The organism is Enterobacter sp. TMH.L2 (genome assembly GCF_050847315.1).
Lineage (GTDB): Bacteria > Pseudomonadota > Gammaproteobacteria > Enterobacterales > Enterobacteriaceae > Cedecea.
Genome location: NZ_CP193791.1, coordinates 1657707 through 1713656 on the forward strand (window position 1 = coordinate 1657707; position 55950 = coordinate 1713656).

Sequence of the window (55950 nt, forward strand, 5' to 3'; positions counted from 1 at the left end):
CCGATGGCCATGTGCCGACGGCTTATGCCTTTGCTCTGGTGGCGATCCTGTTCACCGCGCTGAGCTATGGCAAGCTGGTGCGTCGTTTCCCGTCTGCGGGTTCCGCTTATACCTACGCCCAAAAATCCATTAACCCGCTAGTCGGTTTTATGGTGGGCTGGTCGTCGCTGCTGGACTACCTGTTCGCGCCGATGATTAACATCCTGCTGGCAAAAATCTACTTTGAAGCGCTGGTGCCTGAGGTGCCGTCGTGGATCTTCGTGGTCGTGCTGGTCGGCTTTATGACCGTTTCTAACCTGCGCAGCGTTAAAACTGTCGCCAACTTCAACAGCATCATCGTTATCCTGCAGATTCTGCTGATTGCGGTAATCATGGGAATGGTGGTGTACGGCGTTGCGGGCGGTGAAGGTGCGGGTACGCTGACAAGCAGCAAGCCGTTCTGGTCTGAGAACGCGCATATTGTGCCGATGATTACCGGCGCGACAATCCTGTGCTTCTCGTTTACCGGGTTTGACGGCATCAGCAACCTGTCTGAAGAGACCAAGAACGCCGAGCGTGTGATTCCGCGCGCTATCTTCCTGACCGCGCTGATTGGTGGCCTGATCTTCATCGTCTCCACCTATTTCCTGCAGCTGTACTTCCCGGATATCTCTCGCTTCAAGGATCCGGATGCGTCTCAGCCGGAAATCATGCTGTTTGTGGCGGGTAAAGCCTTCCAGGTTGGCGCGCTGATCTTCTCCACCATTACCGTACTGGCTTCCGGTATGGCCGCGCACACTGGCGTTTCCCGCCTGATGTACGTGATGGGCCGTGACGGCGTGTTCCCGAACCGCTTCTTTGGTTATATTCATCCGAAATGGCGTACCCCGGCGTTCAACGTGCTGCTGGTGGGCGCAGTTGCGCTGATGGCTATCGACTTTGACCTGGTTACCGCCACCGCGCTGATTAACTTCGGTGCACTGGTTGCCTTTACCTTCGTTAACCTGTCGGTTATCTCGCAGTTCTGGATCCGCGAAAAGCGCAACAAGACGTTCAAAGATCACCTGAACTTCCTGGTTCTGCCGACGATTGGTGCCCTGACCGTGGGTGCGCTGTGGATTAACCTGGAACAAAGCTCGATGATTCTCGGCCTGATTTGGGGTGCGATCGGCCTGATTTACGTGGCCTGCGTGACCCGCAGCTTCCGTAACCCGGTGCCTCAGTACAACGAAGACATCGCTTAATCCGTTTCGAAGCAATAAAAATGGCTCCCAAAGGGAGCCATTTTTTTGTCTGTCGAAAGGGTTAACCAACCAGATACTGAGCGTATTCAAACAGGGCTTTCAGCAGCGCCATTTTCTCTTTATCCCCTTCATGCTGGTTATACAGCGCTTCCAGCTCAAGAGCATAGGCCTGCAGGGCTTCCTGGGAAAGCACGTCCCGGCGATACTGCAGCCAGCGGTTCTGCTCATCTTCGCTTAACGTGCCCGGCCAGTTGCGCGCGCGGTAGTTGAACAACAGCTTCTCAATGCGCTTATCGGCAAAGGTGATATCCAGCGCCGGCAGATTCTGCGGGTCGGTTTGCAGCACGATGCGCATTGCAGCACGGTCGGCGTCACTAAAGAAGCCGTTGTAAAGCTGGGCATCGACGTTATCGGAAGGCACAAATGGCTCGGCTTCGGCAAACAGCGCCACCACCTTCTCACGCACTTCCGGGTGTTCGCGCAGTACTTTCAGGTTATCAAGGCATTGCTGGCGGTTAATGCCGAGGCGTTCAGCATCTTCCGGGCGCAGGGTGTTGGCGACGGCCAGCACCGGACATTTATTCAGATGCACCAGCTTGATCGGCACCGCTGCGTTATCACCCAGTTCAGCTTTGGGTGTGTACAGGCGTTCACGCAGGGTGGCGGCATCCAGCGCCAGCAGCGGCGAGATATCCCCGGCCAGGTCGACCATTATCACCGCATTGCGGTTGTCCGGGTGCCAGGCCAGCGGCGCTATCCAACTGGTATTGCCGCGCTGGGCGCCGAACATGCCGGATACATGGACCAGCGGCTTCATCTGCGGGATATCAATCAGCGTCTGTAACTTCTGCTTTGAGCGATGGCTGTAGAGATACTCAAACAGGCGCGGCTGGCGGGTTTTCACTAGCTGAGCCATCGCGATGGTGGCGTAAACGTCTGACATCGCATCGTGTGCGTTAGCGTGTTCAATGCCGTTGGCTTTGGTCAGGTGCTCAAGGCGGAAGCTCGGCAGCCCGTCCTCATTTTCCGGCCAGACAATGCCTTCGGGACGCAGGGCGTAACAGGCGCGCATCACGTCGAGCAAATCCCAGCGGGAATTGTCGTTCTGCCAGCTCCAGGCATACGGATCGTAAAAATTACGGTAAAAAATATTCCGCGTCACTTCATCGTCGAAGCGCACGTTGTTGTATCCCACCACGCAAGTCTTTGGCACCGTGAAGATGTCGTGAATACGCTTCGCGAAGGCCGCTTCGTTCTCGCCGTGCGCCAGCGCCTGCTGGGGCGTAATGCCGGTGATCATCACGGCTTCAGGCTGGGGCAGGTAGTCATCCGCAGGCTTGCAGTAAAACACTTCCGGTTCGCCAATAACGTTAAATTCGCTGTCGGTGCGAATCGCGGCAAACTGGGCCGGTCTGTCCAGCGAAGGGCTTTTGCCGAAGGTTTCGTAATCGTGAAACAGAAAGGTAGCAAGTGAGGCAGAATCGGACACAGAGGTTACCATTGAGCTAGTTATCATCAGACTCAATGGTAAACCATCTGCCGGCGCATCAGAAGGAAAAGCGCGTTTAAGATACGGACCTTTCGGACTTCATTTTCGCCCCGCTAAGCAACTGTTTACCCAGCGCGATGCCGCGTTTTTCAACCTTGTGGTAAAGCGCAACGGCAATCAGCCAGACGGTGGGCAGCGCGATGGCCGTGACTATCAGGAAACGCATCAGCGAAGGCTGATGGGCAAAACCGGTGTAGCGGACGAGCAGGCCGATGGTGGGGAGGACAATCATCAGGTGTAGCAGGTACACCGAATAAGAGACATCCCCCAGAAACAGGCTAAACCGACAGGTGAGCAGCTTGCGAGGCGCCGCCGTGATTCGGCGCAGACGATTTTCTTTGTCAGGCTGCCAGAGCAGCAGCGTCATGCCGGTAATCATCATGCACTCTGCCACCAGCCGCAGATGGGTTTCGGCGATATGCATCTGCCAGGCAATGACCGGGGCGAGCAGCGCCAGCGCGCAATAGCGCAGGTTTTTTTGCATTACCGCGTGGGATATCAGCATTCCGGCGATAAACAGCGGCAGTTTTATCAGGATCATCGACGGCATAGGAAAGGCGTTGAAGTAGTCCGGGAAGAGCCAGCGGGCCGCCAGGCAAACCACCATCAGCAGCGTCGCGCTAAGCGTAAACCCGTAGCGCATCACCAGCAGCATAATGAACGGGAACAGCAGATAAAACTGCATCTCCAGCCCAATGCTCCAGTCTGGCAACACGGTGCGGAAGGACCAGGCCGGTAAGAGGCCAAAAATAAACGTCAGATGGCTGAAAATATTCATTGCGGAGTGGTCGGCATAGCGGCTGCTTGCGGTGGCGGTTGTCGGCCAGGCGCTGGCGATAATATCGCGCATTTCGCCGAACCAGCTGCCAAAAATCAGCGCAACGACCAGCAGCAAATAATAGAGCGGGGCGATGCGAAAGAAGCGGCGTAGCCAGAATTTGCGAAAGGTATCCGGGCTATTCCACGGCTCTTTTTCCCGACGCTCCTGATAATTTTTTGCCATCAAATACCCTGACAGCAAAATAAATAAATCGACCCCCATTCCTGGATCATAAAGAAGAGGAATGCGGCACTGCACCAGCAGGCAAATGTGGCCGAGCAAAACCCAAAGCGAGGCCAGCCCTCGCAGCCCCTCCAGCTCAGGAGACCAGCGTTTACTTTCCACCATACGATGACCTTTATGCGTGTATTCTTCGGTCAGAGTAAAAATGAATCAGCGCTGCCACAATCAGAATGTCACGCAAACATGGAATATCGGAATAAACGCAGTGTGATGTCCGGGGGAATATATTTAGTACAAATATCATTCATTATTATTGCTAAATATGAAATGTCATATTTTCTTGCAATTTAAAGAAGCAAATTAACAAGAACTCCCGTAAAACGAGCCGCTGTAAATTAAGTCTTTGAGGAAAATCCGTTGAAAACCCGCCTGCTTGTTGCCCTGAGCTTTTTGTCCCTTTCCGTCAATGCTGCCTATGCTGATGATATTTTCCCCCATCAGCCGCAGCCGCCTCAGGTAGAAGCCGGCGCATGGGTACTGATGGATTACACCACCGGGCAGGTGCTGACCGCAGGCAATGAACACGTCCAGCGTAACCCGGCCAGCCTGACAAAACTGATGACCGGCTATGTCGTTGACCGCGCAATCGACAGTAAACGTATTACCCCGGACGACGTCGTCACAGTGGGGAAAGATGCCTGGGCAAAAGGTAACCCGGTGTTTGACGGGTCATCGCTGATGTTCATTAAGCCAGGAGATCGGGTGACCGTGCGCGATCTCAGCCGCGGGTTGATTATTGATTCCGGCAACGATGCCTGCGTTGCGCTGGCAGATTATGTTGCCGGGGGACAAAAGCAGTTTGTCGCCATGATGAACCACTACGTCGACCAGCTTGGCCTGCACGATACTCATTTTGAAACCGTGCATGGCCTGGACGCGCCGGGGCAGCACAGCTCCGCCTATGATCTTGCCGTGCTGTCCCGCGCTATCATCCACGGTGAACCCCAGTTCTACCATATGTACAGCGAGCGCAGTCTCACCTGGAACGGGATTACCCAGCAAAACCGCAACGGCCTGTTGTGGGATAAATCCCTGAATGTGGATGGCCTGAAAACGGGGCATACCGAAACGGCAGGGTTTAACATTATTGCCTCCAGCGTGCTGGGCCAGCGCCGCCTGATTGCGGTGATTATGGGCGGCCTTAGCTCAAAAGGGCGTGAAGAGCAGGCCCGCAAGCTGCTGCACTGGGGGCAGGATAATTTCGACACCGTGCAGGTCTTGCAAAAAGGCAAACCTATCGGCAGCGAGCACATCTGGTACGGCGACAAGGCCAATATCAATGTGGGCCCGGACCAGGACGTCTTCCTCGCGCTGCCTAAATCGGAAGTGCCGAACATCAAAGCAAAGTATGTGCTGAGCAAGCAGGATATGGAGGCGCCGCTGGCTGCCAATACGCAGGTGGGCGAGATCCAGCTGTTTGATGGCGACAAGCTTATCTCCCACTGGCCGCTAGTGAACCTCACGCCGGTGGAGAAGGGCGGGCTGTTTTCGCGTCTCGGCGACTTTATCAGCCGCAAGCTTTAACCCTTTGTCTTGTTGATGAACCGCGCGATTTGCGCGGTTTTTTTGTCGCCATTTCCTGCGAGGTTGCTCCCAAATCTGGCAGCTTGTGCCCCACCTTTAAAAAATATAGTGTATAAATGTACAGTGTATTTATTCATCAGCGTGGAGGCAGTATGACATTCAAAGTTCAGCATGTTCCGGCGCGTAAAGTGGCCGGTTTTCATCTGGTCGGGCCGTGGGAAACCACGGTTCCGCAAGGGTTTGGCCAACTGGCCATGTGGGCGAAAACCCACAGCCTGCATGGCGACTGGCTGGCCATTTACTATGATGACCCCGATGTTGTTCCGCCAGAAAAGCTGCGCGTGGACACGGTGCTGGGCGTACCTGAAGAGTTCAAACTACCGGAAAACAGCGAAGGCGTTATCATCACGGCTATTGAGGCAGATACTTACGCCATCGGGCATGCCATCGTAAAAAACGAAGCATTCCAGGAAGCCTGGGAAACCTTCTTTGACCAGGTAGAGGCTGATGGTGACTATCAGTTAACCGGCAAACCCTGTTACGAAATCTATCTCAACGACGGCTCGGCGTCCGGCGTATGGGAAATTGATATGTATATTCCGGTCGCTAAAGTCTGACAGGAGCTCGCCATGACGGAAGCTATCGCAGGATTAAACGTGTTATTCATCGCCGGGTATGGCCCCGTTACGCGCGACGTGGCGGCAAGTGCCGGGTTTTATCAGCAGGTGCTCGGTCTGCCGCTAAAAGCGATGGAAGGCAACGAGGACTATCTGGCAACGGAACACGGTGAGCTGGATGGCGTGAAGCATTTTGCGCTCTGGCCGCTCGCTCAGGCGGCACAGTCCTGCTTCGGCGTGGACGGTTGGCCCGAGCACATTGTCGCGCCCCAAAGCTGGGTCGAATTTGAAGTAGAAGATGTCGGGCAGGCAACAGCGGTGCTAAAGCAGGCCGGGTATCAGATGCTGGTGGATAACCGTATCGAGCCCTGGGGGCAAACGGTGTCACGTATGCTCAGTCCTGAAGGGCTGCTGGTTGGCGTGACCGTTACGCCCTGGCTGCGCTAGCTGGCTTGAATCCGGGCGGCAGTCTGCCGCCCATTTCTGATATTCAGCAAAGAAATGTGAAATATTCCGCGTAAAAGCCCCGCCGCACCCGGCAACATGATTTCTTTGTGAGAAAAACGGGTACAATTTCTTTTTTATTTTCGGAGAGCCGGGTGTGCGCCCCGACAAATCACTGACCCCGTTTGAGATCCGTATTTACCGCAACTATCGCGTTGCCCACGGCATACGTATCGCCCTTGCTTTTGTGCTGACATTTGTTCTGGTTCGCCTGCTGAACATCCCCGAAGGCACCTGGCCGCTTATCACACTGGTGGTGGTAATGGGCCCCATTTCCTTTTGGGGGAACGTTGTTCCGCGCGCCTTCCAGCGTATCGGTGGCACCATTTTTGGCGCGGCCATCGGACTGATAGCCCTTAAGCTGGAGCTTATTTCCTTACCGCTGATGATCATCTGGTGCGGGCTGGCGATGTTCCTGTGCGGCTATCTGGCGCTGGGTAAACGTCCCTACCAGGCGCTGCTTATCGGCATCACGCTCTCCGTGGTTGTTGGGGCGCCGCCGGGGGATATGGAAGTTGCTCTGTGGCGCAGCGGCGACGTTATCTTCGGCTCGCTTCTGGCCATGCTGTTTACCAGCGTTTACCCACAGCGGGCGTTTATTCACTGGCGTATCCAGATGGCGACCTTCGTGCAGGCGTTTAGCAAAATCTACACTGCGGGGTTCTCGCCAAACCTTGTGGAGCGCCCACGGCTGGAAAAACCGTTGCAGAAAATCCTGAATGACGTGGTCAAGATGCGCGCCCTGATTGGCCCCGCGGGTAAGGAAACCCGCATTCAGAAGTCAGTCTTTGAGGCGATTCAGACCATTAATCGCAACATGGTCTGCACCCTTGAGCTGCAAATCAACGCCTATTGGGCGACGCGGGAAAGCCATTTTGTGATGATCAACGCTCATACGCTGCGCGACACGCAGCAAATGACGCAGCGCACACTGTCGGCCATTGCAACGGCGCTGTATGAAGGGAACCCTTCGCCCATCTCAGCCAACACCGAGAAACTGAATGAGATCGTTTTTGAACTTCGCCAGTTGATGGAGGAGGGCAAGGGCAGTCAGCTGCAGGAAACGCCTATTCACGGCTACGTCTGGCTTAGCCTTGAACTGGCCCGCCAGCTTGAGCTGCTGTCGCACCTCATTTGCCGCGCACTGCGCAAATAGCGCGCGTAAAGCACAGAAATGACAATGCTTGTTTCGATTCAGCAGAAATTGAGGTTAAGATAGGGCAAGCCCGTTAGTGAGACTGACAAAAAATTGTAATCGTCAACCGCTACTACTAAGGTTATGGCGGTTGTCTTAACGAATCCGAGTACCAATTTAGCAGGGGTGTAAAAATGGAAAATATCAAACCTACCTTCCAGGACGTTCTGGAGTTTGTTCGTCTGTTCCGTCGTAAAAACAAACTGCAGCGTGAAATTCAGGACGTAGAGAAAAAGATCCGTGACAACCAAAAGCGCGTGCTGCTGCTTGATAACCTGAGCGACTACATCAAGCCAGGCATGAGCATCGAAGCGGTGCAGGGTATCATTGCCAGCATGAAAACCGACTACGAAGACCGCGTGGATGACTACATCATCAAAAACGCCGAGCTGTCTAAAGAGCGTCGCGAGATCTCTAAGAAGCTGAAAGTGATGGGCGAGCAGAAAGTGGCTGACACCAAGTCTGAATAACTTCAGCGATAAAAAAACCGCCTTCAGGGCGGTTTTTTTATGCCTCGTTCACCATCACCCGCAGTAGGGTTTCCAGCAGTCCGGGGAACCGAGCATCCAGATCTTCACGCCTCAGCGAAATCAAATTTTCACGTCCCTGAGGGCGCTGCCAGATTACGCCGCTATCGCGCAGAACCCGCCAGTGGTGGGTCATGGTCGACTTCGCCACATCCTGAATTAAAGCGCCACAGGTAAGCTCTTCCCCCCCGGCAAGCGATCTGACGATCCCCATCCGCAAAGGGTTGCCCAGCGCAAAAAGCACATTTTCAAGGCGGATTTGTTCTCGTTCCGGATGGTTGGCGATCATACTCTTCCTGTAGGCGGTGGCGGCACGGCGGCCGGCTACTATAGCAAACTTGATAGCAAACTTGATGCCCTTCGAATGTATTGATATTAACGATAGCTCAAATTGTTCGAATATACTCGTACAATTGTACTATGCTGATGGCGAACAACTCTGGCGGCCATAGTGGCCGTCGCTTAACAGTCAACAAGACTAAGGACACATCATGCCCCGACCCATCCCTCTCGAACGCTATCGCAACATTGGTATTTCAGCCCATATTGATGCCGGTAAAACAACCACGACCGAACGTATTTTGTTTTACACCGGCATGAGCCACAAACTGGGTGAAGTTCACGATGGCGCAGCAACGACAGACTGGATGGCTCAGGAGCAAGAGCGCGGTATTACCATTACGTCCGCCGCGGTGAGCTGCTTCTGGCCGGGTATGGATCGCGGCTTTGAACCGCACCGTATCAACATCATAGACACGCCGGGACACGTGGACTTCACCATTGAGGTGGAGCGATCCATGCGTGTGCTGGACGGCGCAGTAATGGTTTACGACTCAGTGGGCGGCGTGCAGCCGCAGTCAGAAACCGTTTGGCGGCAGGCTAATAAATACCGCGTGCCGCGGCTGGCCTTCGTTAACAAAATGGACCGCCCGGGCGCTGATTTCTTCCGTGTGGTGCAGATGATGATTGACCGCCTGAAAGCCAATCCTGTTCCCATCGTCATCCCGGTCGGGGCAGAAGACAGCTTCACTGGCGTGGTAGATCTCATCAAAATGCGGGCCATTATCTGGGACGATGCGACCCAGGGCATGACGTTCAGCTATGGGCCTGTGCCGCAGGATTTGCTGCAGACTGCACAACTGTGGCGCGAAAAAATGGTCTCTGCGGCGGCGGAAGCTAGCGATGAGCTAATGGATAAATACCTGGAAACCGGCGATCTGAGCGAAGCGGAAATTATTACCGGCCTGCGCAAGCGCACCATTTCCGGGGAAATTCAGCCGATGCTGTGCGGCAGCGCGTTTAAAAACAAAGGTGTGCAGCGCATGCTGGATGCGGTGGTAGAGCTGATGCCGTCTCCGCTCGACATTCCTGCCATTGACGGCGTGGATGAAAAGGGGGAACACGCGGAACGCCATCCCAGTGATGATGAACCCTTCTCGGCGCTCGCTTTCAAGCTGATGACCGACCCGTATGTTGGGCAACTGACCTTTATCCGTGTTTATTCCGGCGTGCTGAAAAAAGGCGATTCGGTTTACAACCCGGTGAAAGGCAAAAAGGAGCGTATCGGACGTATTGTGCAGATGCATGCGAACGACCGCCACGAGGTGGATGAGCTGCGTGCCGGGGATATCGCCGCCTGCGTAGGGCTGAAAGACGTCACCACTGGCGATACGTTAACCGACCCGAATGCGGCGATCACGCTTGAGCGAATGGAGTTCCCTGAGCCGGTTATTTCCCTCGCTATCGAGCCGAAGACCAAGGCCGACCAGGAGAAAATGGGTATCGCGCTGCAGCGTTTAGCGGCGGAAGATCCCTCTTTCCGCCTGCATACGGACGAAGAATCCGGCCAGACGATCATCTCCGGCATGGGCGAGCTTCACCTGGAAATCATCGTCGACCGCATGAAACGTGAGTTTGGCGTGGAAGCGAACATTGGCCGGCCACAGGTCACCTACCGCGAAACGATCCGTAAAACGGCGAAAGACGTGGAAGGGAAATTTGTGCGGCAGTCAGGCGGTAAAGGCCAGTATGGACATGTAGTGCTGACGCTCGAACCGCTTGAGCCGGGCAAAGGCTTTGTGTTTGAAGATGCCACCAAAGGGGGCGTAGTACCACGCGAGTTCATTCCTTCTGTGGAAAAAGGTCTGCGTGAGGCGATGAATACAGGTGTGCTCGCCGGTTACCCTGTGGTGGACGTCAAAGCCACGCTGACCTTCGGCTCTTACCATGACGTCGACTCTTCGGAAATGGCGTTCAGGATGGCGGCGATCTTCGGTTTCAAGGACGCCGTGCGCAAAGCGGATCCGGTTATTCTGGAGCCTATCATGCACGTCGAAGTGGAAACGCCGGAAGACTACGCCGGTAACATTATGGGCGACCTCTCTTCCCGCCGCGGCATGGTGCAGGGCATGGAAGAACGCTTTGGCAGCCAGATTATTCGGGCCGATGTCCCGCTGGCAGAGATGTTTGGTTATTCCACCACGCTGCGCTCAATGTCTCAGGGCAGGGCGACCTACAGCATGGAGTTCCATCATTATGCCGAAGCGCCGCGTAACGTGGCCGACGACATTATTGCCAGCCGTAAATCATAATTAGTCAGCCAGGGTGGATGGGGTTTTCTCATCCACCTTTCACCTGAGCAAATTTACGAGTCCGTTTCCAGTGAGGCTGCAACTCGCTGAACGTCATTATTCATTTCCGAATCTCTCTCGACGACTCACCCAAGGCCAAATGATTAACTTGGTCTTTGCTCACACAATCGGCACATAGGCTTGTTCCTATATAGTATTTAACCTATATTGCGGAGGGCGATGTGTGGTCGATTAAAATGACGGATACGTTTGATGCCTGGGTTACGGCGTCAGATGACATGACCAAAGCCTGCGTTATGGCAGGGGTTGTACTGCTCAAAGAGAGAGGGCCTTTACTCGGACGGCCTTATGCCGATACGGTAAAAGGGTCGCAGTACTCCAACATGAAAGAGCTGCGAATTCAGTGCCGGGGTGAGCCCCTCAGGATCTTTTTTGCTTTTGATATAAAACGCTGTGCCATCCTGCTCTGTGCGGGAAATAAAGCAGGGAACGAGAAGCGTTTTTATAACGTCATGGTGCCATTAGCAGACAACGAGTTTCGGGCGCATTTACAGCAGTTAACGGAAAAGGAGCAAATAGAATGGGTCGAACGTTAGAACAATGGATGGCCGAAGAAAAACCCGAAGTGGTGGCCACCGCGCAGGCCATGGCCGACGAAATGCTGCTGAATATCCACCTGGCCGAACTTCGTGACAAAGTCAGAAAAACGCAGACTGAGATGGCGCAGAAGCTGGGCGTGAAGCAGCCCACCGTTGCCGAAATGGAAAAAAAAGGCCGCGACATCAAGCTTTCTTCCCTCAAGCGTTACGTTGAGGCGGCCGGGGGTAAGGTTAAGCTGGATATCGAGCTGCCGGACGGGACGCATTTCAACATCGCGCTTTAAGGCTGCTGGGGCGGTTTTCACCGCCCGCTCCGGCTTAAGCCTGCGCCGTTTCCTGTAAATGTCGCCATAACACTTTCTCGCCCTCGCGGCGGAAAATAACCGTAGACCAGCGCACGGTGCTGGAGCTGTTCAGCGTTTGCGTTTCGCGGTAAAGCACGGCGGCACCCTGCGGCCATTCGTCAAGCAACTGGAGGCTATCGACCTCAATCGCCAGCCCTTCGCGGCTGCCGCCGCTGGTACGGAAAAAGCTGCAAAGTGCCGGATAATCCAGCCTTGCGCCGCTCAGCGCGACCATTGAATAGTCGTGAGTAAAGCATGCCAGCAGCGCTTCCAGCTCCCCCTTGCCCGCACCAAGCCATTGCTCAATGGCAACATGGGCCTCAATCACTTCTTCAAACCAGATATTCATTGCTCAGAGTTCCTTTTGGGTCAGTTGATTTTTAATCTGCTGATTGTTGAGCCGCCAGGCGTAAACCAGCGGGGCAAGCGTCCCGGCGGCGGCAAGGCTAAAAGTGAAAAAATAAGCGCGAGGGGCGGGCATCAGCGCCTGTAAAACAGTCAACAGCAGGCTCAGTAGCGCCACGCCAAAGCAAAAGCTTAACTGGCGATTAATATTCCACAGTGCGCTCGCTTCCGGCATAGCCTCCGAAGGGATGGCGATAAAAGCGGTGCTCTGCGCTGTGCTGCTGGAAAGACTTCCCCCCAGGCCCATCAACGCGTAAGCGGCTACCAGCCACGAGGCTTGCTCGCCGGAGTTGATTTGTGTGAGCAGCAAAATCCCTGCGGCCTGAAATATGCCCCCGGCGGCGATCAGTGGGCGAGGGCCGAGGCGATTAAACATCTTGCCGGTAAATGAAATCGCGACAAAAGAGGCCATCGCCCACGGCAGCATCAACATTCCGGTTTGAGTGGCAGACAGGCCCAACTGCGTTTGCAGATAGACAATGCTGACCAGGCTGGTGCCCATAAAAATCCCCGGAATGCACTGGTAAACCAGCATGGCGTAACGCAGCAGAGGATCTGCCAGCAGCGGCAGGCTGAACAACGGGGTCGGATGTTTGCCATTCCGGCGAATAAAAAACCAAAGAATAAGCATGCCAGCGATGAGCCAAACTAATGCCGCGCCATGAGCCGCCGGGTTTCCGGCCTGCGTGACGCCCAGCAAAATAGCGAATAGCCCCGCCGATCCCAGCATTAGACCTTTAACGTCCAGCGGCCTGCGGGCAGTTTGTTGCTCTGCAGGTTTTAGCCAAAATCCCGCCAGAACGAGTGTCAGCAGCGCCAGCGGCAGGCTGGAGAGAAATATCCAGCGCCAGCCAAAAGATTCCACCAGCAATCCACCTGCGGTTGGCGAAAGCGCCGGAGCCAGCAGCGCAACCAGCATAATTGCCGAGGAAAGCTTTGCCCGCTCGTGCACCGCGAAAAGCTGCCAGGTCAGGGCCTGGCCAACAGGGATGAGCAGCCCGCCTCCCACGCCCTGCAGAATACGTGCGGCGACCAGCGTTTCAAGGCCGGGAGCCAGGCCGGAAGCCAGCGTGCCGAGAGAGAAAAGCCCCAAAGAAAGCATAAACAGGCGCCTGGCACCCAGCCGCTGCGTCAGCCACGCGCTGCAGGGGATAACCAGCGTCAGGCCGCAAAGATAGCCGTGGCTTATCCACGCCAGCTCGGTGACCGGCGAGTGAAACTCCCTCCCCATTTCAGGCCAGGCAACGTTGGCGATAAACATAGTGATTAAGTCGAGAAAAAAACCGAGCAGATAAACGGCGGCAACCCTGTAGCGATAAGGCATGGCGGCTCTCGTGAAAAAGAAAAGGCGATTTCAGCAGGTTCCGCGAGACGGATAAATCCCGTTCCGGCTGATACACTGTCAAAAATAATTTGATAATCAGGCGAATTGGCATGCTCAACTTGCAGCGGGTGGCGCAGTTTGTTGCGGTGGTGGAGGCCGGGGGATTTACCGCGGCAGCGCAATCCATGCAGCAAACGAAAGCGGCGATCAGCTTTAACGTTCGTCAGCTTGAGGCGGAACTTGGCGTTTCGCTGCTTGTACGCTCCACGCGGCGCGTGGCGTTAACCCAGGCGGGGGAAGTGTTTTACCAGCGCGCTCTGCAGCTGTTAAGGGAGAGCGAAGCGCTGGTGGAAGATGTGCAGGGGCATCACGGCGGATTTTCTGGCGAACTGAGTATTTCGACAACGCCGGAATACGGCCAGGCAAAGGTTATCCCGGCGCTAAGTGCCTTTGGCAGGCTGCATCCGGGGCTGACCATCCGGCACGAATCTTCATCTGCCCCGGCTAATCTCATCTCCGGGCAGTTTGACGTGGCTATTCGCCTGGGCAAGCTGGCGGATTCGTCCTACCGCGCGGCGCTGATAGAGCGGTTCGAGATTGTAGCGGTTGCCGCGCCGCAGTGGCTTGAGCGTAACCCGGTTGGCAGTCTGGAGGCGCTGGCCGAAGCGGAATGGGTCATTCATCGTCGGCTGCCGACCCCCAGAGAATGGCAGGTCATTGGGCCTGACCAGGAAACGAGGGAGTTAACGATCACCGGGCCGGCCCGCTTTATGACCGACACGGCGGCGGCGCTCATGGCTTTTGTGGTTCAGGGCTGCGGCGTAGGTTTATTGCCCGAATGGCTGGTGCGTAGTGCGATAGGGCGCGATGAACTTCAGCATGTGCTACCGGAATACCGTTTCCCATCCCAGGGCATTTATGCGGTTTACCCGAACACGAAGCATGTTCCGGCGAAGGTGCGTGCGCTGATAGACTTTTTGCAGGAGTGGGAAAATAACAGGCCCGCTTAGCGGGCCTGTTTTTCTGCTTACAGCGCTTTTTGGGTTTTACCCTGCACGGTTGAAGCCGCTTGTGCAGACGAAATGCCCGGCAGCTCAATCTTCAGGCCGAAGGTCAGCAGCGAATACAATACGCCCCCGGTCAGCATCGAGACAATAACGCCCAGGTTCGCCGTCGCAAAGACGCTGTGGCGGGTTTCTTCCGTCAGCAGGAAGCCCACCACGTGCGCGATGTACGGATCGCCGGAAGTAATTGTGCCCAGCCCCACAAAGGTCGCCATACCCAGTGAAAGCAGTGCCGTCCAGCGGCCATCCCGGCCACCAAAACCCGCTTTATTCGCCATCGCCACATCCCAGCCCAGGCGCTTCTGGCGCAGGAAGTCGATCAGCTGAATTGCCCCGGCGGAGCCGATCACCACCGAAATAGAGGCGAGGAACGACTGGAAGGTCGCCAGGAACGAATCGGAAATAAACATCAGGTAGAACGCGCCGAAGCCGATGATAGCCGCGTTCAGCGTGGTCGTCGTGGCGCGGCTGGCCGGAATACCAAGCGCCAGCAGGGCAAGACCTGAACTGTATACGCCGGTAATTGCCGCCGCCAGCAGCGAAACAATAATCACGATGGAGAACGGTACGTAGAACCAGAACGGCAGCAGGTTAGTCAGCGAGGCAATAGGCGACTGCGCCGCCGCTGCGCTCAGGTCCGGGTTGCTGTCGGCAAGGAAGGCGCCCAGCACCAGCAGGATGCTCACCGGCAGAGAAATCCCCGTCGTCGTCCAGAAAATAACCTTCGAGGCCTGGGTTTTCTTCGGCAAATAGCGCGCGAAGTCGCCGCCGTAGTTCAGGAAGCCAAGGCCCACCATCGTCATTGCCATCACCACGCCGCCGATGTAGGTCAACAGGTCGCCGTGCGCCGCGCTCTGGCCCAGCTTTTCCCAGTGAATATGCGGCAGCATCAGGAAGATAAAGATGATGCTCATAAACCCGGTCAGCCAGGCGATGTATTTCTCCACCTTCATGATCAGCTGGTGCCCATAAATGGCGACCGACATGGTCAGCGCCAGGCTGACGATGAACCAGCCGAGAATACACACCAGCGTAGGTTTGCCGTCCGCCAGCGCAAAGGCCGCAGGCCAGAGCCTGGCGAACAGCGCCGCGCCGGTGGACGAGGCAAGGGTAATAATGGTGATTTTCCAGCCCATGTTGGAGATATAGGCGAACAGCGTCGGGAATTTATTGCCGTGATAGCCGAAGCAGAAGCGGGTCTGGGTCAGCGTAGGCAGACCGGTTCTTGGCCCGCCCACCGCCAGCACGCCGACCAGGCAGCAGGAAAGCAGGTAGCCAATAATCCCGGCGGTGATTGACTGCCAGACGCTCAGGCCAAGTGAGTAAACGTAAATGCCGTAGGTCATCCCCAGAATAGAGACGTTCCAGGAGAACCAGATCGGAAACAGCCCGGCGGGTTTGCCGTAGCGCTCAGCTTCCGGGACGGCATTCACGCCGTTTGCTTCAACTTTTATGCCGCCCGAGGCCGGCTGATGTGTAGAGTTTGTCATCGGAGAACCCTTATGGGAGAAATCAATCGCAGAGAAGTGCGGTTTCTAAAGCGAGCTCAATCATGTTGTCTAACGTGTTTTGTAGTTCTTCTGCCGTCGGCTCTGCCCCCGTGACGCTGCTTACGCAGGCGGTCAGCAGGCTCAGGGCTTTGGCGCGGTACTGCGCGGCGATGGTGAACAGCGCCGAGGTTTCCATTTCCACCGCAAGGATGTTCATCTTTTTGAGGGCAGGGAGCATGCCTTCGGGTTTGTCGTACAGCAGGTCGTTGGTAAAAGTGTTGCCGAATCGGGTCGGAATATTGTGTTGCTCGGCCGCCGTCCAGCAGCGGCGCAGCAGGTCGAAGTCCGGCACGGCCGCGTAGTCGTAGCCGCCAAAACGGTCGCGGTTTACCGAAGAAGACGTTCCCGCGCCGGTGGCGACAATCACATGGCGCATATCCACGCTTTCATCCACCGCGCCGCAGGTGCCGATGCGAATAAGCTGTTTCACACCAAAGGCGTTGATCAATTCATGGGCGTATATGGAAACGGACGGAATGCCCATCCCGTGAGCCATCACGGAAAGTCGCTTGCCTTTGTAGTAGCCGGTAAAGCCAAACATATTGCGGGTATCGCACACGCGCTTTGCATCGGTTAAATACGTCTGCGCAATGTACTGCGCGCGCAGCGGGTCGCCGGGCATGATCACGGTTTCGGCAAAGTCGCCGGGGTTGGCGTTAATATGTGGCGTCATCAGACGATCTCCTGGCTGGTTTCATGCCATTACGATAGAAACCCCGTAGCTTGCAGAAAAAGGCAAATGTCCGACCAGGCCGACGGCGATCACAAATTTGATTTTTGCCTTTGCAAGAAAAGTGACACGCCAGGGCTGGCGAGGGGGGAGTAAAACGCGGAGTATTGACAATACCGAGGGGCGATAGTTAATCTCAGCCGCCTTTTTCGCCGCAGATTCTGGCGAAACAGGCAATACTTGACGTTATTTAGCTGCGAGGCAGCCTGCCGGAGAGCGACAACACCATGAATATTATTCAGCAATTCGCTCAGCGCGGGCACCAGATCCTACGCGATGCCGTGTACGCCGCGCCGCTGAAAAGCAAAGAGATCGGCCCCGATGAATTTATTCTGCGCCAGGGCGAAGAGATCAAAGCGCTCTACTGGATCACGCTCGGCGAGTACACCATGCATTACAACGCTGAAAACGGGAAAGCGTTCAGTCTCGGGCAGCGCTTTGTCAGCGACACTATCATCGGCGAAATAGAATATCTTACCCACACGCCGAGCCAGTTCTCGGTCGTCGCCCACGACACCATGACGGTCAAAGTCATCCCGCTGGCGATGATGGACACCATTCTGACCAGCCACGCGGAAGTCGGCGTCTGGCTCAGCCAGCTGCTCTCCACCAGCTACCAGCGCGGGATGGCGAGAACCATGGAGCGTTTCCTGCAGCCGCTGGTGTTTAACATCGTGGCCGACCTGTATGAACGCCATCAGCAGAGCAAGCCGCTGGTGGACTTCTCACAGGTATCCCGCGAGGCTGAACGGTTTGGCTGCTCCGAGAGAACCTACCGCCGGGTGATCAATCAGCTGATAGAAGAGCAGTACATTCAGAAAGTGGCCCATGAATACGTGATTTGTGACATAGAAAAATTCCGTCAGGTGCTGACGAACCCTGGGCGAATTAGTTAGCAGTTTTTTGTAGCAAACGGCTAAAAAGCAAAGAAAAAACAGTGATAGACTCCGGCAATACGTTATCCGCCAGGGAGTAGTGCAGTGAGTGAGCCCGTCGAAAATCAGAACGCGTTTAAACATGCTTTTAATCATGGGCTTTTGCAGGACATCGCGAGCTTAATCGCGCGGCATCATCCCGCCTTCAACGCCAAAGCGTTTTTAAAGCAAGCGGAAAACCTCGATAAGCTGGAAATGAAGGCCAGAGTTCAGGCCATCCGCGACGCACTGGCGGCTGAGCTCCCGCAGGACTACCCGGCTGCATTGGGCGTGGTGGTTGCTGTATTAAAAGAGCATAAGCTGCGCGGTTTTGCCGTCTGGCCTTTTGCGGAGTTTATTCAGGTCTATGGCCTGAACCACCCGGCACTTTCCCTCGAAGCCCTGAAAGTGGTGACAGTCTGCTTTACCGCCGAATGGGCGGTGAGGCCTTTTATCAAGCAGGATCCCGACGCGACCATGCGGTTTCTGCTTAAATGTGCGCAGGACGAAAGCGTAGACATCCGCCGCTGGGCCTCAGAAGGCACCCGCCCGCGCGTGCCGTGGGGCGAAAAACTGCATCTGTTTATCAAAGACCCGGCGGGAACCAGAGCCATTCTGGACGCCCTGAAGTTCGACCCGGAGCTTTACGTCAGAAAAAGCGTCGCCAACCATCTGAACGACATCACCAAAGACCACCCGGACTACGTGATTCAGCTTTTGCAAAACTGGCAGCAGCAGGCGAAACAGTCCGGCGGTGACGACGTAAAAAAAGTGGCCTGGATAACCCGCCACTCGCTGCGCACCTTAATTAAGAATGGTCACCCGGATGCGCTGGCGCTTATTGGCGTGCAGCACGGCGCGGACGTCGCGCTGGATGCTTTCTCCCTTAAACAAAAAGCGATTGCGCTGGGTGAAAACCTGGCATTTAAAGTCAGCCTGCGGTCTACCAGCCGCTCCTCTCAAAACATCGTGGTGGACTACGTGCTCCACTTTATGAAAGCCAACGGCAGCCTCGCCCCGAAGGTCTTCAAACTGCGCACGTTCGAACTCCCGGCCGGAGCGTCGGTCACTATAGAGAAAAAGCACGCCGTGAAGACAATCACCACCCGACAGTATTACCCGGGCGTGCAGCGGATCGAGATTCAGGTGAACGGCAAGGTGCTTGGGGGAGATGAGTGGGTGTTGGATTTATAGCAAGGATCCGCCGCCGGCGTTTTGCGGGTGGCGAGGGTGTTATTGCGCCTAAGCATTGATTATACCAAAAGAACAGATTTTGCCTTAAAACTATTTAATAAATGGATTTAAAAGATCTGGAATAAATAGGTTCATGCAGTAAAGGAAAAAATTCTTGAATGGGCTTCACAGTTTGGCTTCTCTGGCCGGGGATGAATTTTAAAGAAGAAAAATATTAATGAAAATCTATTAAGACTCAGATGTATATCGGCCACATACTATTTCCCGCATGATTACATTATCGAAATTCATTCATAAACTAAATAATTGTATGATTTTAATCCGATGGTAACATAAACCCTTCCAAAAGGAGGGTTATATGTCTAAAGGAATAAAGCAAGGCGGCTTGAGATTGCTGACACTCGGGGAAATTAAGCTCGCCAGAACACTCTACGGTAACGCTATTGAATATTACAAGGTCTGGATTCATCGTGGGAGCTATTTGCCATTTAATATGCAAAAAAATAGCTTCGCTATGACGCCTAATGGAGAAATATGGTTTCAGGAAGGCGTCTATGAGCCTGATTTCTCCTCACCTCAACGTAATCCCATCGATGCACGTCATCTCTTCATGCATGAAATGATGCATGTCTGGCAGCATCAGCGAGGGATGTGGGTGCGCACTCGCGGAGCTTTCTCCTGGGCCGTTGACTACACCTATGATCTCGAAAAACCGACACTGCTTGATTACGGCCTGGAGCAACAAGCCTGCATTGTAAGCGATTACTGGCTATTGAAGACTCACGGATTTAGAGGCAATTCTAATATCTACAATCTTCGCCACTTTAACCCGGCAGAGCCGACGGTTTCACTGTTGTCACGGTACAAGAAAATACTGGGGAGATTTCCTTTATGAATCGCTTATTCAAGTTAATATTTTTGTGTACCGCGTTGTCTGGCTGCGTCGGCGAAGGTTTGGGGGTTGGAGATTGGAAGAGTCTTTATATTGACGGAAACCACATTTGTTTCACCGTGGACAAATCGGACGTGTTGACTCGCTATGTGCTTTCTTCGACTCAGGGTGGCGAATATAAAGTCCTTGCCGTAACCGATCTCGATAATCTTACTTATCCGAATACATGCATAAACATCGAACTAACACCGGGATATATTTACCAGGCATCCTACACGATGAATAAAGCAAACTATCAGTACAGTTTTTTTATTGATAATGACAGGCAAATCATCGAGCTCGGCTGTGGGAAGTAACACCTTTGCCGGGATACTTACACAACCACCTGAACGACATCACCAATCTTCGCCACCTTAACCCGGCGGAGCCGACGGTTTCACTGCTGTCACGGTACAAGAAAATACTGGGGAGATTTCCTTTATGAAGCATGTTGTTGCATTTGTTTCTGCTTGTTCTTTGCTTACTGGCTGTGTGGGGGAAAATCTAGGTGTAGGCGAGTGGCGAAGCTATGACATTATTAACGGCAATCTCTGTTTTACCGTTGATAAATCCGATGTACTAAGTCGCTATTCAATTTCTTCATTACAAGGTGACGACTTTAAAAATCTTGCTGTTGCTGACTACAAACACCTCATTTATCCAGATACTTGCATAAAGGTTCCGCTTACCCGTGGCTACATCTACCAAACGTCCTATACGCTGAATAACAAAGTCTATCGATATGGCTTTTTCATCGACAACAACGGATTACTCATCGAGCTCGGCTGTGGGAAGTAACGCCTTTGCCTGAACCACCAACAGCAAAAAGCCCGCTTAAGTTTCCTTAAGCGGGCTTCTCAAATATGGCTCCTCTGACTGGACTCGAACCAGTGACATACGGATTAACAGTCCGCCGTTCTACCGACTGAACTACAGAGGAATCGTGTGAACGGGGCGAATATTAGCGGCGGCTCCGGGGCTTGTCAAAGGCAAAATCTCACCCTGTGGTGCGTTTGCGGAAACTATCAACATCTTGTTGCCTTTTCAGGCAATCAGAGACAAAAAAATCCTTTGCAGGATAACGATTTGTCGCCCATTATTTGAAATGCCGTTTTATCTTTCCTTGCAGGTCCTCGCTTGAACTTACATGCAGTCCTTCGCCAGAGCGTGGCGAAAACGCCGTGGTACGCCAAACGTAAGAGTTATCGGGTGCTGTTCTGGCGTGAGATAACGCCGCTGGCGGTGCCAATCTTCCTCGAAAACACCTGCGTATTGCTGATGGGGGTGTTGAGTACCTTCCTCGTCAGTTGGTTAGGGAAAGAGGCGATGGCGGGCGTAGGGCTCGCCGACAGTTTTAACATGGTTATCATGGCGTTCTTCGCCGCTATCGATCTCGGCACCACGGTGGTGGTGGCGTTCAGCTTTGGCAGGCTGGATCCGGAGCGGGCGAGGGCGGCGGCCCGGCAGTCTCTGGTGCTGATGACCATAGTTTCTTTTATCATGGCCGCAGGCATTCATCTGGCGGGCACGCACATTATCGATGTCATTGCCGGTAGCGCCACGCCGGAAGTTAAAGCTCTCGCACTTTCTTACCTGCAAACCACGGTCTGGAGCTACCCGGCGGCAGCCATAGCGCTTATCGGTAGCGGCGCCCTGCGCGGGGCGGGGAACACCAAAATCCCGCTGCTGATTAACGGCGGCATGAACATCCTCAACATCATCATCAGCAGCATTCTTATCTACGGCATCTTTGGCTGGGGCGGGCTGGGCTTTGTTGGCGCGGGACTGGGGCTGACGATTTCCCGCTACATCGGCGCGGCGGGCATTATCTTCGTGCTGATGATTGGCTTTAACCCGGCGCTGCGTATCTCGCTGAAAAGTTATTTTACGCCGCTCAACTGGGGCATTTTGTGGGAAGTGCTCGGCATCGGCATTCCGGCGAGCGTCGAGTCGGTGCTGTTCAACGGCGGTAAGCTGCTGACGCAGATGTTCGTTGCCGGGATGGGGACCAACGTGATTGCCGGTAACTTTATTGCTTTCTCGGTGGCCTCGCTGATTAACCTGCCGGGTAACGCCCTCGGGTCGGCGTCAACGATCATCGTCGGCAGACGGTTAGGGAAAGGGCAAATCGGCCAGGCCGAGCGCCAGCTGCGCCATACGTTCTGGCTCGCCACCATTGGCCTGACGATCATTGCCTGGGGAACCGCGCCGTTCGCCGGGTTATTCGCCTCGTTCTACACCAGCGAAGATGACGTCAAAGAGGTCGTTAAAGTCCTGCTGTGGATGAACGCCGCCTTTATGCCAATCTGGGCCGCGTCCTGGGTGCTGCCTGCCGGGCTGAAGGGCGCCCGTGACGCACGTTTTGCGATGTGGGTGTCGATGGCGGGGATGTGGGGTTGCCGCGTTATCGCCGGTTACACGCTGGGGATTGTATTGGGCATGGGCGTGGTAGGCGTCTGGCTGGGGATGTTCGGCGACTGGGCGGTGCGCGGCGCCTGCTTCTACTGGCGAATGGTCAGCGGCCGCTGGCTGAAAAAATACCCGCGACCGCCGAAAGAACCACTTTCGGTTCAGGAAGAAAGCACCGTTTAGCGTTCGAAAGCCCCGGCAATGGCCCGCATGTCGTTGCCGGTTGGCGTCTGGTGAATACGCAGGCCAAACTCGTCCACCACGGCAAAAATGTGGTCGAAAATGTCGGCCTGAATGCTTTCATACTCGGCCCAGGCCACGGTGTTGGTGAAGGCATAAATCTCCACCGGCAGCCCTTCGCTTTCAGGGGCAAGCTGGCGCACCATCAGCGTCATGTCTTTGCGAATGCGCGGGTGGTTGCGCAGGTACTCATTCAGATAGGCCCGGAAGGTGCCGACGTTGGTCATCTGGCGCTGGTTCAGCACCGAGTCGTCGGCGTGCTGCTGGTTGTATTCGCTGATCTCTTTCCCGCGTTCCGCCATATACGGCTGCAGCAGTTTCGCTTTAAGGAGCTTCTCCTGCTCGTTCTGCGACAGAAAACGAATGCTGGTGGTGTCAATGTTCACGCTGCGCTTGATGCGGCGCCCGCCTGAGGCCGACATCCCGCTCCAGTTTTTAAACGCGTCGGACACCAGCGCATAGGTTGGGATAGTGGTAATGGTGTTGTCCCAGTTTTGCACTTTCACCGTCGTCAGGCCGATGTCGATCACCGCCCCGTCCGCGCCGTATTTCGGCATTTCCAGCCAGTCGCCCATTTTCAGCATGCTGTTGGCAGAAAGCTGAATGCCAGCGACCAGGCCGAGAATCGGATCTTTAAACACCAACATCAGCACGGCGGCCATCGCACCGAGACCGCTTATCAATATTGCCGGGGATTTCCCGATAAGCAGCGACACCATCATGATGCCGACGACAATCGCGGCCAACAGCTTCACGCCCTGGAAAATGCCTTTCAGCGGTAGCTGAGAAGCAAAGGCGAATTTCCCCGACAGACCGAAGATCACATCCAGCAGCGAGAAAAAGGACATCAGCGCGTAGAGCATGACCCATAGCTGGGCGCAGGTGGTCAGAATGGTGGCCGCGTCGCTGCCTTTTTGCAGCCACAGCACCGCCTGAACGTTAACGATGATGCCCTGCAGCAGAAACGCCAGCCGCTGGAACAGCTTGTTCTGGGTGATTATCTGCAAAGAGAGGCTGGCGCTGGACTGTGCGCGCTTCTCAAAGGCACGCAGCACTATGCCGTGCAGAATAAAATGCACCACCAGCGCGGTAAGAAAAATGATGCCGAAAATGACGATCAGGGAAGTGGTGTGGCTGGGTTGAATGCCGTATTGCTCGAGGGCGGATATCAATTCCTGCATAACGTCTCCTTTAAAAAACAAGAGGACATCATGCCCTCTGCGGTCCGCGGTCGCAACCCGACTGTACAATTAGTAGACATATTAACGCGCAATCCTTACAGAATTGTCTCAGGACGGTTATGCTTAATGCATTCACATCATGTTAACTAACAGGGAAATTATGATTCGTTTCTCCACGCTGGCATTTGTTCTGGCGGCGGTCACGCAGAGCGCGATGGCCGTGACCTATCCTTTACCGCCTGAAGGCAGCCGCCTGGTGGGTGCGCCCCTGACGATTACCGTGCCGGAAGGGAACAAAGAGCCGCTGGAACACTTTGCCGCTCAGTACGGGCAGGGCTTCAGCAATATGCTGGAGGCCAACCCAGGCGTCGATCCGTTCCTGCCCAAAGTCGGTACGCAGCTGGTTATTCCGCAGCATTTGATTTTGCCGGATACCGTGCGGGAAGGGATTGTGGTGAACGTGGCGGAAATGCGCCTTTATTATTATCCGAAGGACACTAACACCGTAGAAATCCTGCCGATAGGTATTGGCCAGGCGGGGCGCGAAACGCCGCGCAACTGGGTGACCCGCGTCGAGCGCAAACAGGATGCCCCGGCCTGGACGCCAACCCCGAATACCCGTCGCGAATACGCCAAAGAGGGCAAAACGCTGCCGGCTTTTGTGCCGCCGGGGCCGGATAACCCGATGGGCCTGTACGCTATTTACATCGGCAAGCTGTACGCCATCCACGGCACCAATGCCAACTTTGGCATTGGTCTGCGCGTCAGCCAGGGCTGCATCCGCTTGCGCAACGACGACATCAAATTCCTGTTCGATAATGTGCCGGTCGGGACCCGCGTTCAGCTCATCGACCAGCCGGTGAAGGTGACCGCCGAGCCGGACGGCAAGCGCTGGCTGGAAGTTCACGAGCCGCTGTCGCGCAACCGTGCGGAGTTTGAGTCCGACAAGAAAGTGCCGCTGCCGATGACTACCTTATTGCGCAGCGAAACTCAGGCTTCAGGTGTAAATACGGCTGTGGTGAGTGAAGCACTTAATCGCCGCTCGGGGATGCCGGTACAAATAAATTCAGCCGCCACGGAAACAGGGCGACTGTAATAATCAGTAAGAAAAAGAAAAGCTCGCGCGTTGCGAGCTTTTTTTATTTGAATAATATTGCCGTAGCGTAAAGTTTATTATTTCCGCCTGCCGACGTGACTTTAAATGCGGTTGCCCCGGCCTGGCTGGCTTTATCGGCAAGTTTGTTAACGGCCTCGTCAAGCGTTGTGGCACCGGTGACTGAAATATAGCCCATGCGCTGGCCGGCGGTGGTTGACTGGACTTCGGTGGCGGCTAAAGCCGTGCCGCTAAGGGCGGTCAATACGGTAAGGGCAAGGGCGGAATTAATCAGTTTACGCATCATAATAAATCTCTCATTGTGAATAATTAAACAAGGTTTCGATTGATGCGTTGCATGTTAGGTTGCCGTCCGGGCAATGAACAGATGGCATTATTGATGAAGACTTTCAAAAATTCTGGCTGGTAATATCCGGGTGTTATTGACTGTAAATTAATATCAGCCAGCTTATTTTTTTCTTTCATTAATCTGCGGCAACGTGAAGTTTTGGTGGCTATAAAACGGTGGGCCGCTAATAAAAAAACGCACGGAGGGGATCGCTCCGTGCGTCGGGTTATTGCTCATCAGACCCAGCGTCGCTGAGCCTTTAGCGCAATAGCGAAGGCAAATTAAACCCCAAGGCGATCGCGAAGACTGTAGTAAGCCGCGCCCATCGCGGTAAACGGGATGCGGAACGTGCGGCCACCCGGGAACGGGTAATGCGGCAGGTTGGCGAAGGCATTGAAGCGCTCCGCATCGCCGCGCAGCAGCTCTGCAATCAGGCGGCCGGCCAGGTGGGTATAGGTCACACCGTGCCCGCTGCAGCCCTGACTGTAGTAAATATTTTTATCCAGACGGCCCACCTGCGGCAGGCGAGACAGGGTCAGCAGGAAGTTCCCGGTCCAGCTGTAGTCAATCTTCACGCCTTTCAGCTGTGGGAAGGTTTTCAGCAGGTTGGGCATCACCAGGCGTTCAATATCCGCCGGGTCACGGGCGCCGTACACCACGCCGCCGCCGTACAGCAGGCGGTTATCGGCGGTCAGGCGGTAGTAATCCAGCAGGTAGTTACAATCTTCCACACAGTAATTTTTGGGGATCAGCGAGCGGGCGAGATCTTCTCCCAGCGGCTCGGTGGTCAGCACCTGCGTGCCGCACGGCATGCTGCGCTTCGCCAGTTCAGGTTCGAGTTTATTGCCGAGATAAGCGTTCCCGGCGACGATCACGTACTTCGCCGTGACCTTGCCTTTCTCCGTGCTGACGATGGCCGGGCTGGCGTGCTCAATGTGGGTCACCGGGGACTGTTCGAAAATGCGCCCACCGTTCAGGCGAATTGCATTAGCCTCGCCAATGGCCAGGTTGAGCGGGTGAATATGGCCGCCGCTGTGGTCGAGCAGAGCGCCGACGTAGCGGTCGCTGTTCACTTCCCGCTTCAGTTCGCTGGCGTCCAGCAGTTCAAGCTGGGTGTTGCCGTAGCGCTCCCAGTTGGCCTTTTGCTCTTCGAGGGTTTCCATTTGCTTATGGTTCATCGCCACAAACAGGCCGCCCGGACGATAATCGCAGTCAATCTGGTAGCGCTTGATGCGCTCGCGAATAATTTCCCCGCCTTCGAACATCATACTGCCGAGCATTTTGGCCGCTTCCGGGCCATAGCGACGCTCAATCACGTCGATGTCGCGGCTGTAGGAGTTCACCAGTTGCCCGCCGTTGCGCCCGCTGGCACCAAAGCCGATGCGTGCAGACTCCAGCAGCACCACGTCATAACCCATTTCAGACAGATGCAGCGCAGACGAAAGGCCGGTATAGCCGCCGCCAACCACGCACACGTCGCAGGTCACGGATTCATTCAGCTGTGGGAACGGCTCATAGTGGTTGGCGCTGGCCGCGTAATAGCTGGTGGTATGTTCAGTCATGATGAAGGCTCCAGGGCAATCCAGATGGTTTTCAGTTCGCTAAATTTCTCAAGGGCATGCAGGGATTTATCGCGGCCGTTGCCGCTCTGCTTGTAGCCGCCGAACGGGACGGTCATATCGCCGTCGTTGTAGTTATTGACGAAAACGGAACCGGCTTTAAGGCTACGGCTCATGCGGTGGGCGCGGGAGAGATCCCGGGTCCAAACGGCAGCACCGAGGCCATAATCGCTGTCGTTGGCAAGGGCGAGCGCCTGGGCTTCGGAGGTGAAACGGGTGACGACGAGCACCGGGCCGAAGATCTCTTCCCGGCCAACACGCGCATCCGCCGCCGTATCGGTAAAAATCGTCGGGCCGATAGCCGCCGGGTGAGCGTTGTTCCGCCCGTCGAGCGCCAGCTTGCCCTGGTTTTCCCCGTCGCGAATAAAGCCGTGAACGTTGTCGGCGTGGGCGCAGTCGATCAGCGTCCCCATGGTGGTTTCCGGGTCGAGCGGGTTGCCGGGCTGCCAGTTTTTTGCCTGCTCTTTCAGCAGGGCAATAAACTCGTCGGCGATGCTCTCTTCCAGCAGCAGCCGAGTCCCGGCGATGCAAACCTGGCCCTGGTTATAGAAAATACCGGCGGCGGTGGTTGCCGCGGCTTTGTGCAGATCCGGGCAGTCGGCAAAAACGATATTGGCGCTTTTCCCGCCGGCTTCGAGCCAGACGCGTTTCATGTTGCTGTCGCCCGCATCTTTCAGCAGCTGTTTACCGGTGCGGGTGGAGCCGGTGAAGGTAATCACGTCCACGTCCGGGTGCTGAGCCAACGCCTGGCCCGCTTCGTGACCAAACCCGGTCACGACGTTAAACACGCCATCCGGCAGGCCAGCTTCTTTAGCCAGCGCCGCAAGACGAATTGCCGACAGCGGTGATTTTTCAGAAGGTTTAAGGATCACGCTGTTGCCCGCCGCCAGCGCCGGGCCTAGCTTCCAGCAGGCCAGCAGCAGCGGGAAGTTCCACGGCACAACGGCGGCAATTACGCCAACGGGTTCGCGCACAATCAGCGCCAGTTCGTTGATGCCGGTGGTGGCTACTTCGCCGTAGACTTTGTCGATGGCCTCAGCGTACCAGCGAATAGCGCGGGCGCTGCCCGGAATATCATCGCGCAGGCTATGGCGAATAGGCTTGCCGGTGTCGAGCGTTTCCAGCAGCGCCAGCTCCTCGCGATGCTGCTCCATTAAATCCGCCAGCCTGCCGAGCACGGCTTTGCGTTTGGCCGGGGAAGCCTGCGCCCAGTCGCCGCGATCAAAGACATCGCGGGCGGCCTTCACCGCAATATCGACGTCCGCTTTTTTGCCTCGCGCCACTTCGGCAAGGTCACGCTGGGCAAAAGGATCGACGGTACTAAATGTTTCGCCGTCCTGTGCCGAGCAATATTCGCCGTTAATAAACAAGCGCGTTTCCGGCGAGGTATTTTTGGCTTTCTCCTGCCAGTAATTAAGATGCTGAAAGTCCATGATGACTCCTTTTATTCAATCGGATAAATGGCCTTACTGGGTTCTTCAGGCAAATTTGGGCTGCAAAAAGCCCCAGGAAATAAGTCCTGTTAAAAAAGATTTTGAAATAAGGCCTGATTACTCAGGCCTGAAAATAATTAGAACGTGGTGGGGGTATGGGCGCTGATAATGCGGCAGATGCCTGCCGAGGTGTTGCTGAAGCTGTGCGGCATGCCGGTATTAATGGCATAGCTTTGCCCCGCAACCAGGTGCCAGGTCTGGCCGTTTACGGTCAAAACCACTTCACCTTCCAGTATCGTGCCTGTCTCCTCACCCTGGTGTTTGATCCTCTCGCCGGTGGTGGTTCCCGGCTGATAGGTCTCAATGATCATCGCCAGCGTACGGTTAGGATTCCCATTGTGTATTAATTTCATTGAAACACCCTGACTGCCTATTTCAATCAGATCGTCGTAATTAATCACGACCTGCGGCTCATCAGGTTTTTCCGGTTCCGCGAAGAACTCGGAGAGCGACAGCCCGTAGACTTTCAGCAGCTTCTGCAGCGTACTGATAGCAGGACTGACTTTGTCCTGTTCTATGGTGCTGATGGCGCTATGCGTTAATCCAGACAGTTCGGCGGCACGACGTTGAGAGAGACCCAGTTGCTGGCGGATCGCTGACAAACGTTTACCCGGCGCCAGGCCGTCATCGCTCATAATGGCATTTCCTTAACGGTAGTGGTCAGAGCCGCTGCTTTTCAGCGAGGTGGTTCTGACTGGCGGTGATAAAACCCTCAAGCAACAAACGCGATAGTGCATATTCGCTACTGTTCCATTCCGGATGCCACTGAACCCCGAGGGCAAAAGGATGATCGTGAACGCTCGCGGCCTCCACCAGACCATCCTGTGAACGCGCCTCGACGCGCAGCAGCGGACCCAGCGTTTTCGCTCCCTGGCCATGTAATGAATTCACCCAAAACGTGTTGCAGCCCGGTATCAACTGCGAAAGCAATCCTCCCTCATGAACCTGGACTTCGTGTGATGGGGCATACTGCTGCTCCACCGGGAGTTCCGGATCTTCACGGTGCTCCAGAAACTCGGGACGATCGCTCAGGCGACGATACAGAGTCCCGCCGGTGGCGACAACAAGTTCCTGTAAACCCCGGCAGATGGCGAAAATGGGGATGCGCCTTTTGAGCCCGGCGGCGATAAGCGCCATGCTCAGTTCATCACGCCCGGGGTCGGCGTCAGGCTCATCGCCGTTTTCACCATAGAGGTGCGGCTGCACGTTGCTGGGGCTGCCCGGCAGGAAGATCCCGTCCAGTTTTGGCAGCAGCGCTTCCAGCAGTTCCGGCTCTGCCAGCGCGTGGGGCAGGGCAATGGGCAAGCCGCCTGCATTCAATACCGCGTTCAGGTACTTTTCTTGCAATGTTTGGGTCAGATGACCCTTAAGCCTGTTTCTGCACATCACAACGCCGATTAATGGCTTGTCAAATATATCGACCATGATCAACCTCACATTCTGGACTAAATTATTTCCAAACGATTCCATGTTGGCCATTTCCGTTCAATATTTTCTCAACTTAGCAGCGGTTTAACTGTCTTGCAAACTTAAATTAACATTTGACAAACATTTTGTTTCGCACCATTGTCGATAAGTGGACATTATATTTAACGGTCGACATCAGCGACCGGCATCCAACGCAACGGCGGTGAATCATGGAAACCAATATCGTAGAAGTTGAGAATTTTGTTCAGCATTCCGAAGAGAGACGAAGTAGCGCGTTTGCACGCGAAGTGAATACCTTCCTTGAACGTTATCCCAATACCCAATATGTCGATGTCTTGCTCACTGACCTGAACGGCTGCTTCCGGGGGAAACGTATTCCGGTGGCCGGGCTGCGTAAGGTAGAGAAGGGCTGTTACTTCCCGGCGTCCGTGTTTGCCATGGATATTCTCGGGAACGTAGTAGAAGAGGCCGGGCTGGGGCAGGAGCTGGGCGAGCCTGACCGCCGCTGCGTGCCGGTGCTGGGCACGCTGACCCCTTCGGCGGCTGACCCGGAATTTATCGGCCAGATGATGCTGACCATGCTGGATGAAGATGGCGCTCCCTTTGACGTTGAGCCGCGGAACGTGCTGAACCGACTCTGGCAGCAGCTGCGCCAGCGTGGTCTATTCCCCGTGGTAGCGGTAGAGCTGGAGTTCTATTTAATTGACCGCCAGCGCGACGCCGAAGGCTACCTGCAGCCGCCCTGCGCGCCGGGCACCGACGATCGCAATACCCAAAGCCAGGTCTACTCTGTCGATAACCTTAACCACTTCGCCGACGTGCTGACCGACATCGACGACCTGGCCCGCCTGCAGCTGATCCCCGCCGATGGCGCGGTGGCGGAAGCCTCGCCGGGGCAGTTCGAAATCAACCTGCACCACACCGATAACGTGCTGGATGCCTGCGATGATGCGCTGGCGTTAAAACGTCTGGTGCGAACTGTCGCCGAGAAGCATAAGATGCACGCCACTTTTATGGCGAAGCCGTATGAAGAGCATGCGGGCAGCGGGATGCATATCCACATCAGCGTGCTGAATAACAAAGGTGAAAACGTGCTGGCGGACGCCGACGGCGAAGACTCAGCGCTGCTGAAGCGCGCGCTGGCGGGCATGATCCACCTGATGCCTTCTTCTATGGCGCTGCTGGCCCCGAACGTGAATTCATGGCGTCGTTTCCAGCCGGGGATGTACGTCCCTACTCAGGCGTCGTGGGGGCATAACAACCGCACCGTGGCGCTGCGTATTCCTTGTGGCGACAGAGACAACCATCGCGTGGAGTATCGCGTGGCGGGGGCGGATGCCAACCCGTATCTGGTGATGGCGACTATTCTGGCCGGGATTTTACATGGGCTGGATAACGACCTGCCGCTGCAGGAAGAGGTAGAGGGCAACGGGCTGGAGCAGGAAGGGCTGCCGTTCCCGATCCGCCAGAGCGACGCGCTGTGGGAGTTCACCCAGAACGATCGTCTGCGCGACCTGCTGGGCGAGCGTTTCAGCCACGTTTTCCATGCGTGCAAGCACGATGAGCTGGTGCAGTTTGAGCGTTTAATCACAGAAACTGAAATTGAGTGGATGCTGAAAAACGCCTGAGTGTGGCGCCTGCCCGGCAGAGCTTACGTGTCCGGGCACGCGAATAAATAAGTAGCATCATACGGACTGAGCGGAGCCAGGCCGGACGTTTTGCAGGGCAACCTGCCATTTCCCGAAGTCGCGTAATGGAGCGCGGGCGGCAACGGGTCTTCAGTTAACGACAATGTGTACGACGAGGAAATGAAATGATGCAGATGCAAATGTTTAAATATCCGCACGGCGAGGGCGAACGCTGCTGCCGTATTGACAACGACGGGCCAGTGGCCTGCGTGAACCCCATTGCCGTTCCCCGACAGTTACGATTAACCCCCAGGCTAAGCAGGTTTGCCCGAACGAACAACGTTTCGCAAACCTGTATTCGCGTGGGGGGACATCGTCATGGCGACTAACTCTTCCGCAGATATTGTTTCGCAGGCGGGAAAACCGCAGCTGCGTAAATCTCTGAAACTCTGGCAGGTGGTGGTGATGGGCCTGGCCTATCTCACGCCGATGTCGGTGTTTGATACCTTCGGGATTGTGTCCGGCATCAGCGACGGCCACGTCCCGGCATCCTACCTGCTTGCGCTGGCGGGCGTGCTGTTTACCGCCATCAGCTACGGCAAACTGGTGCGCCAGTTCCCGCAGGCCGGGTCAGCTTATACCTACGCCCAAAAGGCCATTAGTCCGCACGTAGGCTTTATGGTGGGCTGGTCATCGTTACTGGATTATCTGTTCCTGCCGATGATTAACGTCCTGCTGGCAAAAATCTACCTTTCGGCACTGTTCCCGGAAGTCCCGCCGTGGATCTGGGTGGTCGGTTTTGTCTGCATCCTGACGGCGGCCAACCTGAAGAGCGTCAATCTGGTGGCGAACTTCAACACTCTGTTTGTGCTGGTCCAAATCGCCATTATGGTGGTGTTTATCATTCTGGTGGTGCAGGGGCTGCACAAAGGCGAAGGCGTGGGCACCGTCTGGTCGCTGCAGCCGTTTATCAGCGAAAATGCGCACCTGATCCCGGTGATTACCGGCGCGACGATAGTCTGCTTCTCGTTCCTCGGCTTCGATGCGGTGACTACGCTGTCGGAAGAGACGCCCGATGCGGCGCGCACCATCCCGAAAGCTATTTTCCTGACTGCGGCCTACGGCGGCATCATCTTTATCGTTGCCTCGTTCTTTATGCAGCTGTTCTTCCCGGACATCAGCCGCTTTAAAAACCCGGACGCAGCGCTGCCTGAGATTGCGCTGTACGTTGGCGGCAAGCTGTTCCAGTCGATTTTCCTCTGCACCACCTTCGTTAACACTTTGGCATCCGGGCTGGCCTCCCACGCCAGCGTTTCGCGCCTGCTTTATGTGATGGGCCGCGACAACGTCTTCCCGGAAAAATACTTCGGCTACGTACACCCGAAATGGCGCACCCCGGCGCTGAACGTGATCATGGTCGGGATCGTGGCCCTGTCCGCGCTGTTCTTTGACCTGGTGACGGCGACGGCGCTGATCAACTTCGGCGCGCTGGTGGCCTTTACCTTCGTGAATCTGTCGGTGTTTAACCACTTCTGGCGTCGTGAAGGCCGCAACAAAACCTGGCGCGAGAAGCTGCATTACCTCATTCTGCCGCTGATTGGCGCGGCGACGGTGGCGGTGCTGTGGGTGAACCTGGAAGTGACGTCCCTGACGCTGGGGCTGGTGTGGGCGGCGGTTGGTATTCTGTATCTGGCCTTCCTCACACGCCGCTTCCGCAGGCCACCGCCGGTGTTTGACGCCACCAAGGCCGAGCGCGCCTGGGAGTAAGGGAAGGTTGCGTTAGAGAAGAAGAAGCTCGCTTAATATGCATTAAGCGGGCTTTTTTGTTCCAGATTTTGTCAGCTTAGAAAAGCAAAAAGCCCGCTTAGTTTCCTAAGCAGGCTTCTTAAATATGGCTCCTCTGACTGGACTCGAACCAGTGACATACGGATTAACAGTCCGCCGTTCTACCGACTGAACTACAGAGGAATCGTGTGAACGGGGCGAATACTAACGGCGTGAGTCCGGGTTGTCAAAGGCTGTTTTGGTGAAATGCGTTTAACTGCCGATTAATCCAGCAAATCAATGAAAAAGGCCGCAAACGCGGCCTTTAATGGTTACTGCTTGCACAGCGGGCTAACGGGCTGCGTGGCGGCTTCAAGCCAATGACGCACCTCTTCGTTCACCCGCGGGGAGAGCATTTCCCGCACCTGCTGGTGGTAGTCGTCAAGCCAGGCAATGTCCTGCGGGCTGAGCAAATCAACGTCAACGGCGGACAGATCGATAGGGATCAGCGTCAGCGACGAGAACTTGCAGAAGCCAGGCCGGGAGGCAATGACCTCGACCTGGTTTTCGATGCGGATCCCGTGGCTGTCCGCCAGGTAATAACCCGGCTCAATGGTGAGGATGTTGCCCGGCAGCATCGGCCACGGGTTTACCTTCTTCGCCATGCGGTGCGGGTTTTCGTGGATCATCAGCCGGTGGCCGACGCCGTGCCCGGTGCCGTGGTCGTAGTCCAGTCCCAGCTCCCAGAGCGGAGCGCGGGCAAAGGCATCGAGCTGGTGGCCCTGAGTCCCCTGCGGGAACTGCAGCGAGATCAGCGCCAGGAAGCCTTTCAGCACGGCGGTGTAGTGCAGGCGGCGGGTCGCATCCAGCTCGCCAAAGCTGAGCGTACGGGTGGCGTCCGTCGTGCCGTTGATATACTGCCCGCCGGAATCATTGAGGTAGAACTGCGCGGCGGTTAGGGCGAAGTTCGTTTCCGGCGAAGAGTGGTAGTGGCACATCGCGGCGTTGCTGCCCGCGGCAGAAATGGTGCTAAAGCTTTGCTCGGTAAAGGTGGAACCCTGCTGGCGGAAGCTCAGCTGTTTTTCCTGCGCCTCCAGCTCGGTGACCGGGTTACCTGCGGCTTCGCGGCGCGGCACTTCTCGGGTCAGCCAGGCAAGGAAATTCACCCAGGCCACGCCGTCTTCGATGTGGCTGTCGCGGTAGCCTGCCAGTTCGGTTTCGTTCTTATTGGCTTTGATTAGCGTGACAGGATCCGGCGCCCACAGCACGCTGCCTCCGCCTTGCTCCACGGCAAAGCGCACGGCGACCGGCGCAGAGTCCGCGTCGATGAGGGTATGTTTCCCGGTTGCCAACTGCTGGCAGCGGGCAAGGAATTCACTCATCGGGCGGAGCGTGATGCCGTTGAGCCAGGCTTTATCCAGCTTCCGCAGTTTTTCTTCCGCTACAAACCATTCAATGTCACCCCTGGCGCTCAACAGTGCGAAGGAGTGCGGCACCGGGCTCATTGGAATATCCGAGCCACGTACGTTCAGCAGCCAGGCGATATTGTCCGGCTGCGTCAGCGCCAGATAATCCGCCCCGGCTGTGCTCAGCACCTGGGCGATCCGCTCACGCTTTGACGCAGCGCTTTCGCCACTGATTTCATCCGGCATGGCGATGATTTCCCCGCAGGGTGCTGCCGGGCGATCGGGCCAGATTGCATCAAGCGGATCGTCATCTAACGCCACCAGATCGCAGCCGCTGGTACGCAGGCTTTCGTACTGGCTGTTGACCATCAGCAGCGGTTCGAAGGCGATGCGTTTACCTGCCGGAAGATTATCGCGGAGCCAAAGGTGCAGCGGCTCGTCGTGCAGATGATGAATCTCGAACTCTGCCAGATTCACCTGATGGCGAGCCTGAACCTGGTAGCGCCCGTCCACAAACAGCAGGGCGCGGTCAGCAAGCACTAGCGCCAGCCCGGCGGAACCGGTAAAGCCGCTGATAAACTCGAGTTTATTGTCATAAGGCGCACAGTATTCGCTTTGATGGGCATCGGCGCGCGGCACGATGATCCCATCCAGCCCGCGCTCCCGGAGCAGCGCCCGCAGTGCGCCGAGTGATGAAGTGTGTTGCATCCAGCTTCCTTATTCTTTTTATTAACGGAACGGAGGTTCGTTGAAGGTACGCAGCTTGCGCGAGTGCAGCTTTTCACCTTCGGCACGCAGCAAATCAATGGCCCGAATGCCAATCTGCAGGTGCTCGGAAATCGCCCCTTCATAGAAACGGTTGGCCTGGCCCGGCAGCTTGATTTCGCCGTGCAAGGGTTTGTCTGAAACGCACAGCAGCGTGCCGTAAGGCACCCGGAAGCGATAACCCTGTGCGGCAATCGTCGCACTTTCCATATCGATAGCCACCGCGCGGCTGAGGTTGAAGCGCAGCGCAGAAGCTGAATAGCGAAGCTCCCAGTTGCGGTCATCGGTGGTGACTACCGTGCCGGTGCGCAGGCGCTGTTTCACTTCTTCGCCCGGCATACCGCTGACCTGCTTGGTGGCGTCATAAAGGGCGCGCTGCACCTCCGCGATGCTTGGAATAGGAATATCCGGCGGCAGCACCGCATCCAGTACGTGATCGTCACGCAGGTAGGCGTGGGCCAGCACGTAGTCGCCAATTTGCTGGCTTTCACGTAGGCCGCCGCAGTGGCCAATCATCAGCCAGGCATCCGGGCGCAGCACCGCGAGGTGGTCGCAGATGGTTTTGGCGTTGGACGGGCCTACGCCGATGTTAATCAGCGTAATGCCGCTGCCGTTTTTATCGATCAGGTGCCAGGCTGGCATCTGGTGTTTCTTCCACGCCAGGTCGGAAATCGCCTCTTCCGGGGCTTCGGTTTCGGCGGTCAGCCAGGTGCCTCCGGCGCAGGACAGGGCGATATACGGGCTGTCCGGGTCGAGGATTTGCTGGCAGCCCCAGCGGACAAACTCGTCCACATAGCGGGTGTAGTTGGTGAACAGCACGAAGGGCTGGAAGTGCTCCACCGGCGTGCCGGTGTAGTGGCGCAGGCGAGCCAGCGAGAAATCCACGCGGCGGGCGTCAAAGTGCGACAGCGGCCAGGCTTCCGTCGGGTGGAACAGGCCGTCGGCAGTTTCATCGCCAATCTGTGACAGCTCGGTGGTTGGGAAATGGCGCGTCAGTCCGGCGCTCATCGTGCGGTCGAGGTTCAGGCCGTCAATCACGTATGGGTAAGGGATCTCATGCTGAGAAGGGCCAACCTCAATGTGCACTCCGTAGTCTTCACTCAGCAGGTTCAACTGTTCGTGCAGGTAGCTCTTAAACAGCGCGGGACGGGTCACCGTGGTGGTGTAGCTGCCGGAGTGGGTAAAGCGGGCATAGGAGCGGGTATTTTTCGGGCCACGGGGAACGCCGTCCCAGCTCACCCGCAGTTCGGGGTAGACAAACAGCCCGTCGGAACGCGCGTCTACGTCCGGCAGCGTGCCATGTTGGGTGTAGAGGGCAATCGCATCGCGAAGGGCGGTTACTGAACTTTCGTACAATGCTTCCAGCTTGTCCAGGGCTTCAGCAGGCGTCAGCCCCTGGCATACAACGTTATTATTCATTGATTCTCCTTTACCGGTTCTCGCCGGGTTAGTGTCTCAGTATGTCATGCCGGGCGCAGAACGGAAGCGGAAGACGGGAAGAGTTGCGAGCCTCATAAAAAATTCATCACAAAAAAATGAATACCCGCGCAGCGGCTGCCGATAACCCCATTGATACCCGAGCTTGATGGGATAACGACAATAACGATGAGGGGAACGACATGGGAATGTTAAAGAATTTTACCGTACGCCGGGTGCTGCTCACCGTGCTGGGGCTGTTCTGCCTGCTGTGGTCAGCCGTGGGCGTGTTTACCGTTTATTCGCTGGCGAAGCTGGGGGATGGCAACGCCGTTGACCATCAGCTGGTGTCGCAGATGACGATACTCAGCAAAGGCAACGACCAGTATTTTCGCTTTATTACGCGTCTTTCGCGGGTGATGGAGGCGAAGGCGGCGGGGGAAGCTGCCGATTTTAAGCCCGTGCAGGAAGCGCTGGATAACATGAAAAGCGAACTTGAGCGTCTAAAGAGCGTTTCGCCTGGGCCAATGGATCCGGCCGTTTCCGCCGACGTGATCGAAAAATGGCAGCAGCTTTTAGATAACGGCGTGGCGGTGCAGATGCAGCTTGCCCAGCAGGGAAGCGCGTCGGATTATCGCCAGCAGGCCACCCAGGTCACGCCGCCGCTCAGCCGTGCCTTCGGAGCCAGCAGCAGCAAGTTTACCGCCGTGGCCGAAGAACGACTGGATCGGACGCGGGTTGCCGTGGACTCTCTGACTCGCCTGATGAAAATCACCGTGCTGGTGGCGATTGTGATTGGGCTGCTGATCCTGCTGTTTACCGATCGTTATCTGGTGAACCTGCTGGTGAAACCGCTGGACCGCATTCGGGATCATTTCTCGGTCATTGCGAAAGGCGACCTCAGCCACCCGGTGGAGGACTTTGGGCGGAACTGCGTCGGCAAACTGTTCCCGCTGCTGGCCGAGATGCAGGGCAGCCTGCGTGATGCGGTGAGCGCGATTCGCAGCGGCACGGAGAACATTTATCGTGGCTCGGCGGAGATCTCTTCCGGCAATAACGATCTCTCTTCTCGCACCGAAGAACAGGCCGCCGCGCTGGAAGAAACCGCCGCCAGCATGGAGCAGCTCACGGCCACGGTTAAATTCAACGCCGAGAATGCGCGCCAGGCCAGCAGCATTGCGGAAAAAGCTTCACAAACCGCCAGCCGCAGCGGCAAGCTGGTGGGCGATGTGGTGGTCACGATGGAAGGGATCTCCGACAGCTCCCGCAAAATCAGTGAGATCACCAGCGTCATCAACAGCATTGCCTTCCAGACCAACATTCTGGCGCTAAACGCTGCCGTTGAGGCCGCCCGCGCGGGTGAACAGGGCAGAGGTTTTGCCGTGGTAGCGGGGGAAGTGCGCAACCTGGCCAGCCGCAGTGCGGGCGCGGCGAAAGAGATTGAAACGCTGATTGCCGACTCGGTAAACCGGGTGAACAGCGGCGCGGCGCTGGTCAACGAGGCAGGCAACACCATGAAAGAGGTGCTGAAGGCGGTGTCTGACACCACGCAAATTATGAAGCAGATTGCCTCGGCAACGGACGAGCAAAGCAAAGGTATTTCTCAGGTGAGCGTGGCGGTTAGCGAAATGGACAGCGTGACGCAGCAAAACGCCGCGCTGGTGGAGCAGATCTCGGCGGCGGCGGCGGCGCTCGAAGGCCAGACTGAAATGCTGCAAAAAGCGGTGGCGCGTTTCCGTCTGTCCGGGCGCGAAGAACACGCCGTGGTGGAAACGAAAGTCAAACCTCAGGCAAAAGCCGCAGCAGCCACCACGGCAGGAGATGACTGGGTCACGTTTTAAGTTTCGATAGCGGGCAGGGTGCGCATCGCGTTTTCGCAGCGCGCCTTGACCGCTTCGTGCAGCAGCCGCACCGTGGACGACAGTTGCTTACGGTGCGGGCAAATCAGATTCAGTGGAATGCTGTCCCCTTCATACTGCGGCAGCAGCAGCTTTAAACGGCCTGCCTGCACATCCTCGCTGACATCCAGCCAGGATTTGTAGGTAATACCTTCCCCTTTTACCGCCAGCCGGTGAATGACTTCCGCATCATCGCTCATCATTGAACCTTTCACCGCCACCTGCTGCATTTTGCCGCGTAGGCTGAACGACCAGCTATTGTGCACCCGCCCGCGAAGCACAAACGTCAGCGCATTGTGTTGGGCCAGGTCGGCAAGGGTTTGGGGTTCGCCATAGCGTGCCAGATAGGCGGGAGATGCAACCAGCACGCGGCGGTTTTCTGGCGCGACCGGCAGGGCTATGTAAGACGCATCATCGTTATTACCGTAGCGAAAAGCCACATCCACCGGATCTTTAAACACGTCGGTGATTCGATCGGAAAACAGAAGTTTCAGGCTTAGCGCCGGGTAAGTGCTGCGAAATTGCTGAAAAACATCCAACAGGAGATTTCGCCCAAGATCCGAAGGGACGGCGATTTGCAGCGTGCCGCGTACTTCGTCGCTGGGGGGCTGGATCTGTTCATACCCGGCATCCAGCGTCTGCAGCACCTGCTGGGCGTATGGCAGCCAGGCTTCACCTTCGGGCGTCAGGCGCAGGCTGCGCGTTGAGCGGGCGAACAGGCGAATATTGAGGTTCTGCTCCAGGCGCTTAATGGCGGTGCTGACCTGGGCTGGCTGCAGCCCGGCTTCCCTGGCGGTATCGCTAAAACTGTTTAACGCCGCCGCCCTGACAAACAGCGCAAGGTCTTCCAGCCTGAGCATTTTCACTCTCCGAGTATAAGTGTTGTTTCCTGACGCCGGTTTTTCACCTGACGCGCTCCTTGTACCATGATTTTACTCAATTGATGAACCCATTACCTTATTGGAGCTGCTATGAAAGCTATTGCTATTACACGCGCCGCAAAAGACGGCAGCAATATTGATGCGCTGCAGGACATCACGCTGCCGAAGCCCGTTGCTCAGGGGCACGACATTCTGGTGGCGGTGAACGCTATTTCCGTGAACCCCGTTGATACCAAAGTTCGCAGTGGCTTTAGTAGCGAAACCCCTCGCGTACTGGGCTGGGACGCCGTGGGTACCGTTGTGGAAGTGGGGGAAGCCGTCACGCTGTTCAAGCCTGGCGATGCCGTGTGGTACGCCGGGTCGCTGACTCGCCCGGGCAGCAACAGTGAGTTTCAGCTGGTGGACGAACGCATTGCGGCACTTAAGCCTCAGTCCGTGGAAAATGCCGCTGCTGCCGCATTACCGCTGACGGCAATTACCGCGTGGGAAATGCTTTTCGACCGCCTGGGTATTCAGGAAAACAGCAGTGAAGATGCCGTGCTGTTGATTGTGGGCGCGGCCGGCGGCGTGGGCTCAATTCTGACCCAGCTTGCACGCAGGCTGACAAAAGCCACCGTGATTGGCACCGCCTCTCGCCCGGAAAGCCAAAAGTGGGTGAACGAACTCGGCGCCCACCACGTTATCGACCACAGCCAGCCTCTGACGGAAGAATTACAGCGTATTGGCGTGAAGCACGTTACGCACGTTGCCAGCCTGACCAATACCGAACAACATTATGCCCAGCTGATTGAGGCGCTCATCCCGCAGGGGAAATTTGCGCTAATTGATGATCCGACCGCGCTGGACGTTCGCGCCTTGAAGGCCAAAAGTATTTCGCTGCACTGGGAGTTTATGTTCACCCGTTCGATGTTCGTCACCAGCGATATTATTGAGCAGCATAATCTGCTGACGCGCGTGGCCACGCTTATCGACCAGGGCGTGTTAAGAACTACGCTCGGCGAACACTATGGCACAATCAACGCGGGCAACCTTCGCCGCGCCCATGCGCTGCTGGAAACCGGGCGTGCGGTGGGTAAAATTGTGCTGGAGGGATTCTGATATGGCAGCGACAGAAACCCTGACGATTATTGCCATGCTGAAGGCGAAAGCTGGCCAGCAGGAAAACCTGAAAGCCGCGTTGAAAGCGCTGGTCGCGCCGAGCCGCCTTGAGCCAGGCTGCCTCGACTACACCCTGTTTCAGCTTCAGCAAGAGCCGGATACGTTTTACGTGCGTGAGTCATGGCGCGGGCAGCAGGCGCTCGACCTGCACAATGCGCTGCCTCACTTCCAGGCCTTTGTGAAACAAATGGACGCCCTGCTGGCGGAACCGCTGAAGCTGGTACCGCTGGACGAAGTTGCCGTTTAACACTTTACTCGCGGCGGCCAGGCTGGCCGCTGCAAAACACAACGACTTATTCAGGAAAAATAATGAACATTGTTGATGCTGCCTCCCGGCGCTATGCCACGAAAGCTTTTGATGCGTCTAAAAAAATTGCCGCTGAAGACGTGGATAAAATCAAAAATCTGCTGCGCCTGAGCCCGTCGAGCACCAACTCGCAGCCGTGGCATTTCTTGCTGGTAAGCAGTGATGAAGGCAAGGCGCGTATTGCCAAAGCGACTACCGGGCCTTACGCGGCAAACGAGCCTAAAGTGCTGAATGCTTCACATGTCGTGGTGTTCTGCGCCAAAACAGCTTATGACGATGCACACCTGCAAACATTGCTGCAAAAAGAGCAGGATGATGGGCGCTTTGCCACGGAACAGGCCAAAGAAGGGCAGCACAAAGGCCGCTCTTTCTATGCCAATAAACACCGGTTTGACCTGAAAGATGCGCAGCACTGGATGGAGAAGCAGGTTTACCTCAACCTCGGTACGCTGCTGCTGGGCGTTTCCACCCTGAACATTGATGCCGTGCCGATTGAAGGTTTTGATGCCGCCGCGCTGGACGCAGAGTTTGGCCTGCGCGAGAAGGGCCTGACCAGCGTGGTGATGGTGGCGCTGGGCTATCGCAGCGTGGAGGACTTTAACGCTGGACTGCCAAAGTCGCGCCTCGATTTCAGTCAGATCCTGACCGAAATCTAAGGCGTGATAATAACTTGATTTAACTTTTCCTGGCTGACGCAGGAATGGATATTAGGCCATTCCTGCGTTTATTCATCAAATCGGTGGCATTGAGGTGTGGCAAGCGAAGGGAAATGATCTATACTTTGTTCTCTTAATTCTACGGACGGCGATGGTTGTGAAGGACACGTATTATAATGACAGCAAAGTAAATTCATTAATTCAGCGCGAACTTGATGAGTTTATTCTGGATTACAAACATACGACCTACGCGTATGCTGTGATGAATAAGAAAGACCCTTCCCAAATGCGTATTATTAATAACAATCCGCAATGGTTTAACATTTATCTCGAGAATAAATATCAATTTATTGACCCAGTGATTGTCCGGTCTCTCAGCACCCTGGAGGATTTTTCATGGGACAGCGGGATGATGGTCTCTTCCGGGTATACGCTAAAGCGTATTTTTGACGAAGGTTCACAGCACAATATTGTGCAAGGGCATACTTATCCGCTCCACGACTATGTGAACAATCTTGCGGTGCTTTCGCTGATTAGCCATCAGCCTTCAGATGTTAACCTCACTGAAAACCGTGAGGCGGCGATCGCTTTCTTTATCAAGCTGCACCAAAAAATGCTGAATTTATACAGCGATATTCGGCAGAAAAAGAATGTTTTCTTGTCACCGCGTGAGCAGCAAATTTTGCAATGGGTCTATACCGGAAAAACCTATGCCGAGATTGCGACTATCTTGTCCATTACCGAGCGCACGGTGAAATTCCACATGGGCAATGCCATGAAAAAGCTTGGCGTTAACAATGCGCGTCACGCGGTTAAACTAAGTATCGAACTCAGGCTGTTGGATCTGGGTGCCTGACCGACGAGGTTACAGGTTATTGAGCTGGGTGAGCGTCTCACGCAACCATGCGCTGTTTTTATCTTTATTAATAATATCTTCTATAACCTGTTGATTAGCAGGCATGTAAATATAATAAACCGCTTCGCCCTTTTCTGAGAGCCCCTTCTGCAGCACATCAACTTTCCAGTTGGCCTGACGGAAAATGGCGTACATTCCCCGACTTGTCACCGCGTGCATACCGGGATAGCCATTTTTCATGCAATACATAATCATCGCCAGAAATAATGCTTTACTGGCGGGTAGGGTGCGTAAATTACCTTCGTCACGACGATCTTTGTCGAGGAATAATCGGGTGATTTCACAGCATGGAATATCTTTTGGTAAACTAATGTTATTAAAATATTGATAAAATATTTCATCTGTCATTGTCGGATGTTTGGCATCAATAAAGCGTGCGCCGCAAAATAATTTACCTTCCAACATGCCCATTAAATAAGTTGTATTTGCGTTATCGAATTGATCTCTTTCCTGATTATCTTCACATTCCACTTTCCATTCGAGCCGTTCGTGAAATGTTTTTTTGCGTAACGCATACAATTCCCGGGCGAGACCGGGGTGTAAATCATTATGATTACTTATAAAAAATTCAATTGCAGAACACATCGCGTATCCCTGTATGTGGAGGTCCCCTGTACTTAAAGACAGCTTTTTTTTGCCTAAGGCCTTCTCTAAACTTAAAAAAATCCTGACCGGCCGCGCCAACACGCAAGCGGGTCAGGCGGTCAAAGACCTGAGCAACACCAAGGGAAATGTTCACAGATTATTATCTAGTACACCGATTTCCCGATGCACAAGATTGTAAGCACTTGTAATTTTACATTACAAAAAATAAAAATAAAGAAAATTAAGCCCCTGCATTTGCGGGGGCTTTTCTTTTATATCGATTAAGAAGCCTGCTCGTTCAATGCAGTTCCCTGCAATATGCTGCAATTCTCCGCGAAAATTTACTAACATAACGGCCTGCATGTGGGGAAAATATTTTATAACGCGGCGGGGCTGGGTTGCGTGAAAAGCGTACGGTATAACTGAATAGTAGCCGACTAATTTAAAAAGTGAACGGCTGATGCAGAGGAAAAATGAATTTTGTGAAGGAAAGAAAACTTTGTGAAAAATCAAAAGCAAAAAGCCCGCTTAAGTTTCCTTAAGCGGGCTTCTCAAATATGGCTCCTCTGACTGGACTCGAACCAGTGACATACGGATTAACAGTCCGCCGTTCTACCGACTGAACTACAGAGGAATCGTGTGAACGGGCCGCATATTAGCGAGGCCACACGGCCTTGTCAAAGCCTCCAAAGCGTCTTTTGTATCGTTTGCCGATAAAACAAGCAAAAATTGCCAGAAAACAGGCTCAGACATAACTTTACAGCACAAAGATTGCCAATCTTTCGCCAGCCGCTAAGATAAGCCGGGTTAAACAGTGAGGACCTGATGGTAAAACAGCGGCGTATAGGGATTTGGTTTCTTTGCCTGGCATGTGTTGTGGTACTGGTTTGTACCGCGCAGCGCATGGCGGGCCTGCACGCGTTGCAGATGGAAACCGTGGCCAGCGCCGTTGCTGCCCAGGCGGATAACCCGCAGGCTGACGCTGACTCGCCGGTCACGCCGTGCGAACTTAGCGCTAAATCATTATTGAGCGTGCCGCCAGTCTTGTTTGATGGGGCGTTGTTCGCACTTTGCCTGCTGCTTTCCTTACTGGCGCCCGTGCGTTCCACGCGAATGCCGTTTTCAGCTCCAAGAGCGACTTCACCTCCCACCCTCAGGGTACATCTTCGTTTCTGCGTCTTCCGTGAATGACAGACCGGCTGTTTCCGACAGTTAGTTAATCATTTATGGAGAAAAAACATGTTTATTCGCTTCAGGCAGGCGCTGCTGTGCCTGCTCATGCTTTGGTTGCCCGTGTCCTGGGCAGCAGAGTCAGGCTGGCTGCAATCGCCGGATAACGATCACGCCAGCGTCAGGCTGCGCGCAGATACCTCGGGCAGTAACGAAACGCGTCTTTTACTGGACGTGAAGCTCGAAAAAGGATGGAAAACCTACTGGCGATCCCCAGGGGAAGGCGGCGTTGCGCCAGCTATTGCCTGGCAGGGTGAGATGCCCAAAGTAGAGTGGTTCTGGCCGACGCCTGCGCGTTTTGACGTCGCCGGGATCACGACCCAGGGCTACCACGATCGGGTCACTATTCCGATGGTGTTTCACGGCCCGGTGCCGGCGACTATCCGCGGCGTGCTGACGCTTTCTACCTGCAGCAACGTCTGCCTGCTGACCGATTATTCCTTTAGCGTCACGCCTTCCGCGGCAGATGCTCAGTTTGCCCATGATTTCGCTCAGGCGATGGGGCAGGTGCCGGTTGAAAGCGGATTGACCGACTCGCTCAAAGCCGATTATCGCCCGGGAAGCCTGGTAATTAATGCCGTGCGTGCCGGAGGCTGGACAAGTCCGGGCCTTTATCTTGACCCGCCGGAAGAGGCCGATCTTGGTAAGCCTGCGTTCCGCATCGACGGCGACTCGCTGCAGGCCACCGTGCCGGTCAGCGACAGTTGGGGAGAAGGTGCGCCAGATTTGCGAGGGAAATCAGTCACCCTGGTGCTGGCCGACAACGGCATTGCTCAGCAAAACACGCTCACCATTGGTTCAGCACCCGCCGCGGCAGGGGGAAATGATGCCTTCCCGCTTTGGCAGGTCGTGCTGATGGCGCTGGTGGGCGGCCTAATCCTTAACCTGATGCCGTGCGTACTCCCGGTACTGGGCATGAAGCTGGGCTCTATTCTGCTGGTGCAGCAAAAAGACCGGGGCCTGGTGCGCCGCCAGTTTTTAGCCTCGGTGGCGGGGATCATCGCTTCATTTATGGCGCTGGCGCTGCTGATGACCGTCCTGCGGCTGACCAACCAGGCGCTGGGCTGGGGCATTCAGTTCCAGAACCCGTGGTTCATCGGTTTTATGGCGCTGGTGATGCTGGTGTTCAGCGCTAACCTGTTCGGCCTGTTTGAATTCAGGCTCTCTTCCAATATGAACACCCGGCTGGCAACGCAGGGCGGCAATGGCATGGCCGGGCATTTCTGGCAGGGCGCTTTCGCCACGCTGCTGGCGACGCCGTGTAGCGCGCCTTTCCTCGGCACGGCGGTGGCGGTGGCGCTCACGGCTTCTTACCCGGTGCTGTGGGGGCTGTTCCTGGCCTTAGGGCTGGGGATGAGTCTGCCGTGGCTGCTGATAGCGCTCCGTCCCGGTCTGGCGATGCGTTTGCCCCGCCCGGGCAAGTGGATGACCTGGCTGCGCCGCGTGCTTGGCCTGCTGATGTTAGGTTCGGCGATTTGGCTGGCAAGCCTGCTGCTGGTGCATTTCGGTGTTTCGACTAGCAAACCAGCGCAGGAAAATATCGCCTGGCAGCCGCTCAGCGAGCAGGCGATTCAGGACGCGCTGGCGCAGCATAAGCGCGTTTTTATTGATGTCACCGCTGACTGGTGCATTACCTGTAAAGCCAACAAATACAACGTGCTCAGCAAAGAGGACGTGCAGGCGGCACTGCAGGCACCGGATGTGGTTGCCCTGCGCGGCGACTGGACGCTGCCGTCCCAGCAAATCACTGACTTTTTGAGAAGCCGCGGCCAGGTTGCCGTGCCGTTCAACCAAATTTATGGCCCAGGCCTGCCGGAAGGCAAAGTGCTGCCGACGCTGCTCTCTCGCGATTCGGTGCTGACAACCCTGGATGATGCCAAAGGAGCGAAACCATGAAATACGCTTTTATTCTAATCCTCTCGCTGTTCTCCGGCCTGGCGCTGGCGGCAAAAGAAGTCCCCGCGCCGTTTTCCGCCGATCAACAAAAGCAGCTGGAAGTGCTGATTGAACAGGCGCTGTTTAACGATCCGGCCAGTCCGCGATTTGGTGCTAAAAAGCCCGTGTTAACCCTCGTGAATTTCACCGATTACAACTGCCCGTACTGCAAACAGCTCGATCCGATGCTGGAAAAAATTGTGGAGAAATACCCGGATGTGGCGGTGATCGTGAAGCCGCTGCCGTTTAAAGGGGAAAGCTCCGTGCTGTCGGCGCGTACTGTCCTGACCACCTGGCGCCAGCATCCAGATCAGTTCCTGGCGCTGCATGAAAAACTGATGCAGAAGAAGGGCTATCACGATGCGGCGAGCATTGCGGCTGCGGTTGAAAAGAGCGGGGCAACGCCGGTCACCCCGGATGAAAAAAGTATGGAAACCTTAAGCACCAACCTTCAGCTAGCGCGTATCGTGGGCGTGCAGGGCACACCAGCCACCATTATTGGCGATGAAATGATCCCCGGGGCGGTTCCGTGGGAAACGCTGGAAGAGGTAGTAAAAGAAAAACAGGCGGCTGCCCATGGCAAGTAAGCTGCGGCGCTGGCTGCGAGAAGGCTTAATTCTGCTGATTTTGCTGGCGGGGGTGATGCTGGTGATGGACTGGTGGCGTGCGCCCCAGTCCCCAGTGGCTTTTGATGCCACGCCGCTGCACACGCTGGACGGGCAGGATGTCACGCTCGGCGCGCTGAGCGCGGAACGCCCGCTGCTGGTCTATTTCTGGGCCAGCTGGTGCGCAGTTTGCCGTTTTACCACGCCGGACGTGGCGAAGCTGCAGGCTGAAGGGCAGAACGTGATAACCATTGCGCTTCGCTCAGGTAATGAACGCGAGGTTTCCCGCTGGCTGGCGCGTAAAGGCGTCCAGTTCCCGGTGGTCAATGATGCCGATGGCGCCATTTCCCGCAGCTGGCAAATTGGCGTCACGCCGACATTCGTCATCGTCGATAAAGGCCAGGTCGTGTCCACTACCAGCGGCTGGACGAGCTACTGGGGAATGAAAATTCGCCTGTGGTGGGCCGGCGTGTGATTCATCGTGCCGGCTTATCACCGGCACGCAGTTTTTTCCTGAAATGCACTATCGCGGTGCATTTGTACCTCTTATGGGGCATAAGCAAGCCTCCTGTTTCGTTAATCCTCGTGGGGGCTTTATCAGTTTCTCTTATTATCCAGCCTGTTATCTCGTTTGCGCCGTAAACGAAAAATGTGGCAAGCATATTGCAAAACCTTTTACGACATCACAGCCATGACTGGCACTGGCATTCCGTAATAGGGGGCAAAATGAATTTAAGACGACTGAAGTACTTCGTAAAAATTGTTGATATTGGCAGCCTGACTCAGGCCGCAGAAGTACTGCACATCGCACAGCCGGCGCTCAGCCAGCAGGTTGCCACTCTGGAAGGGGAGCTGGATCAGCAGCTGTTGATCCGCACCAAACGCGGCGTCACGCCGACGGAAGCCGGGAAGATTTTGTATGCCCACGCGCGGACGATTCTGCGCCAGTGTGAGCAGGCTCAACTGGCGGTGAATAACGTGGGCCAGACTATGCAAGGCCTCGTCTCGATTGGCCTTGCGCCGGGGATGGCGGCATCCTCTATTACCATGCCGCTGCTGCAGGCCGTGCGTGCCGAACTGCCGGATGTGCAGGTGTATTTGCATGAGAATAGCGGTTCACAGCTGAATGACAAACTGCTCAGCGGACAGCTTGATATGGCCGTGCTCTATGACCGCACGCCAACGGCGGGGCTGACCAGCCAGCCGCTGCTCAAAGAGGATTTGTTCCTCGTGGGCACCCGTGACTGCCCGGGTAACAGCGTTGATTTGTCGGACGTTGCCGCCATGAATCTTTTCCTGCCCCGCGACTACAGCGCGGTTCGCAAGCGCGTGGATGAGGCTTTCTCCCTGCGCCGCCTGACGGCAAAAATTATCGGCGAGATCGAATCTATTTCGACCTTAACTGCGGCTATTGCCAGCGGTATGGGCGTGACCGTGCTGCCGGAATCCGCCGCGCGTTCACTTGCCGATTCAGCCGGTGGCTGGATGGCACGCATTACCAGCCCGTCGTTAAATTTACCGCTGTCGCTGAACCTGTCCGCACGTTTACCGCTTTCACCTCAGGCCCAGGCGGTAAAAGAAATTCTTATGTCTCTGGTCACCCGCCCGGCGCTGGAAAATCGCGAACTGATGCTGGTGGGCTAACTCCGCTTATTACTAAATGGAATAGGTTGCTGGTTTTTATTATTTGTCCCGCCGGGGCTGTGACTTTAACAATGGTGTAAAGAACAGTCACGATCCCGGGGGCGATGTGAATTTCCAGCAACTAAAAATAATCCGCGAGGCGGCGCGACGGGACTACAATCTCACCGAAGTCGCCAATATGCTTTTCACCTCTCAGTCTGGCGTCAGCCGCCATATTCGCGAGCTGGAAGAAGAGCTGGGGATTGAAATATTCATCCGCCGCGGCAAACGGTTATTAGGTATGACCGAACCGGGTAAAGCCCTGTTGGTGATTGCCGAACGTATTCTCAACGAAGCCAGCAACGTGCGTCGCCTGGCGGATCTTTTTACCAACGACACCAGCGGTGTCCTGACTATCGCCACCACCCACACACAGGCTCGCTATAGCCTACCGGTGGTGATCAAAGCCTTCCGCGCCTTATTCCCTGAAGTTCGCCTTGAGCTGATTCAGGGCACGCCTCAGGAAATCGAATCGCTGCTGCACAGCGGCGCGGCGGATATTGGCATCGCCAGCGAACGTCTGAGCACCGATCCTCTGGTGGTGGCCTACCCGTGGTTCCGCTGGTATCACAGCCTGCTGGTTCCGCAGGGACATCCGTTAATTCATACCAGCCCGCTCACGCTGGACGATATCAGTCGCTGGCCGCTGATCACTTACCGGCAGGGTATCACCGGGCGTTCTCGTATAGACGAAGCGTTTGCCCGGCGTGGTTTAACGGCTGATGTTGTGCTTAGCGCGCAGGATTCCGACGTGGTTAAAACCTACGTTGAACTCGGCCTGGGTATTGGGCTGGTGGCCGACCAGGCCAGTGGGGAAGAAGGGAGCCTGGTGCGGCTGGACACTCGCCACCTGTTTGACGCGAACACCGTCTGGCTCGGGATCCGCCGTGGGCAACTGCAGCGGAACTATGTCTGGCGCTTTATTGAGCTGTGTAACCCTGAGCTGTCGGTCGAGGAAATTAAGCGCCTGGCGCTGGAGCCAGAAGAACCCGCCATCGATTATCAAATCTGATATTTCCCTGCCCTGAAAAGGGTAATTCAGTATTGTTAATGAAATATTAAATAATTAAATAAACCGGCGCGGGGTGAATTTATATTTACCTCGCGCTTGCTGTATTTAAAAAAATAGTGTTTGGCAAAGTATGGTTCCCCTAAAAATAGAATAAAAAAACGTTCCTTATCGCAAATCATCGATCAATCGCAAATCAATTAATAGCTTTCAGCTATCCATCTGGCCTGACCATAAGAAAAAAACGATCAAATTCATAAAGTTAATCTGAATATATCCGATAAGCCTGTACGAGGTGCTTCCATCCCTTTGTGCTATTTATTCTCTGTTGTTTAGGCGGCAGAGGATTTTGCGCATTCATAAAAATACGCTTCTCAAGGGAGAAAAAATGTCACTACATGATGTAAAAATTCGCAGCAAGTTAACGCTGACTATTGCTATTTTTATTGTGCTGATGGTCTTCAGCTCAGGGCTTTCTTTACTTAGCCTGAGCAGAGCAAATACCGGCATTCAAACTATTGTTAACGATGATTACCCGACGACCGTTAAAGCCAACGATCTGATTGATAGTTTCCAGGAGTTCGTGAATACGCAGCAGCTGATGCTGCTGGATGAAGCCGGTGTATTTCGTCAGAAGTCGGAAAAACACCTTGCGGAGATCAGTGCGCATATTACAGCGCTGCTGGCGGATCTGAACAAATCCAGTACCGACGCTGCGTCACAAAAAGCGCTGCGGGAGCTGGCCGATATTCGTAAACAGTATCTGGACTCGCGTTTTCGTATTTTACAGGCGGTGCAACAAAACGATCGCGCCGCCGCGCTGCAGGAAATGATGGCCACCACCATCCAGATTCAGGAAAAATATAAAGATAAGGTGCAAGAGCTTATCGTTATCCAGAATCAAAAAATGTCCGCTGCTGGCCAGCAGGTTGATAAAGATTACCACTCTAACCGGCTGGTCACTGTGCTTCTGACTTTGCTGAGTATCGCCCTGGGTAGCCTCATCGGTATGTTTGTGGTGCGCTCTATTACTCGCCCGCTGGTTCGCGCCGTTGAATTTGCCGGGGCGATTGCCGAAGGCGACCTTACGGGCAGCATCACGGTTACCCATAAAGATGAAACAGGCGAACTGCTGCAGGCGCTGATGAGCATGAAAGTCCGCCTGCAAGAGATTGTCCATCAGGTTCAGCAGGGATCGGAAACTATCTCTTCTGCCGCCGCGCAAATTGTCGCCGGGAACCAGGATCTTGCGGCTCGCACCGAAGAGCAGGCCAGCTCCGTAGAGGAAACGGCGGCTTCCATGGAGCAGATCACCTCCACGGTGAAAAACACCTTTGACCACACCAACGAGGCAACCAAGCTCTCTTCCGAAGCCGCAACGGTGGTGAAAAACAACGGCCAGATGATGTCTCAGGTCACCAGCAAAATGCGCGTGATTAATGAAACCTCCAACCGTATGTCGGACATCATTAACCTCATCGACTCCATCGCGTTCCAGACTAACATTCTGGCGCTGAATGCGGCGGTAGAAGCGGCTCGTGCCGGGGAGCATGGCCGTGGTTTTGCCGTGGTTGCCGGGGAAGTTCGCCAGCTGGCGCAAAAAAGTGCTTCATCTGCGAGCGAGATCAGAAGCCTGATTGAGAACTCAACCACCCAGACTCGCGAGGGCATGGGGCTGGTGGAAAAAGCGAATGCCCAGATTGCCGGTATGATCGAAAACGTGCAGGAAATGAACACCATCCTCGGGGAGATCAAGCAGGCCAGTCAGGAGCAAACCGACGGCATTTCCCAGATCAACAGCGCCATTGGTATGATTGATTCCACCACCCAGCAAAACTCCGCGCTGGTGGAAGAATCGGTTGCCGCCGCGGCATCTCTGAATGACCAGGCGAAGCAGCTGCGTGACCTGGTGCGGGTGTTCCGCCTGCAGTAATTCAGCTTTCCTTCTCAAAGCCAGCGTTAGCTGGCTTTTTTCATTTCTACGCACGGTTTTTATCTCCGGCATGACAATGCTGCTTATTATTGTTATGTTATAACATATCAATAATAGCTGCGCAGTCAGTAAGGAGTTGCAATGTCATCGTTAACACAGGCCCACAATCGGCCAAAGAAACTGCCCGTTACCGTGCTGTCCGGTTTTTTGGGTGCCGGTAAAACCACTTTGCTGAATCATATTTTAAATAACCGGGAAGGGCGGCGGGTGGCGGTGATCGTCAACGATATGTCCGAGGTGAATATTGACGCTGCGCTGGTGCGTGAGGGCGGTTCAAGCCTGACGCGCACCGATGAAAAGCTGGTGGAGATGAGCAACGGCTGCATTTGCTGCACCCTGCGTGAAGATCTGCTGGTGGAAATCAGCCAGCTTGCCCGGGAAGGGCGTTTTGATAACCTGGTCATCGAATCTACCGGTATTTCCGAACCGCTGCCCGTGGCGGAAACGTTCACCTTTGTGGACGATAAGGGGGAAAGCCTGTCCGATATCGCCCGGCTCGACACCATGGTGACGGTGGTGGACGGCTTTAACTTCCTTCGGGATTATGAATCCTACGACAGCATTCAGTCTCGCGGCGAGTCCATGGGCGAAGGGGACGAGCGCACCGTGGTCGACCTGCTGATTGACCAGATAGAATTTTGCGATGTGCTTGTACTTAACAAAACGGATCTTATCGGCGACGCGGAGAAACGCCGCCTGATGTCCGTGCTGCATTCCCTTAACCCACGCGCAAAAATCATCACTTCGGCGTTTAGCCAGGTTAGCCTTGACCAGGTTCTGGATACCGGGCTGTTTGACTTCGATGCCGCCGCTCAGGCGCCGGGCTGGCTAAAAGAGCTGCGCGGCGAACATACGCCGGAAACCGAAGAATACGGCATTCGTAATTTTGTTTTTCGTGCCCGGCGCCCCTTCCACCCGGCGCGTTTCCAGATGGTGACCGACGGCGGTCTGAAAGGCGTGATTCGCTCCAAAGGCTTTTTCTGGCTGGCAAGTCGCCCTCAGCATGCCGGATCCTGGTCCCACGCGGGCGGCGTGATGCGCCAGGGGCTGGCAGGGATGTGGTGGGCCAGCATTCCCCGTGAACAGTGGCCGCAGGATGCCGACAGCCTCCGGCACATTTTAAAGCACTGGGAAGACGGTATTGGCGATGCGCGCCAGGAGATTGTTTTCATCGGCATTGATATGGACGAGGCGAGCCTGCGCGAGAAGCTGGAGTATGCCTTACTCACCGATGCCGAAATGGCAGAAGGGCCTAAAGCCTGGGCTCGGTATTACGATCCGATTGATGCCTGGTTCGACTGACTGAAGCCCGGCTGCCCGTTGGCAGGCAACCGGGCAACCTGGCCTAGTGCAGCTCTACGGCGTAGTCATCCACCGGGGTGATTTTCTTGATCAGCTTGTTATCAAACAGGAACTGTTCGTAGGCCTGGTAGCGGGCGCGGTCGAGTTTGGCCGGGTCAGTTGCAAACAGCGGCAGGCTTGCCTGCCAGGCCTGCTTATTCAGCTCGGTATTCAGCTCCGCATGGGCTTTGGCAAAGGCCTGCCAGGTCTCCTGCGGATGTGCCTGCAGGTACTCGTTGCCTTTTTTCAGCGCGGCGAAGAATTTTTTGATCTTCGGTTCATTCGCCGTTTTACGATTCGCCACAAAAATCAGCTCATCGTAGGCGGGGACGCCGTAGTCCTCGACGTTAAACACCACCGGGGGTTTACCCTGAAGCTTCAGCTCGATCGCTTCGATATTGCGGTAGCCGCCGATCACCGCATCCACCTGGCCCGCCAGCAGAGCGCTGGTGAGCTGGAAGTTGACGTTGATGAGCTTCATCTCTTCCGGTTTGACGTGCTCATGCTCAAGCAGGGTGGCAAGCGTCGCCTGCTCGATACCGCTGACGGAATAGCCGATTTTTTTGCCTTTAAGATCCGCTGGTGATTTGATGGTCTGATCCAGCGTCATCACCGTATTCAGCGGGGTGTTAATCAGCGTCCCGACGCGCACCAGCGGCAGCCCCTGATCGGCAAAGAAATGCAGCTGTGGCTGGTAGGTAATGGCCAGATCGGCCTGCCCGGCGGCAACCAGGCGCGGCGGCAACGCCGGGTCAGACGGCGGGATGATCTTCACGTCCAGCCCTTCGGCCTTAAAAGCGCCAATTTGTTCGGCCACCATAATGGGCGCGTGATCGGGATTAATGTACCAGTCCAGCACCAGGGTCAGCTTTTCAGCGGCGGAGGCCTGAGCGGCAAAGGCGGCGGTGAGCAGCAGGCCACACAGCGTTTTTTTCATCTTCTTAATTCCTTAATTAAGGCGGTTATTCGTTGTTTTCAGGCGACCAGACAATCAGCCGCCGCAGCAGGGCATCGACCGCCAGCCAAAGCAGAACGGTCATCAGGACTAAAATAAACAGCGCGGCAAAGCAGACGTCGGTTTGCATGCGGGCGTTGGCGTTCAGCATGACGTAGCCCAGCCCTTCGGCAGAGCCCACCCATTCGCCAATAATTGCCCCGATGGGGGCGACGGCGGCGGCCATGCGCAGCCCCGAGCCAAAAGCAGGCAGCGCCGCCATCAGCCGGACGTGCCTCAGCTGCGCCCAGCGTGAAGCCCCCATCGTGCGGGCCAGATCCAGATAGTCGTTATTCACCCGGCGCAGTCCGTCAAAGAACGACGACACCACCGGGAAGAAAATCACCAGCACCGCCATCGCCACTTTGGCGCTCATGCCAAAGCCGAACCACAGCACCAGCAGCGGTGCGAGGGCAAACACCGGGATTGCCTGACTGGTGAGTACCAGCGGCATCAGCCAGCGCTGGAGGCGGGGGGAAAACATCATGCCCAGCGCCAGGCCTGCACCGAGGAGTACGCCCAGAATTAGCCCGCTGATAATCTCTGAAGCGGTGACCAGCGTGTGCCAGGCGAGATAATCGCGGCCATCCCATAACGCCAGTGCCACCGAAGCGGGAGAGGGCAAAAGAAAGGCGGGAATATTGCCGAGGGTAAGCAGATACCAAAGTAGCAGCAGCCCGGCAAAGACGGTCAGCCCGCGGCGCAGGCGTGTAGCAGGGGTGTCTGAAGTCAGCTTCATTCGGCGGCCCTGATCAACTGTTGCAGCAGCCCGGCCTGGCTTTGGAGTAGATCTACATCGTCCGGCGCGCGGGGCGGCTGCCCGGCAATAACATGCGTATCGTCGATGCCCTCAGGCCAGCGGGAGAGCACCAGCAGGCGGTGGCTGAGCCGACAGGCTTCCATCGGATCGTGAGTGATCAGCAGCACGGTATTTTTTGCCAGCAGCCTGGCCGCCAGGTCCTGAATGGCCGTGCGGGTGATGGCATCCAGCGCCGAAAACGGCTCATCCATCAGCACTATCGGGCGCTTTTCGTAAAGCGTTCTGGCGATGGCGGCACGTTGCCTCATCCCGCCCGATAGCGAAGCTGGCAGGGCTTTGGCATAGCCAGCCAGCCCGACCTGCTCAATCAAATGTTCCGTCCATTGTCTGTCGACCGCCTCACCACGCAGGCGAGCTCCGAGGGCCACGTTCTGCTCAATGCTGAGCCACGGGTAGAGCAAATCTTTCTGCCCCATCCAGGCGATACGCCCGGCAACCGGCAGACCGTCGCTGCAGGTCACGCTTCCGCCACTGGCCTGCGCCAGCCCGGCGATAATCTTTAGCAGGCTGGTTTTACCGGCCCCGCTCGCGCCCAGCAGGGCAACGAAGCTGCTGCCGGGAATATCAAAATTCAGCCGCTCAAAAATGGTCTGCTGGCCAAAGCGCAGGCTGAGATCGCGCACCTGAATGCCCGGCGAAGTCGCGCTGTCGGTCATGAGGCATTCAGCCCCATCTGCCAGAACGCGGATTCAAGCTGCGTCGCGGTGGTAAAAATCTGTGATAGCTCTGAGAAACGGCTTTCCGCGCCACGCTGGTGGCCTACGTTTTCGAGCAACTGCACAGCGGCCCGCACGCCGGTGAGGTAGCCTTCATCGCCATAGTTACGGATCCAGTTCGCGTAGGGATTGCCTGCCATCACCGTGTCGGAGCTATGCAGCAGGCCAAGGCCGATTTCTGCATATCCGGCCACGCAGGGCAGCAGCGCAGCCAGCAGATCGAGCGCGTCGCCTGAATGGCCAATATCCAGCACGTAACGGGTGTAATTCATGGTTTCTGGCGCTTCCGCCTCGGCCACTATTTGCGCTTCGTCCAGGCCCCAGCTTCGACAGTAAGCCACATGGAGCGGCAGCTCGGAGACAATGGCATTCAGCGATGCGGTCGCGGTGCGCATTTCCGGCAGCGTGCGAAGCTTGCTGACCAGCAGGGCGTAGGCGCGGGCAAAATGAATCAGGAAAAGATAATCCTGGGTCAGATAGCGCTTAAATGCGGCTTCAGGCAGCGTGCCGACAGCAAGCTGCTGCAGAAAAGGGTGATCGACGTAATCCTGCCAGTGCTGGCCGGCCTGCTCGCGCAGTCGTCC

Annotated in this window: 54 protein-coding genes and 3 tRNA genes (2 of these 57 running past the window's edge); 33 read left to right on the forward strand and 24 right to left on the reverse strand. The window is 55.6% G+C overall.

What is annotated here, in order from left to right; all coding sequences use genetic code 11:
* Nucleotides 1-1223, forward strand: partial view of an APC family permease gene (locus ACREYP_RS07880; protein WP_166872643.1) — the 3' portion only. It extends 142 nt beyond the left edge of the window; only the last 1223 of its 1365 coding nucleotides appear in the window; its start codon lies off the left edge, out of view; its stop codon occupies nucleotides 1221-1223.
* A gap of 61 nt (nucleotides 1224-1284) precedes the next feature.
* Here ACREYP_RS07880 and sbcB read toward each other — a convergent pair whose 3' ends face one another.
* Together sbcB and ACREYP_RS07890 are read right to left on the reverse strand one after the other, a co-directional pair.
* Nucleotides 1285-2712, reverse strand: coding sequence for an exodeoxyribonuclease I (gene sbcB / locus ACREYP_RS07885; RefSeq protein ID WP_336817994.1), 1428 nt, complete (start codon nucleotides 2710-2712; stop codon nucleotides 1285-1287).
* A gap of 76 nt (nucleotides 2713-2788) precedes the next feature.
* The gene (locus ACREYP_RS07890; RefSeq protein ID WP_336817995.1) at nucleotides 2789-3940 is read right to left on the reverse strand and encodes an acyltransferase family protein; all 1152 of its coding nucleotides are present in this window, start codon (nucleotides 3938-3940) and stop codon (nucleotides 2789-2791) included.
* A gap of 252 nt (nucleotides 3941-4192) precedes the next feature.
* Between ACREYP_RS07890 and dacD the strand changes: the two genes are divergently transcribed.
* The 5 genes from dacD (at nucleotide 4193) to ACREYP_RS07915 (ending at nucleotide 8145) form a co-directional block, all read left to right on the forward strand.
* Nucleotides 4193-5359: a serine-type D-Ala-D-Ala carboxypeptidase DacD gene (gene dacD / locus ACREYP_RS07895; RefSeq protein ID WP_166872653.1), complete on the forward strand. Its 1167-nt coding sequence runs from the start codon at nucleotides 4193-4195 to the stop codon at nucleotides 5357-5359.
* 152 nt (nucleotides 5360-5511) lie between these two features.
* Nucleotides 5512-5976 carry a DNA gyrase inhibitor SbmC gene (sbmC, locus tag ACREYP_RS07900; protein WP_008455013.1) on the forward strand — a complete coding sequence of 155 codons (465 nt, stop codon included), beginning with the start codon at nucleotides 5512-5514 and terminating at the stop codon, nucleotides 5974-5976.
* A gap of 12 nt (nucleotides 5977-5988) precedes the next feature.
* Nucleotides 5989-6423 (forward strand): VOC family protein, encoded by a 435-nt coding sequence (locus ACREYP_RS07905; protein WP_008455011.1) that lies wholly within the window; start codon nucleotides 5989-5991, stop codon nucleotides 6421-6423.
* 154 nt (nucleotides 6424-6577) lie between these two features.
* Complete coding sequence (locus tag ACREYP_RS07910; protein WP_008455009.1) at nucleotides 6578-7636, forward strand: FUSC family protein; 1059 nt, start codon at nucleotides 6578-6580, stop codon at nucleotides 7634-7636.
* Between the two features lie 173 nt (nucleotides 7637-7809).
* The gene (locus ACREYP_RS07915; protein WP_008455006.1) at nucleotides 7810-8145 is read left to right on the forward strand and encodes a DUF496 family protein; all 336 of its coding nucleotides are present in this window, start codon (nucleotides 7810-7812) and stop codon (nucleotides 8143-8145) included.
* Between the two features lie 37 nt (nucleotides 8146-8182).
* On the opposite strand, the gene ACREYP_RS07920 is transcribed toward ACREYP_RS07915, so the two are convergent.
* Entirely contained in the window at nucleotides 8183-8491 is a 309-nt protein-coding gene (locus ACREYP_RS07920; protein ID WP_008455004.1) for an ArsR/SmtB family transcription factor, read from the reverse strand.
* 202 nt (nucleotides 8492-8693) lie between these two features.
* Here ACREYP_RS07920 and fusA point away from each other — a divergent pair, with 202 nt between their 5' ends.
* The 3 genes from fusA (at nucleotide 8694) to proR (ending at nucleotide 11676) form a co-directional block, all read left to right on the forward strand.
* Nucleotides 8694-10793, forward strand: a complete 2100-nt coding sequence (gene fusA / locus ACREYP_RS07925) for an elongation factor G (RefSeq protein WP_008455002.1) — start codon at nucleotides 8694-8696, stop codon at nucleotides 10791-10793.
* Nucleotides 10794-11014: 221 nt separating this feature from the next.
* Nucleotides 11015-11389, forward strand: coding sequence for a type II toxin-antitoxin system RelE/ParE family toxin (locus tag ACREYP_RS07930; protein WP_008455001.1), 375 nt, complete (start codon nucleotides 11015-11017; stop codon nucleotides 11387-11389).
* Nucleotides 11374-11676 carry a transcriptional regulator ProR gene (gene proR / locus ACREYP_RS07935; RefSeq protein WP_336817996.1) on the forward strand — a complete coding sequence of 101 codons (303 nt, stop codon included), beginning with the start codon at nucleotides 11374-11376 and terminating at the stop codon, nucleotides 11674-11676. Before ACREYP_RS07930 ends, proR begins: the two co-directional genes overlap by 16 nt.
* Before the next feature lie 34 nt (nucleotides 11677-11710).
* Here proR and ACREYP_RS07940 read toward each other — a convergent pair whose 3' ends face one another.
* Nucleotides 11711-12085 carry a DUF4440 domain-containing protein gene (locus ACREYP_RS07940; protein ID WP_336817997.1) on the reverse strand — a complete coding sequence of 125 codons (375 nt, stop codon included), beginning with the start codon at nucleotides 12083-12085 and terminating at the stop codon, nucleotides 11711-11713.
* A gap of 3 nt (nucleotides 12086-12088) precedes the next feature.
* Nucleotides 12089-13465, reverse strand: a complete 1377-nt coding sequence (locus ACREYP_RS07945) for an MFS transporter (RefSeq protein ID WP_336817998.1) — start codon at nucleotides 13463-13465, stop codon at nucleotides 12089-12091.
* Nucleotides 13466-13575: 110 nt separating this feature from the next.
* On the opposite strand from ACREYP_RS07945, the gene ACREYP_RS07950 reads away from it, so the two are divergent.
* Nucleotides 13576-14475 carry a LysR family transcriptional regulator gene (locus ACREYP_RS07950; protein WP_336817999.1) on the forward strand — a complete coding sequence of 300 codons (900 nt, stop codon included), beginning with the start codon at nucleotides 13576-13578 and terminating at the stop codon, nucleotides 14473-14475.
* Between the two features lie 17 nt (nucleotides 14476-14492).
* Here the strand turns inward: ACREYP_RS07950 and ACREYP_RS07955 are convergent, their stop codons facing one another.
* Complete coding sequence (locus ACREYP_RS07955) at nucleotides 14493-16019, reverse strand: purine-cytosine permease family protein (protein ID WP_498881248.1); 1527 nt, start codon at nucleotides 16017-16019, stop codon at nucleotides 14493-14495.
* A gap of 22 nt (nucleotides 16020-16041) precedes the next feature.
* Nucleotides 16042-16755 (reverse strand): purine-nucleoside phosphorylase, encoded by a 714-nt coding sequence (gene deoD, locus ACREYP_RS07960; RefSeq protein WP_237717566.1) that lies wholly within the window; start codon nucleotides 16753-16755, stop codon nucleotides 16042-16044.
* 281 nt (nucleotides 16756-17036) lie between these two features.
* Between deoD and ACREYP_RS07965 the strand changes: the two genes are divergently transcribed.
* The 5 genes from ACREYP_RS07965 to ACREYP_RS07985 all read left to right on the forward strand — a co-directional run bounded on the left by ACREYP_RS07965 (nucleotide 17037) and on the right by ACREYP_RS07985 (nucleotide 20646).
* The gene (locus ACREYP_RS07965) at nucleotides 17037-17705 is read left to right on the forward strand and encodes a Crp/Fnr family transcriptional regulator (RefSeq protein WP_008454985.1); all 669 of its coding nucleotides are present in this window, start codon (nucleotides 17037-17039) and stop codon (nucleotides 17703-17705) included.
* Nucleotides 17706-17789: 84 nt separating this feature from the next.
* A complete protein-coding gene (locus tag ACREYP_RS07970) occupies nucleotides 17790-18917 on the forward strand; it encodes a DNA alkylation repair protein (protein WP_336818002.1) in 1128 nt (375 codons plus the stop codon).
* Nucleotides 18918-19275: 358 nt separating this feature from the next.
* Nucleotides 19276-19812 (forward strand): hypothetical protein, encoded by a 537-nt coding sequence (locus ACREYP_RS07975; RefSeq protein WP_008454981.1) that lies wholly within the window; start codon nucleotides 19276-19278, stop codon nucleotides 19810-19812.
* Nucleotides 19809-20165 (forward strand): putative T6SS immunity periplasmic lipoprotein, encoded by a 357-nt coding sequence (locus ACREYP_RS07980; protein WP_008454978.1) that lies wholly within the window; start codon nucleotides 19809-19811, stop codon nucleotides 20163-20165. Before ACREYP_RS07975 ends, ACREYP_RS07980 begins: the two co-directional genes overlap by 4 nt.
* A gap of 124 nt (nucleotides 20166-20289) precedes the next feature.
* On the forward strand, nucleotides 20290-20646 hold the full coding sequence (locus tag ACREYP_RS07985; protein ID WP_336818003.1) for a putative T6SS immunity periplasmic lipoprotein: 357 nt from the start codon (nucleotides 20290-20292) through the stop codon (nucleotides 20644-20646).
* 66 nt (nucleotides 20647-20712) lie between these two features.
* Here ACREYP_RS07985 and ACREYP_RS07990 read toward each other — a convergent pair.
* Nucleotides 20713-20788 (reverse strand) — tRNA-Asn (locus ACREYP_RS07990).
* A 197-nt stretch (nucleotides 20789-20985) separates the two neighbouring features.
* On the opposite strand from ACREYP_RS07990, the gene ACREYP_RS07995 reads away from it, so the two are divergent.
* Nucleotides 20986-22440, forward strand: coding sequence for an EmmdR/YeeO family multidrug/toxin efflux MATE transporter (locus ACREYP_RS07995; RefSeq protein WP_166991354.1), 1455 nt, complete (start codon nucleotides 20986-20988; stop codon nucleotides 22438-22440).
* Here the strand turns inward: ACREYP_RS07995 and ACREYP_RS08000 are convergent.
* Nucleotides 22437-23678 (reverse strand): mechanosensitive ion channel family protein, encoded by a 1242-nt coding sequence (locus tag ACREYP_RS08000; RefSeq protein ID WP_336818004.1) that lies wholly within the window; start codon nucleotides 23676-23678, stop codon nucleotides 22437-22439. The two genes, ACREYP_RS07995 and ACREYP_RS08000, sit on opposite strands and share 4 nt — an antisense overlap.
* 160 nt (nucleotides 23679-23838) lie before the next feature.
* On the opposite strand from ACREYP_RS08000, the gene ldtA reads away from it, so the two are divergent.
* Nucleotides 23839-24774, forward strand: coding sequence for a L,D-transpeptidase (gene ldtA / locus ACREYP_RS08005; protein WP_336818005.1), 936 nt, complete (start codon nucleotides 23839-23841; stop codon nucleotides 24772-24774).
* Between the two features lie 43 nt (nucleotides 24775-24817).
* Here ldtA and ACREYP_RS08010 read toward each other — a convergent pair whose 3' ends face one another.
* The 5 genes from ACREYP_RS08010 to puuD all read right to left on the reverse strand — a co-directional run bounded on the left by ACREYP_RS08010 (nucleotide 24818) and on the right by puuD (nucleotide 29657).
* Nucleotides 24818-25078 (reverse strand): YdgH/BhsA/McbA-like domain containing protein, encoded by a 261-nt coding sequence (locus ACREYP_RS08010; protein ID WP_166991360.1) that lies wholly within the window; start codon nucleotides 25076-25078, stop codon nucleotides 24818-24820.
* Nucleotides 25079-25401: 323 nt separating this feature from the next.
* Entirely contained in the window at nucleotides 25402-26682 is a 1281-nt protein-coding gene (locus ACREYP_RS08015) for an NAD(P)/FAD-dependent oxidoreductase (RefSeq protein WP_008454965.1), read from the reverse strand.
* Nucleotides 26679-28172 (reverse strand): aldehyde dehydrogenase PuuC, encoded by a 1494-nt coding sequence (gene puuC / locus ACREYP_RS08020; protein ID WP_336818006.1) that lies wholly within the window; start codon nucleotides 28170-28172, stop codon nucleotides 26679-26681. Before puuC ends, ACREYP_RS08015 begins: the two co-directional genes overlap by 4 nt.
* Before the next feature lie 137 nt (nucleotides 28173-28309).
* Nucleotides 28310-28867 (reverse strand): HTH-type transcriptional regulator PuuR, encoded by a 558-nt coding sequence (gene puuR / locus ACREYP_RS08025; protein WP_008454961.1) that lies wholly within the window; start codon nucleotides 28865-28867, stop codon nucleotides 28310-28312.
* A 25-nt stretch (nucleotides 28868-28892) separates the two neighbouring features.
* Nucleotides 28893-29657 (reverse strand): gamma-glutamyl-gamma-aminobutyrate hydrolase, encoded by a 765-nt coding sequence (puuD, locus tag ACREYP_RS08030; protein WP_008454959.1) that lies wholly within the window; start codon nucleotides 29655-29657, stop codon nucleotides 28893-28895.
* A gap of 212 nt (nucleotides 29658-29869) precedes the next feature.
* Here puuD and ACREYP_RS08035 point away from each other — a divergent pair, with 212 nt between their 5' ends.
* The 3 genes from ACREYP_RS08035 to ACREYP_RS08045 all read left to right on the forward strand — a co-directional run bounded on the left by ACREYP_RS08035 (nucleotide 29870) and on the right by ACREYP_RS08045 (nucleotide 33055).
* Nucleotides 29870-31288: a glutamine synthetase family protein gene (locus ACREYP_RS08035; protein WP_008454958.1), complete on the forward strand. Its 1419-nt coding sequence runs from the start codon at nucleotides 29870-29872 to the stop codon at nucleotides 31286-31288.
* A 185-nt stretch (nucleotides 31289-31473) separates the two neighbouring features.
* Complete coding sequence (locus tag ACREYP_RS08040; protein WP_157141374.1) at nucleotides 31474-31677, forward strand: hypothetical protein; 204 nt, start codon at nucleotides 31474-31476, stop codon at nucleotides 31675-31677.
* The gene (locus ACREYP_RS08045) at nucleotides 31667-33055 is read left to right on the forward strand and encodes an APC family permease (RefSeq protein WP_008454957.1); all 1389 of its coding nucleotides are present in this window, start codon (nucleotides 31667-31669) and stop codon (nucleotides 33053-33055) included. Before ACREYP_RS08040 ends, ACREYP_RS08045 begins: the two co-directional genes overlap by 11 nt.
* 125 nt (nucleotides 33056-33180) lie before the next feature.
* Here the strand turns inward: ACREYP_RS08045 and ACREYP_RS08050 are convergent.
* The 3 genes from ACREYP_RS08050 to ACREYP_RS08060 all read right to left on the reverse strand — a co-directional run bounded on the left by ACREYP_RS08050 (nucleotide 33181) and on the right by ACREYP_RS08060 (nucleotide 36642).
* Nucleotides 33181-33256: transfer RNA gene (locus tag ACREYP_RS08050), tRNA-Asn, on the reverse strand.
* 128 nt (nucleotides 33257-33384) lie between these two features.
* Entirely contained in the window at nucleotides 33385-35166 is a 1782-nt protein-coding gene (locus ACREYP_RS08055) for an aminopeptidase P family protein (protein ID WP_336818007.1), read from the reverse strand.
* A 21-nt stretch (nucleotides 35167-35187) separates the two neighbouring features.
* Complete coding sequence (locus tag ACREYP_RS08060; protein ID WP_008457975.1) at nucleotides 35188-36642, reverse strand: AMP nucleosidase; 1455 nt, start codon at nucleotides 36640-36642, stop codon at nucleotides 35188-35190.
* Between the two features lie 200 nt (nucleotides 36643-36842).
* Between ACREYP_RS08060 and ACREYP_RS08065 the strand changes: the two genes are divergently transcribed.
* Entirely contained in the window at nucleotides 36843-38480 is a 1638-nt protein-coding gene (locus tag ACREYP_RS08065; protein ID WP_498532473.1) for a methyl-accepting chemotaxis protein, read from the forward strand.
* Here the strand turns inward: ACREYP_RS08065 and ACREYP_RS08070 are convergent.
* Nucleotides 38477-39397 carry a LysR family transcriptional regulator gene (locus ACREYP_RS08070; RefSeq protein ID WP_336818008.1) on the reverse strand — a complete coding sequence of 307 codons (921 nt, stop codon included), beginning with the start codon at nucleotides 39395-39397 and terminating at the stop codon, nucleotides 38477-38479. The genes ACREYP_RS08065 and ACREYP_RS08070 overlap by 4 nt on opposite strands.
* Before the next feature lie 111 nt (nucleotides 39398-39508).
* Here ACREYP_RS08070 and ACREYP_RS08075 point away from each other — a divergent pair, with 111 nt between their 5' ends.
* The 4 genes from ACREYP_RS08075 to ACREYP_RS08090 all read left to right on the forward strand — a co-directional run bounded on the left by ACREYP_RS08075 (nucleotide 39509) and on the right by ACREYP_RS08090 (nucleotide 42395).
* A complete protein-coding gene (locus ACREYP_RS08075; protein ID WP_336818009.1) occupies nucleotides 39509-40516 on the forward strand; it encodes a zinc-binding alcohol dehydrogenase family protein in 1008 nt (335 codons plus the stop codon).
* A gap of 1 nt (nucleotide 40517) precedes the next feature.
* On the forward strand, nucleotides 40518-40823 hold the full coding sequence (locus ACREYP_RS08080; protein ID WP_008457983.1) for a putative quinol monooxygenase: 306 nt from the start codon (nucleotides 40518-40520) through the stop codon (nucleotides 40821-40823).
* 62 nt (nucleotides 40824-40885) lie between these two features.
* A complete protein-coding gene (nfsB, locus tag ACREYP_RS08085; protein WP_008457985.1) occupies nucleotides 40886-41539 on the forward strand; it encodes an oxygen-insensitive NAD(P)H nitroreductase in 654 nt (217 codons plus the stop codon).
* Between the two features lie 151 nt (nucleotides 41540-41690).
* On the forward strand, nucleotides 41691-42395 hold the full coding sequence (locus ACREYP_RS08090; protein WP_336818010.1) for a helix-turn-helix transcriptional regulator: 705 nt from the start codon (nucleotides 41691-41693) through the stop codon (nucleotides 42393-42395).
* Between the two features lie 9 nt (nucleotides 42396-42404).
* On the opposite strand, the gene ACREYP_RS08095 is transcribed toward ACREYP_RS08090, so the two are convergent.
* A complete protein-coding gene (locus tag ACREYP_RS08095) occupies nucleotides 42405-43040 on the reverse strand; it encodes an acyl-homoserine-lactone synthase (protein ID WP_008457988.1) in 636 nt (211 codons plus the stop codon).
* Nucleotides 43041-43598: 558 nt separating this feature from the next.
* Nucleotides 43599-43674, reverse strand: a tRNA-Asn gene (locus ACREYP_RS08100).
* Between the two features lie 191 nt (nucleotides 43675-43865).
* Between ACREYP_RS08100 and ACREYP_RS08105 the strand changes: the two genes are divergently transcribed.
* The 8 genes from ACREYP_RS08105 to zigA all read left to right on the forward strand — a co-directional run bounded on the left by ACREYP_RS08105 (nucleotide 43866) and on the right by zigA (nucleotide 52797).
* Entirely contained in the window at nucleotides 43866-44231 is a 366-nt protein-coding gene (locus ACREYP_RS08105) for a copper resistance protein (RefSeq protein ID WP_336818013.1), read from the forward strand.
* Between the two features lie 48 nt (nucleotides 44232-44279).
* On the forward strand, nucleotides 44280-46166 hold the full coding sequence (locus ACREYP_RS08110) for a protein-disulfide reductase DsbD family protein (protein WP_336818014.1): 1887 nt from the start codon (nucleotides 44280-44282) through the stop codon (nucleotides 46164-46166).
* Nucleotides 46163-46792 (forward strand): DsbA family protein, encoded by a 630-nt coding sequence (locus ACREYP_RS08115; RefSeq protein WP_498881249.1) that lies wholly within the window; start codon nucleotides 46163-46165, stop codon nucleotides 46790-46792. Before ACREYP_RS08110 ends, ACREYP_RS08115 begins: the two co-directional genes overlap by 4 nt.
* Nucleotides 46782-47285 (forward strand): protein disulfide oxidoreductase, encoded by a 504-nt coding sequence (locus ACREYP_RS08120; RefSeq protein WP_008457996.1) that lies wholly within the window; start codon nucleotides 46782-46784, stop codon nucleotides 47283-47285. The genes ACREYP_RS08115 and ACREYP_RS08120 overlap by 11 nt, the downstream gene beginning before the upstream one ends.
* A gap of 251 nt (nucleotides 47286-47536) precedes the next feature.
* Complete coding sequence (nac, locus tag ACREYP_RS08125) at nucleotides 47537-48454, forward strand: nitrogen assimilation transcriptional regulator NAC (RefSeq protein ID WP_008458002.1); 918 nt, start codon at nucleotides 47537-47539, stop codon at nucleotides 48452-48454.
* A 106-nt stretch (nucleotides 48455-48560) separates the two neighbouring features.
* A complete protein-coding gene (gene cbl / locus ACREYP_RS08130) occupies nucleotides 48561-49505 on the forward strand; it encodes an HTH-type transcriptional regulator Cbl (protein ID WP_008458004.1) in 945 nt (314 codons plus the stop codon).
* A 385-nt stretch (nucleotides 49506-49890) separates the two neighbouring features.
* Nucleotides 49891-51435, forward strand: coding sequence for a methyl-accepting chemotaxis protein (locus ACREYP_RS08135; RefSeq protein ID WP_008458007.1), 1545 nt, complete (start codon nucleotides 49891-49893; stop codon nucleotides 51433-51435).
* Nucleotides 51436-51576: 141 nt separating this feature from the next.
* Entirely contained in the window at nucleotides 51577-52797 is a 1221-nt protein-coding gene (gene zigA / locus ACREYP_RS08140; RefSeq protein WP_008458009.1) for a zinc metallochaperone GTPase ZigA, read from the forward strand.
* A 43-nt stretch (nucleotides 52798-52840) separates the two neighbouring features.
* On the opposite strand, the gene ACREYP_RS08145 is transcribed toward zigA, so the two are convergent.
* The 4 genes in view from ACREYP_RS08145 to tenA are tightly spaced (at most 25 nt apart) and all read right to left on the reverse strand, a layout consistent with a single transcriptional unit that may run on beyond the window.
* Nucleotides 52841-53773, reverse strand: a complete 933-nt coding sequence (locus tag ACREYP_RS08145; RefSeq protein WP_166991404.1) for an ABC transporter substrate-binding protein — start codon at nucleotides 53771-53773, stop codon at nucleotides 52841-52843.
* 25 nt (nucleotides 53774-53798) lie between these two features.
* On the reverse strand, nucleotides 53799-54569 hold the full coding sequence (locus ACREYP_RS08150) for an ABC transporter permease (RefSeq protein WP_336818015.1): 771 nt from the start codon (nucleotides 54567-54569) through the stop codon (nucleotides 53799-53801).
* On the reverse strand, nucleotides 54566-55306 hold the full coding sequence (locus ACREYP_RS08155) for an ABC transporter ATP-binding protein (RefSeq protein ID WP_336818016.1): 741 nt from the start codon (nucleotides 55304-55306) through the stop codon (nucleotides 54566-54568). Before ACREYP_RS08155 ends, ACREYP_RS08150 begins: the two co-directional genes overlap by 4 nt.
* A protein-coding gene (tenA, locus tag ACREYP_RS08160) for a thiaminase II (protein ID WP_336818017.1) crosses the window boundary here: on the reverse strand, nucleotides 55303-55950 show its 3' portion. 33 nt of this gene lie beyond the right edge of the window; only the last 648 of its 681 coding nucleotides appear in the window; its start codon lies off the right edge, out of view — the gene reads right to left on this strand; it ends in the stop codon at nucleotides 55303-55305. Before tenA ends, ACREYP_RS08155 begins: the two co-directional genes overlap by 4 nt.

What these genes read in the sequence shown, in the direction of transcription:
- ACREYP_RS07890 (WP_336817995.1), bottom strand. Translation starts at nt 3,940, where the DNA reads ATGGTGGAAAGTAAACGCTGGTCTCCTGAGCTGGAGGGGCTGCGAGGG.
- sbmC (WP_008455013.1), top strand. Translation starts at nt 5,512, where the DNA reads ATGACATTCAAAGTTCAGCATGTTCCGGCGCGTAAAGTGGCCGGTTTT.
- ACREYP_RS07905 (WP_008455011.1), top strand. Translation starts at nt 5,989, where the DNA reads ATGACGGAAGCTATCGCAGGATTAAACGTGTTATTCATCGCCGGGTAT.
- ACREYP_RS07915 (WP_008455006.1), top strand. Translation starts at nt 7,810, where the DNA reads ATGGAAAATATCAAACCTACCTTCCAGGACGTTCTGGAGTTTGTTCGT.
- ACREYP_RS07920 (WP_008455004.1), bottom strand. Translation starts at nt 8,491, where the DNA reads ATGATCGCCAACCATCCGGAACGAGAACAAATCCGCCTTGAAAATGTG.
- fusA (WP_008455002.1), top strand. Translation starts at nt 8,694, where the DNA reads ATGCCCCGACCCATCCCTCTCGAACGCTATCGCAACATTGGTATTTCA.
- proR (WP_336817996.1), top strand. Translation starts at nt 11,374, where the DNA reads ATGGGTCGAACGTTAGAACAATGGATGGCCGAAGAAAAACCCGAAGTG.
- ACREYP_RS07940 (WP_336817997.1), bottom strand. Translation starts at nt 12,085, where the DNA reads ATGAATATCTGGTTTGAAGAAGTGATTGAGGCCCATGTTGCCATTGAG.
- ACREYP_RS07945 (WP_336817998.1), bottom strand. Translation starts at nt 13,465, where the DNA reads ATGCCTTATCGCTACAGGGTTGCCGCCGTTTATCTGCTCGGTTTTTTT.
- ACREYP_RS07950 (WP_336817999.1), top strand. Translation starts at nt 13,576, where the DNA reads ATGCTCAACTTGCAGCGGGTGGCGCAGTTTGTTGCGGTGGTGGAGGCC.
- ACREYP_RS07955 (WP_498881248.1), bottom strand. Translation starts at nt 16,019, where the DNA reads ATGACAAACTCTACACATCAGCCGGCCTCGGGCGGCATAAAAGTTGAA.
- ACREYP_RS07965 (WP_008454985.1), top strand. Translation starts at nt 17,037, where the DNA reads ATGAATATTATTCAGCAATTCGCTCAGCGCGGGCACCAGATCCTACGC.
- ACREYP_RS07975 (WP_008454981.1), top strand. Translation starts at nt 19,276, where the DNA reads ATGTCTAAAGGAATAAAGCAAGGCGGCTTGAGATTGCTGACACTCGGG.
- ACREYP_RS07980 (WP_008454978.1), top strand. Translation starts at nt 19,809, where the DNA reads ATGAATCGCTTATTCAAGTTAATATTTTTGTGTACCGCGTTGTCTGGC.
- ACREYP_RS07985 (WP_336818003.1), top strand. Translation starts at nt 20,290, where the DNA reads ATGAAGCATGTTGTTGCATTTGTTTCTGCTTGTTCTTTGCTTACTGGC.
- ACREYP_RS08000 (WP_336818004.1), bottom strand. Translation starts at nt 23,678, where the DNA reads ATGCAGGAATTGATATCCGCCCTCGAGCAATACGGCATTCAACCCAGC.
- ldtA (WP_336818005.1), top strand. Translation starts at nt 23,839, where the DNA reads ATGATTCGTTTCTCCACGCTGGCATTTGTTCTGGCGGCGGTCACGCAG.
- ACREYP_RS08010 (WP_166991360.1), bottom strand. Translation starts at nt 25,078, where the DNA reads ATGATGCGTAAACTGATTAATTCCGCCCTTGCCCTTACCGTATTGACC.
- ACREYP_RS08015 (WP_008454965.1), bottom strand. Translation starts at nt 26,682, where the DNA reads ATGACTGAACATACCACCAGCTATTACGCGGCCAGCGCCAACCACTAT.
- puuC (WP_336818006.1), bottom strand. Translation starts at nt 28,172, where the DNA reads ATGGACTTTCAGCATCTTAATTACTGGCAGGAGAAAGCCAAAAATACC.
- puuR (WP_008454961.1), bottom strand. Translation starts at nt 28,867, where the DNA reads ATGAGCGATGACGGCCTGGCGCCGGGTAAACGTTTGTCAGCGATCCGC.
- puuD (WP_008454959.1), bottom strand. Translation starts at nt 29,657, where the DNA reads ATGGTCGATATATTTGACAAGCCATTAATCGGCGTTGTGATGTGCAGA.
- ACREYP_RS08035 (WP_008454958.1), top strand. Translation starts at nt 29,870, where the DNA reads ATGGAAACCAATATCGTAGAAGTTGAGAATTTTGTTCAGCATTCCGAA.
- ACREYP_RS08040 (WP_157141374.1), top strand. Translation starts at nt 31,474, where the DNA reads ATGATGCAGATGCAAATGTTTAAATATCCGCACGGCGAGGGCGAACGC.
- ACREYP_RS08045 (WP_008454957.1), top strand. Translation starts at nt 31,667, where the DNA reads ATGGCGACTAACTCTTCCGCAGATATTGTTTCGCAGGCGGGAAAACCG.
- ACREYP_RS08055 (WP_336818007.1), bottom strand. Translation starts at nt 35,166, where the DNA reads ATGCAACACACTTCATCACTCGGCGCACTGCGGGCGCTGCTCCGGGAG.
- ACREYP_RS08060 (WP_008457975.1), bottom strand. Translation starts at nt 36,642, where the DNA reads ATGAATAATAACGTTGTATGCCAGGGGCTGACGCCTGCTGAAGCCCTG.
- ACREYP_RS08065 (WP_498532473.1), top strand. Translation starts at nt 36,843, where the DNA reads ATGGGAATGTTAAAGAATTTTACCGTACGCCGGGTGCTGCTCACCGTG.
- ACREYP_RS08070 (WP_336818008.1), bottom strand. Translation starts at nt 39,397, where the DNA reads ATGCTCAGGCTGGAAGACCTTGCGCTGTTTGTCAGGGCGGCGGCGTTA.
- ACREYP_RS08075 (WP_336818009.1), top strand. Translation starts at nt 39,509, where the DNA reads ATGAAAGCTATTGCTATTACACGCGCCGCAAAAGACGGCAGCAATATT.
- ACREYP_RS08080 (WP_008457983.1), top strand. Translation starts at nt 40,518, where the DNA reads ATGGCAGCGACAGAAACCCTGACGATTATTGCCATGCTGAAGGCGAAA.
- nfsB (WP_008457985.1), top strand. Translation starts at nt 40,886, where the DNA reads ATGAACATTGTTGATGCTGCCTCCCGGCGCTATGCCACGAAAGCTTTT.
- ACREYP_RS08090 (WP_336818010.1), top strand. Translation starts at nt 41,691, where the DNA reads ATGGTTGTGAAGGACACGTATTATAATGACAGCAAAGTAAATTCATTA.
- ACREYP_RS08095 (WP_008457988.1), bottom strand. Translation starts at nt 43,040, where the DNA reads ATGTGTTCTGCAATTGAATTTTTTATAAGTAATCATAATGATTTACAC.
- ACREYP_RS08105 (WP_336818013.1), top strand. Translation starts at nt 43,866, where the DNA reads ATGGTAAAACAGCGGCGTATAGGGATTTGGTTTCTTTGCCTGGCATGT.
- ACREYP_RS08110 (WP_336818014.1), top strand. Translation starts at nt 44,280, where the DNA reads ATGTTTATTCGCTTCAGGCAGGCGCTGCTGTGCCTGCTCATGCTTTGG.
- ACREYP_RS08115 (WP_498881249.1), top strand. Translation starts at nt 46,163, where the DNA reads ATGAAATACGCTTTTATTCTAATCCTCTCGCTGTTCTCCGGCCTGGCG.
- ACREYP_RS08120 (WP_008457996.1), top strand. Translation starts at nt 46,782, where the DNA reads ATGGCAAGTAAGCTGCGGCGCTGGCTGCGAGAAGGCTTAATTCTGCTG.
- nac (WP_008458002.1), top strand. Translation starts at nt 47,537, where the DNA reads ATGAATTTAAGACGACTGAAGTACTTCGTAAAAATTGTTGATATTGGC.
- ACREYP_RS08135 (WP_008458007.1), top strand. Translation starts at nt 49,891, where the DNA reads ATGTCACTACATGATGTAAAAATTCGCAGCAAGTTAACGCTGACTATT.
- zigA (WP_008458009.1), top strand. Translation starts at nt 51,577, where the DNA reads ATGTCATCGTTAACACAGGCCCACAATCGGCCAAAGAAACTGCCCGTT.
- ACREYP_RS08145 (WP_166991404.1), bottom strand. Translation starts at nt 53,773, where the DNA reads ATGAAAAAAACGCTGTGTGGCCTGCTGCTCACCGCCGCCTTTGCCGCT.
- ACREYP_RS08150 (WP_336818015.1), bottom strand. Translation starts at nt 54,569, where the DNA reads ATGAAGCTGACTTCAGACACCCCTGCTACACGCCTGCGCCGCGGGCTG.
- ACREYP_RS08155 (WP_336818016.1), bottom strand. Translation starts at nt 55,306, where the DNA reads ATGACCGACAGCGCGACTTCGCCGGGCATTCAGGTGCGCGATCTCAGC.